This is a genomic window from Paraburkholderia tropica (assembly GCF_914484835.1).
GTDB lineage: Bacteria > Pseudomonadota > Gammaproteobacteria > Burkholderiales > Burkholderiaceae > Paraburkholderia > Paraburkholderia tropica_A.
In genome coordinates this window covers 1-57,671 of record NZ_CAJZAR010000083.1, presented here as the reverse complement: position 1 = coordinate 57,671, position 57,671 = coordinate 1, and the positions used below count along the sequence as shown (strand labels likewise).

At 59.7% G+C, this 57,671-nt stretch carries 37 protein-coding genes and 1 pseudogene; 24 read left to right on the top strand and 14 right to left on the bottom strand.

What is annotated here, in order from left to right:
- The first annotated feature begins 465 nt into the window (after positions 1–465).
- The 5 genes from LDO54_RS31585 to LDO54_RS31565 all read left to right on the top strand — a co-directional run bounded on the left by LDO54_RS31585 (position 466) and on the right by LDO54_RS31565 (position 5,625).
- Positions 466–1,326 (top strand): MurR/RpiR family transcriptional regulator, encoded by an 861-nt coding sequence (locus LDO54_RS31585; RefSeq protein ID WP_224015489.1) that lies wholly within the window; start codon positions 466–468, stop codon positions 1,324–1,326.
- 197 nt (positions 1,327–1,523) lie between these two features.
- Positions 1,524–2,573 (top strand): C45 family autoproteolytic acyltransferase/hydolase, encoded by a 1,050-nt coding sequence (locus tag LDO54_RS31580; protein WP_224015487.1) that lies wholly within the window; start codon positions 1,524–1,526, stop codon positions 2,571–2,573.
- Between the two features lie 55 nt (positions 2,574–2,628).
- A complete protein-coding gene (locus LDO54_RS31575) occupies positions 2,629–3,993 on the top strand; it encodes an aspartate aminotransferase family protein (RefSeq protein WP_224015485.1) in 1,365 nt (454 codons plus the stop codon).
- A gap of 87 nt (positions 3,994–4,080) precedes the next feature.
- On the top strand, positions 4,081–4,647 hold the full coding sequence (locus tag LDO54_RS31570) for a carboxymuconolactone decarboxylase family protein (protein WP_224015483.1): 567 nt from the start codon (positions 4,081–4,083) through the stop codon (positions 4,645–4,647).
- 687 nt (positions 4,648–5,334) lie between these two features.
- Complete coding sequence (locus LDO54_RS31565; protein ID WP_224015481.1) at positions 5,335–5,625, top strand: YodC family protein; 291 nt, start codon at positions 5,335–5,337, stop codon at positions 5,623–5,625.
- A gap of 114 nt (positions 5,626–5,739) precedes the next feature.
- Here LDO54_RS31565 and LDO54_RS31560 read toward each other — a convergent pair whose 3' ends face one another.
- Positions 5,740–6,372 (bottom strand): LysE family translocator, encoded by a 633-nt coding sequence (locus tag LDO54_RS31560; RefSeq protein ID WP_224015479.1) that lies wholly within the window; start codon positions 6,370–6,372, stop codon positions 5,740–5,742.
- Positions 6,373–6,603: 231 nt separating this feature from the next.
- Positions 6,604–6,936, bottom strand: coding sequence for a superinfection immunity protein (locus LDO54_RS31555; protein ID WP_224015477.1), 333 nt, complete (start codon positions 6,934–6,936; stop codon positions 6,604–6,606).
- A gap of 227 nt (positions 6,937–7,163) precedes the next feature.
- Between LDO54_RS31555 and LDO54_RS31550 the strand changes: the two genes are divergently transcribed.
- A complete protein-coding gene (locus LDO54_RS31550) occupies positions 7,164–8,624 on the top strand; it encodes a M20 family metallopeptidase (protein ID WP_224015475.1) in 1,461 nt (486 codons plus the stop codon).
- A 113-nt stretch (positions 8,625–8,737) separates the two neighbouring features.
- On the opposite strand, the gene cadR is transcribed toward LDO54_RS31550, so the two are convergent.
- The gene (gene cadR, locus LDO54_RS31545; RefSeq protein ID WP_224015473.1) at positions 8,738–9,220 is read right to left on the bottom strand and encodes a Cd(II)/Pb(II)-responsive transcriptional regulator; all 483 of its coding nucleotides are present in this window, start codon (positions 9,218–9,220) and stop codon (positions 8,738–8,740) included.
- A gap of 82 nt (positions 9,221–9,302) precedes the next feature.
- On the opposite strand from cadR, the gene LDO54_RS31540 reads away from it, so the two are divergent.
- Positions 9,303–11,939: a heavy metal translocating P-type ATPase gene (locus LDO54_RS31540; RefSeq protein WP_224015471.1), complete on the top strand. Its 2,637-nt coding sequence runs from the start codon at positions 9,303–9,305 to the stop codon at positions 11,937–11,939.
- 347 nt (positions 11,940–12,286) lie between these two features.
- Here LDO54_RS31540 and LDO54_RS31535 read toward each other — a convergent pair whose 3' ends face one another.
- A complete protein-coding gene (locus tag LDO54_RS31535; RefSeq protein WP_224015469.1) occupies positions 12,287–16,855 on the bottom strand; it encodes a DEAD/DEAH box helicase in 4,569 nt (1,522 codons plus the stop codon).
- A gap of 222 nt (positions 16,856–17,077) precedes the next feature.
- On the opposite strand from LDO54_RS31535, the gene LDO54_RS31530 reads away from it, so the two are divergent.
- Entirely contained in the window at positions 17,078–18,124 is a 1,047-nt protein-coding gene (locus LDO54_RS31530) for an aldo/keto reductase (protein ID WP_224015467.1), read from the top strand.
- Positions 18,125–18,254: 130 nt separating this feature from the next.
- Here the strand turns inward: LDO54_RS31530 and LDO54_RS31525 are convergent, their stop codons facing one another.
- Positions 18,255–18,599 (bottom strand): BON domain-containing protein, encoded by a 345-nt coding sequence (locus LDO54_RS31525; RefSeq protein ID WP_224015465.1) that lies wholly within the window; start codon positions 18,597–18,599, stop codon positions 18,255–18,257.
- A gap of 357 nt (positions 18,600–18,956) precedes the next feature.
- Between LDO54_RS31525 and LDO54_RS31520 the strand changes: the two genes are divergently transcribed.
- The 6 genes from LDO54_RS31520 to LDO54_RS31495 all read left to right on the top strand — a co-directional run bounded on the left by LDO54_RS31520 (position 18,957) and on the right by LDO54_RS31495 (position 25,556).
- The gene (locus tag LDO54_RS31520; protein ID WP_224015463.1) at positions 18,957–20,501 is read left to right on the top strand and encodes an RNA polymerase factor sigma-54; all 1,545 of its coding nucleotides are present in this window, start codon (positions 18,957–18,959) and stop codon (positions 20,499–20,501) included.
- 719 nt (positions 20,502–21,220) lie between these two features.
- A complete protein-coding gene (locus tag LDO54_RS31515; protein WP_224015461.1) occupies positions 21,221–23,335 on the top strand; it encodes a type VI secretion system Vgr family protein in 2,115 nt (704 codons plus the stop codon).
- Positions 23,335–23,844: a DUF4123 domain-containing protein gene (locus tag LDO54_RS31510; protein WP_224015459.1), complete on the top strand. Its 510-nt coding sequence runs from the start codon at positions 23,335–23,337 to the stop codon at positions 23,842–23,844. The genes LDO54_RS31515 and LDO54_RS31510 overlap by 1 nt, the downstream gene beginning before the upstream one ends.
- On the top strand, positions 23,828–24,175 hold the full coding sequence (locus LDO54_RS31505) for a hypothetical protein (protein ID WP_224015457.1): 348 nt from the start codon (positions 23,828–23,830) through the stop codon (positions 24,173–24,175). Before LDO54_RS31510 ends, LDO54_RS31505 begins: the two co-directional genes overlap by 17 nt.
- A complete protein-coding gene (locus LDO54_RS31500; RefSeq protein ID WP_224015455.1) occupies positions 24,175–24,819 on the top strand; it encodes a Tox-REase-5 domain-containing protein in 645 nt (214 codons plus the stop codon). Before LDO54_RS31505 ends, LDO54_RS31500 begins: the two co-directional genes overlap by 1 nt.
- Positions 24,820–24,827: 8 nt before the next feature.
- Positions 24,828–25,556: an immunity 52 family protein gene (locus LDO54_RS31495; protein WP_224015453.1), complete on the top strand. Its 729-nt coding sequence runs from the start codon at positions 24,828–24,830 to the stop codon at positions 25,554–25,556.
- Between the two features lie 157 nt (positions 25,557–25,713).
- On the opposite strand, the gene LDO54_RS31490 is transcribed toward LDO54_RS31495, so the two are convergent.
- The gene (locus LDO54_RS31490) at positions 25,714–26,169 is read right to left on the bottom strand and encodes a hypothetical protein (RefSeq protein ID WP_224015452.1); all 456 of its coding nucleotides are present in this window, start codon (positions 26,167–26,169) and stop codon (positions 25,714–25,716) included.
- 124 nt (positions 26,170–26,293) lie between these two features.
- Between LDO54_RS31490 and LDO54_RS31485 the strand changes: the two genes are divergently transcribed.
- On the top strand, positions 26,294–26,935 hold the full coding sequence (locus LDO54_RS31485; RefSeq protein ID WP_224015450.1) for a TetR/AcrR family transcriptional regulator: 642 nt from the start codon (positions 26,294–26,296) through the stop codon (positions 26,933–26,935).
- A 30-nt stretch (positions 26,936–26,965) separates the two neighbouring features.
- On the opposite strand, the gene LDO54_RS31480 is transcribed toward LDO54_RS31485, so the two are convergent.
- On the bottom strand, positions 26,966–27,820 hold the full coding sequence (locus LDO54_RS31480; protein ID WP_224015448.1) for a DUF72 domain-containing protein: 855 nt from the start codon (positions 27,818–27,820) through the stop codon (positions 26,966–26,968).
- Between the two features lie 381 nt (positions 27,821–28,201).
- Here LDO54_RS31480 and LDO54_RS31475 point away from each other — a divergent pair, with 381 nt between their 5' ends.
- From LDO54_RS31475 to LDO54_RS31460, 4 genes are all read left to right on the top strand, one after another.
- Positions 28,202–29,656, top strand: a complete 1,455-nt coding sequence (locus LDO54_RS31475; RefSeq protein WP_224015446.1) for a hypothetical protein — start codon at positions 28,202–28,204, stop codon at positions 29,654–29,656.
- Positions 29,653–31,557: a hypothetical protein gene (locus LDO54_RS31470; protein WP_224015444.1), complete on the top strand. Its 1,905-nt coding sequence runs from the start codon at positions 29,653–29,655 to the stop codon at positions 31,555–31,557. Before LDO54_RS31475 ends, LDO54_RS31470 begins: the two co-directional genes overlap by 4 nt.
- Positions 31,554–32,654 (top strand): hypothetical protein, encoded by a 1,101-nt coding sequence (locus LDO54_RS31465; RefSeq protein WP_224015442.1) that lies wholly within the window; start codon positions 31,554–31,556, stop codon positions 32,652–32,654. Before LDO54_RS31470 ends, LDO54_RS31465 begins: the two co-directional genes overlap by 4 nt.
- A gap of 913 nt (positions 32,655–33,567) precedes the next feature.
- A complete protein-coding gene (locus tag LDO54_RS31460) occupies positions 33,568–33,951 on the top strand; it encodes a hypothetical protein (RefSeq protein ID WP_224015440.1) in 384 nt (127 codons plus the stop codon).
- Positions 33,952–34,750: 799 nt separating this feature from the next.
- Here LDO54_RS31460 and LDO54_RS31455 read toward each other — a convergent pair.
- From LDO54_RS31455 to LDO54_RS31445, 3 genes are all read right to left on the bottom strand, one after another.
- Entirely contained in the window at positions 34,751–37,789 is a 3,039-nt protein-coding gene (locus LDO54_RS31455; RefSeq protein WP_224015438.1) for a hypothetical protein, read from the bottom strand.
- Between the two features lie 642 nt (positions 37,790–38,431).
- Positions 38,432–39,877, bottom strand: a complete 1,446-nt coding sequence (locus tag LDO54_RS31450) for a hypothetical protein (protein ID WP_224015436.1) — start codon at positions 39,875–39,877, stop codon at positions 38,432–38,434.
- 199 nt (positions 39,878–40,076) lie between these two features.
- Positions 40,077–40,679 carry an RNA 2'-phosphotransferase gene (locus LDO54_RS31445; RefSeq protein ID WP_224015434.1) on the bottom strand — a complete coding sequence of 201 codons (603 nt, stop codon included), beginning with the start codon at positions 40,677–40,679 and terminating at the stop codon, positions 40,077–40,079.
- Positions 40,680–41,419: 740 nt separating this feature from the next.
- Between LDO54_RS31445 and LDO54_RS31440 the strand changes: the two genes are divergently transcribed.
- Positions 41,420–48,031: a DUF3320 domain-containing protein gene (locus tag LDO54_RS31440; protein ID WP_224015433.1), complete on the top strand. Its 6,612-nt coding sequence runs from the start codon at positions 41,420–41,422 to the stop codon at positions 48,029–48,031.
- Between the two features lie 281 nt (positions 48,032–48,312).
- On the opposite strand, the gene LDO54_RS31435 is transcribed toward LDO54_RS31440, so the two are convergent.
- Entirely contained in the window at positions 48,313–49,566 is a 1,254-nt protein-coding gene (locus LDO54_RS31435) for a hypothetical protein (RefSeq protein ID WP_224015430.1), read from the bottom strand.
- Positions 49,567–49,770: 204 nt separating this feature from the next.
- On the opposite strand from LDO54_RS31435, the gene LDO54_RS31430 reads away from it, so the two are divergent.
- Both LDO54_RS31430 and LDO54_RS31425 read left to right on the top strand, forming a co-directional pair.
- Entirely contained in the window at positions 49,771–50,331 is a 561-nt protein-coding gene (locus tag LDO54_RS31430) for an H-NS family nucleoid-associated regulatory protein (protein ID WP_356792167.1), read from the top strand.
- A 50-nt stretch (positions 50,332–50,381) separates the two neighbouring features.
- A complete protein-coding gene (locus LDO54_RS31425) occupies positions 50,382–50,822 on the top strand; it encodes a GNAT family N-acetyltransferase (RefSeq protein ID WP_224015421.1) in 441 nt (146 codons plus the stop codon).
- Positions 50,823–50,968: 146 nt separating this feature from the next.
- On the opposite strand, the gene LDO54_RS31420 is transcribed toward LDO54_RS31425, so the two are convergent.
- Both LDO54_RS31420 and LDO54_RS31415 read right to left on the bottom strand, forming a co-directional pair.
- Complete coding sequence (locus LDO54_RS31420; protein WP_224015419.1) at positions 50,969–54,013, bottom strand: UvrD-helicase domain-containing protein; 3,045 nt, start codon at positions 54,011–54,013, stop codon at positions 50,969–50,971.
- Positions 54,014–54,158: 145 nt separating this feature from the next.
- Complete coding sequence (locus tag LDO54_RS31415) at positions 54,159–55,262, bottom strand: NADH:flavin oxidoreductase (RefSeq protein WP_224015417.1); 1,104 nt, start codon at positions 55,260–55,262, stop codon at positions 54,159–54,161.
- A gap of 102 nt (positions 55,263–55,364) precedes the next feature.
- Here LDO54_RS31415 and LDO54_RS31410 point away from each other — a divergent pair, with 102 nt between their 5' ends.
- Positions 55,365–56,255, top strand: coding sequence for a LysR family transcriptional regulator (locus LDO54_RS31410; RefSeq protein WP_224015414.1), 891 nt, complete (start codon positions 55,365–55,367; stop codon positions 56,253–56,255).
- A 215-nt stretch (positions 56,256–56,470) separates the two neighbouring features.
- Positions 56,471–57,091, top strand: a complete 621-nt coding sequence (locus LDO54_RS39105; protein WP_224015528.1) for a glutathione S-transferase family protein — start codon at positions 56,471–56,473, stop codon at positions 57,089–57,091.
- A 59-nt stretch (positions 57,092–57,150) separates the two neighbouring features.
- Here LDO54_RS39105 and LDO54_RS31400 read toward each other — a convergent pair.
- A pseudogene (locus LDO54_RS31400) lies at positions 57,151–57,671 on the bottom strand (GTP-binding protein); the annotation flags it as partial.

The window sequence follows — 57,671 nt, the reverse complement described above, 5'->3', positions numbered from 1 at the left end:
AGTCGGCGCTTTCAGTGAGAAAGGCATCACGGCAGGTCTCCTTCGAGTGCGTCAAGCTCGTAACCGGCATGCGATCCGATGTCGGTGTTTATGTGCTGACGCGTGCGAATCGCGAGGGCGTTCGTCGCGGCGTGAGCAATGTGTGAGACGCTTTCGGTGACTGAGTATATGAAGCTGCACGTAGCGCCGATATAGGACTTTGGTCCCAGGCGAGACGGCGTTTGCAGACGTGAAAAATCGCACGCGGATGTCTATTAACGATTCGGGTTCCTGTCTAATTTTTCGGCGTGTGTTGGGTCGTGAATTGGCTCGTGTATTCGGCCGTTATTTGGCTGTGAATTGGCCTTTGTGCAGCGCACGAACGCAGCGTGATTTTCATCTTCGACAGGCACTTGCTTCACAACATTCTGCAACGCAGTGGTAACATTTGTTGTCGCCCACTGCCGGTCCCACGCCGCCATCCGCATGCCAGACAGCTTCGACCAGCTTGCCGCGCTCATTCGCGCGCGTTTTTCCGACCTGAGCCCGCAATTCCAGACCGGCGCGGCCTTCCTGCTCGACCATCCCGACGAAGTCGCCGTTTCGTCGATGCGCAAGGTCGCGGAGCGCGCGGGCGTGCAGCCCGCGTCGCTCGTGCGGCTGTCGCAGCAGCTCGGCTTTCCGGGCTGGAACGAGTTGCGCGATCTGTTCGTCGCGCGTGTGCGTACGCGTCCCGAGCCGTTGTCGAGCCGCGCGCGTTCGCTCGTCGCGGGTAGCGCCAAGGACGCGTTCGCTCGCGATCTGCTCGTCGCGCAGCAACACAATCTCGACGCCAGTGCAGTGCACAACGCACGCACCATGATCGAGGCCGCGCGCGTGCTCAAGAAGGCGAAGCACGTGCACGTGGCGGGGTTCCGCTCGTGCTATGCGGTCGCGTTCGGGCTCGTCTACGGCTACCGGCTGTTCCGTCCGTCCGTTTCGCTGCTCGGCGGCGAGGCCGGAACGCTCGAAATGCAGCTGCTCGGCATCGAGCGCGACAGCGCGACGATCGTGGTCAGCTTCGCGCCGTATTCGGTCGAAGCGGTGCGCGTGGCCGAAGCCGCGCTCGAAAAAGGCAGCAAGCTGATCGCCATCACCGACAGCGCCGTGTCGCCCATCGCGCTCAACGCCGAAAAGGTGCTGATCTTCACGCACGAGAGCCCGTCGTTTTTCCCGTCGCTCGTGGCGGCGACGGCGCTGGCCGAATCGCTCGTCGCGCATCTGCTCTCGCTGGAAGGCGCGGGCGCCGTGGCGCAGCTCGAGGAAGCCGAGCGCTCGCTCAACGCGCGCGGGGCGTATGTGCCTTGATATGCCTTGATATGACGTGAGGGCTTCGGCCCGGTCGCCGATACCTTGCAGGCCGCCTTCGAAGGCGGCCTTTTTTACGCCTCATGCGATTCCATTTGTTGTTGCTCGCATTTAAATTGACAACATATGTTGTGTGGCGTATAAATCCGACATCGGCCGTTACAGGCATGGCCCAGGCTTACAGGCGAGAACAATCGATGCAGGAATTGAAGGTTTACCGGATGGGCGGCACGCCCGAGGCGATCGGGCGGCAGCTCGGCGAGCTGGCGAAGCCCGTCTTCGAGACCTATATGGCGCAAAGCAGCGCGTGGCAGGCCGTGAGCCGCTGGCGCGGCCATGCGTTCGTGCAGGAACTCCGCGCGGCGGCGCAGCAGTATTTCCCGGCGCAGGTCGCCGAACTCGACGCCATGGCGTCGGCGCTCGGCTGGTCCGCGCACGACCTGTTCCTCTGGAATTGCCGCGGCGAGCTGATCCATAACGCGCCGGACGGCTGCACGACGCTGGCGTCGGCCACGCCCGCAGCCGGTCTGATCGCGCACAACGAGGACGGCGACCCGTATCTGCGCGGCCGCTGCCACATGGTCGAGGTCGAACCGGCGGGCCAGCCCGGCTACGTCAGCTTCTATTACCCCGGCTCGCTGCCGGGCCACACGTTCGCGGCGTCGCGCGCCGGTGTCGCGCAGGCGATTAACAACGTGCGCATTCGCGAGCCGCGCGCGGGCGTGCCGCGCATGATCCTCGCGCGCGCCGTGCTCGACGCCGCCTCGCTCGACGACGCGCTCGCACTGCTGCGCGACACGCCGCGCGCGAGCGGCTTTCATCACACGCTCGGCGGCACCGACGCGGCGGGCGCGGTGCGCGTCTTCAGCGTCGAAGCCACGGCTCAGCGCGCTTCGGTCGTCGAAGTGAGCGCGCCCTCGGGGCACGCCAATCATCTGATTCACGCGGGTTGCGAGCACGAGGCGCAGATCGTCACCGATTCGTCGCGCGATCGCCAGGCGCGGCTCGCCGATTTGCTGCCGGCGCTGGTTGCAAAGTCGGGCGCACATCCTCAAGACGAGGCTTTCGTGCAAACGCTGCACGACCGCGCGGGCTCGGGCCTGCCGATTTTCCGCGACGACCCGCACGATCCCGACGACGAAAACACGCTCGCCACGGCCTGCATGCGCATCGACGCGCGCGGCGTGACGCTCGACGTCTGGCAGGACGGCGCGCGCGTCATGAGCCAGCCGATCGCGCGCGGCTGATTCGCCGCATCCGAAGCCTTCACCGATTTCATCGCATCATTCAGCGAGACCGCACATGAGCCAAGTTTTTCATCGCATGCCCAAACAGACCCTGCCGGTGGCAGTGGCGGGCGAGGGCATCGAGATCATCGATTCGACCGGCAAGCGCTATATCGACGCGAGCGGCGGCGCGGCCGTGTCGTGCCTCGGCCACAGCAACGCGCGCGTGATCGACGCGATCAAGCGCCAGGCGCAGCAACTGCCCTACGCGCACACGTCGTTCTTCACGACCGACGCCTCCGAGCAACTCGCCGATCACCTGATCGCGAACGCGCCCGAAGGGCTCGATCACGTGTATTTCGTCTCGGGCGGCTCCGAGGCGATCGAGGCCGCGCTCAAGCTCGCGCGCCAGTTTTTCGTGGAGAAGGGCGAGCTGACGCGCCGTCATTTCATCGCGCGCCGCCAGAGCTATCACGGCAACACGCTCGGCGCGCTGGCGATCGGCGGCAACGCCTGGCGCCGCGAGCCCTTCCTGCCGATCCTGATCGAATCGCACCACGTGAGCCCGTGCTACGCGTACCGCGAGCGTCATGAAGGCGAAACCGACGAAGCCTACGCGCAGCGTCTCGCCGACGAGCTCGAACAGAAGATCCTCGAACTCGGCGCGGAAAACGTCGCGGCCTTCGTCGCCGAGACGGTGGTCGGCGCGACGGCCGGCGCGGTGCCGCCGGTGCGCGACTACTTCCGCAAGATCCGCGCGGTGTGCGACCGCTACGGCGTGCTGCTGATCCTCGACGAGATCATGTCGGGCATGGGCCGCACGGGCTGGCTGTTCGCCTGCGCGGAAGACGGCGTCGCGCCCGATCTGCTGACCATCGCGAAGGGGCTGGGCGCCGGTTATCAGCCGATCGGCGCGACGCTCGTGAGCGCGCGCATCTACGAAACCATCGTGGGCGGCAGCGGCTACTTCCAGCACGGCCACACCTATATCGGCCACGCGACGGCCTGCGCGGCGGCGCTCGAAGTGCAGCGCGTGATCGCCGAGGAAAAACTGCTCGACAACGTGCTCGCGCGCGGCGAGCAACTGCGTGCGCGTCTGCGCGAGCGTTACGCCGAGCATCCGTATGTCGGCGACGTGCGCGGGCGCGGCCTGTTCGTCGGCGTGGAACTGGTGCAGGACCGCGCGAGCAAGGCGAGCTTCGATCCGGCGCTCAAGCTGCATGCGGCGATCAAGCGCGAGGCGTTCGCGCGCGGGCTGATGGTCTATCCGATGGGCGGGACCGTCGACGGCAAGAACGGCGATCACGTGCTGCTCGCGCCGCCGTTCATCTGCACGGCGCAGGAGATCGATACGATCGAGGACCGGCTCGCGGCCGCCATCGGTGCCGCGCTGACGGCGACGGGCGTGACGGGGGCAACGGGTGCGACGGCCAGGGCCTGACCGCTTGATCGCCTGAGCACTTGAGCGCCTGACCGGCGCAATCGGCATACTTTTTCGACCTCAACCGGACAACCCCGGAGTCACGCGATGACGCAATCCCACCAACCGCGGCTGCCGGCCTTCGACGCCGCAACCGCGACGCACGAGCAGAAGGCCGTGCTCGATGAAATCCTTTCCGGCCCGCGCGGCAACCTGAACGGCCCGTTTCTCGGCTGGATCCACAGCCCGGAACTGGCTCAGCACGCGCAGCGCCTGGGCGCGTTCTGCCGCTACAACACGGGGCTGCCGCTGCGCCTGTCCGAACTCGCGATTCTCGTGACGGCGCAGCGCTGGCAGGCGCAGGCGGAATGGTTTATCCACTATCCGATCGCGCTGAAGGCGGGCGTGCCCGAGACGCTGGCCGAGCAGATCCGCACCGGCGCGCAACCGGTTTTCGACGAAGCCGACGACGCGCTGATCTACGCGTTCACGACCGAGCTCTACGACGCGAAGCGCGTTTCCGACGCCACCTACGCGCGCGCGGTCGAACGCTTCGGCCATGAGACGACGATCAATCTGGTCGGGCTGCTGGGCTACTACGCCCTGGTCGCGATGACGCTGAATACCTTCGGCATGCGCGCCGAAGGGCAGACCACGCTGCCGTTCGCCGAATAAGCGACGACGCGGTCACTGGCTTGACTCGACGCCCCGTCCGGTTCGACCGGATGGGGCGTTTGCTTTTTTGCGCCCGGGTTCTTGCTTACCCGCCCGTTACGTCCGGTATGCATGACGGCCATATTTCAGGCGGCGATTTTCAACCGTATGCTTATTTGAAAAACAACAATGAGTGGTAAATAATTGCCCGCGCGATATGCAAAAAATAAAACGAGCGGACGATTTTCTGCGGGAAACGTTTTCAGTCGTTTATTTTTCTTGTGGATAACGGTCTCGCGATATTTGAACTGCATGGTTAATCACAAATATTCAGGTCATTTTGCCGCGGAGCCATTCGCCGTGAATGGGGCGCAGACCGCGAAATAATAATACTGTTTGCGCAGATCATGGTTTGCGATGCCCTGAAACGCCTTGCAGTGCGGGCCGGAGGCGGATTCCGCGCGCTGCTTGCGTAGTGCGATTACGCAAATCGATGACCAGGCTGCGGGGAGCCAATTCGAATACGGGTTTCTACGTAAGCTTATTGAAAAGTGCTTGCGCGGATTAAATCGAGTTGATAGTCTTGCGAAACTTATTAATAGCCGCGAATAGAGATTATTGCCGGAAACGGTATCCATGCGGCATCAAAGCGGGACTTCAGGCCCGCTCCGGGGATTTCAATGGGCCGATCTTTTTCCGGGGAACATCATGCTTGATACGACTTTGGAGCTTGCGCTAGCCGAGAGCCTGCCTGCCATCCAGTCCGGCATTGGCGATGTGGTGACCCTCAAGTCGGGCGGACCGCGCATGACGGTCATGTATGCGGGCCCGGTGGGCTTCGCCAATGGTCACTGGCTGATCTGCCAATGGTTCGACGAACAGGGCGAACTGCGTCAGGACATGTTCGCGCAGGACATGGTCCGCATCGAGCCGCGCTCGATTCCGGCTGGCTCCGTGAAGCTGCGCATGCCGGCTGCGCGCGTGGCCAACCACCGTTGATCCGTGCGCAGACGGCTCGCGGTTGATGCCGCGCGCCATCTGCATCGGTCTGTCTATCCGCCCGTATTCAGCAACGTAGATTCAGCAAACCCTCTTCGCGGCTCGATGAGCGGCTTAGCGCTGCCCTTCGGCGGCGATCCGCACGGCCAGACCGGCCAACACCGTTCCCATCAGATAACGCTGGAGCGCGAGCCACTTCGGGCGGCCCGCGAGGAACGACGCGATCGTGCCCGCCGTGATCGCGGCGGCTGCGTTTATCGTCACGGAAAGCGCGATCTGCACCGCGCCGAGTTCGATCGACTGCGTGAGCACGCTGCCGCGCGAGGGGTCGATGAACTGCGGCAGCAGCGAGAGATACAGGATCGCCACCTTCGGATTCAGCAGGTTCGTGACGAAGCCCATCAGGAACAGCTTGCCGGGGCGGTCCGGCGTGAGTTCGCGCACCTGGAACGGCGAGCGGCCGCCCGGCTTGAGCGTTTGCCACGCGAGCCACGCCAGATAGAGCGCGCCGCCGAGGCGCAGCGCGTCGTAGGCGAACGGCACGGCCATGAGCAGCGCGGTAATGCCGAAAGCGGCGCACAACATATAGAAGATGAAGCCGAGCGCGACGCCGCCTAGCGAAATGAGACCCGCCTTGCGCCCCTGGCAGATCGAACGCGAGATCAGATAGATCATGTTGGGTCCGGGCGTGAGCGCCATGCCGAGGGCGACAGCGGCAAAGGCGAACAGCGGGGCGACATGGGGCATAGCGGGCTCCGTGGGCATGCGGTTGACGTTACGGGGAGGGTGAGCCCGGGCCGCGAAACTATTAACTAGTCGGGCACGAACGCAATAGACCGATTATTTCATGCGCCGCATCCGCGTGCGCGGCTTTCAGGCGACGTTGGCCATCCGGCCAGGGCGGGGTTGGGCGTGAGCGAGGCTGTGAAGCCTTGTGGCGTTTGCAGCGTGTTCGGCGTGTGCTCTAACAGGCCGCGTTCAGTGCGAGGAGCGTTCGCGGTCGGCGTTGTCCGGATCGCGGCGGGCGTCGCGCGCCTGAACGCGGTCGTCGAGGCGGCGCGAAAACAGCAGCATGCCGACGCGGCGGCTGCGCACCTTGACGTTGCCGCCGAGATCCTTGGGCGGATTGGGCTGCAGCGCCCAGTAGAGCGCGAGCAGCCAGCCCAGCACCGTCCAGCCGATCACCGCATTGAACAGCGCGATCGTCAGCAGGTCGTGACGCGCGCGCTTGTCCGCGATCAGCGCGGGCAGGAAGTAGACCACGACCGCCGCGAGCAGCACGACGATCTCGAAGATGGAATGGCTCGCCATGGTCGATCCTCCGTGGATGGGGCGCCGCCGATGAGTCATTGTCGCGCGGATCGGCGTCGCGCGCTGAATTGTCCTTTATTGGTGTCTATTGGTCTTTTGTCTGCTCTTTACGCGTCCTGGGTTTGCCGCGTTATCGTCCTGGCCGGATGGCCAACGTTTTTGGCGAACCCGCCGCCGGACGGCCGTTCGGGTCTATCATCGGGTTTTTCTTCGCAGGAATGCCCGCCATGAGCTCAGACACGACAGAGGACACCCGTCAACTCGATCACGACGCCCTGCGCGCCTTCGTCGAGCGCAAGTGGAACGACGAAATCGTGCCCGCGCTCACGGACTACATCGCCGTGCCCGCGAAGAGTCCGGCGTTCGATCCCGACTGGGCGAAGCACGGCTATCTGGAGCGCGTCGTGCAGGAAGCGGCGCAGTGGGCCGAGCAGCAGCCGGTGCGCGGCCTCAAGCTCGAAATCGTCAGGCTGGCGGGCCGCACGCCGGTGATCTTCTTCGAGGCTCCGGCCACGCGTTCGGGCAGCAGCGAAACCGTCGTGCTGTACGGCCATCTGGACAAGCAGCCCGAGTTCGCGGGCTGGCGTAACGACCTCGGCCCGTGGACGCCCAAGCTCGAAGACGGCCGCCTCTACGGGCGCGGCGGCGCGGACGACGGCTATGCGATCTACGCGAGCGTCACGGCGCTGGCGGCGCTCGACGCGCAGGGCATCGAGCGTCCGCGTTGCGTGGGCCTGATCGAAACCTGCGAGGAGTCGGGCAGCTACGACCTGCTGCCGTATGTCGATGCGCTGCGCGAGCGTCTCGGCAACGTGGGGCTCGTGGTGTGTCTCGATTCCGGCGCGGGCAATTACGACCAGCTCTGGCTCACCACGTCGCTGCGCGGGCTCGTCTCCGGCGATCTCGAAGTGGAGGTGCTGGAGGAGGGCATTCACTCGGGCTCGTATGGCGGTATCGCGCCGTCGAGCTTCCGCATCATGCGGCAGTTGTTCGAGCGGCTCGAAGATTCGGCGAGCGGCACGCTGCTGCCCAAGGGCTTCCATTGCGCGATTCCTTCGCGGCGGCTGTCGGAGGCGGAGGCCACCGCGCAGATCCTCGGCGAAAACGTCTGGAAAAGCATGCCCTGGGCGTGCGGCCAGGACGGCCGCCGCGTGCTGCCCACCACCAGCGATCCGCAGCAGGCGCTGCTCGATTCGACGTGGCGGCCCTCGCTGTCCGTGACGGGCGCGGCGGGCCTGCCCGCGCTCGCCGACGCGGGCAACGTGCTGCGTCCGCGTACGGCGTTCAAGCTCTCGCTGCGGCTGCCGCCGCTCGTGGAGGCGTCGAAGGCGGTGGCGGAACTGAAGGCGCTGCTGGAACTCGACCCGCCGTATAACGCGAAGGTCACGTTCAAGCCCGACGCCGGCGCGGCCAACGGCTGGAGCGCGCCCGATCTCGCGCCGTGGCTGGCAGGCGCGCTCGACGACGCCTCGCGCACGCATTTCGGCGCCGACTGCGCGTATCTGGGCCAGGGCGGCACGATCCCGCTGATGAACGTGCTGCAAGCCGGTTTCCCGAAATCGCAGTTCATGGTCTGCGGCGTGCTCGGCCCGAAGTCGAATGCGCACGGGCCGAACGAGTTCCTGCACGTGCCCTACGCGAAGAAGCTCACGGCGACCGTGGCCGAAGTGATCGCCAAGGCGCCTTGATGCGTTGAAGCGGTAGTTTTGTCGCGATGCTTTGCCGGGAAGGTTCCGGGTGAAGCGTCGCGGTGGGCGGCGAAAGGTGACCGGCGAGACGGGCGTGGCTCGTCTTGCGCAAGTCAGTGGTGCGAGTGGAGCGCGGGCGTGTCGAGCGGCACGCCATCCGCATGAGGCGTATCCGCGTGGCACGAGCAGTTTTCCTCGTCGATCGGCTGCTCGAGATTCTTCATGATTCCGCACTCGGCGCTGCTGCTGTGGTGCGCATGGCAGCTTTCGCGCAGCGTGCGTAGTTGCTGTTCGAGCGTGCGCATCGATTCGATCTGTTGATGAATGCGCGCGATCTGGCTGTCGATCAGGTCGTTGACCTCATCGCAAGGCTGGCTCGGGTCCGCCTGAAAGCGCCGTAGCGTGCGGATGTCGGCGAGACCGATGCCCAGCGAACGGCAATGGCGGATGAAGTTCAGTTGCGCGGCGTGCGCGGCCGTGTAGCTGCGGTAGCCGTTGGTTTCGCGCGCGGGTTCGTCGAGCAGGCCCTCGCGCTCGTAGAAGCGCACGGTTTCCACGTCGCAGTGCGCGTGGCGCGCCAGTTCACCGATTCTCATCGTCACAGTCCCCAAAAATGGCTTGACCCTGTAGCGACTACAGGCTGTCCAATGATTCTGTCATCTTTGGGAGAACTCGGCCATGGGTCAGGCATTCTTGTCGCGGTTGGTGCTCGCTTGCCGATATCGGGCGCGCGCCGATACGCCGGGCGCGGACGGCGTCGGTTCGGCATCGGGCGCGGCATCGAAGCAGTCGAAGCAAGCGGGGCACGATCACGAGCCTGCCTGCGGGTGCCATGGCGATCACGACGATCACGACAGCGGGGCGCACAAGGCGGTGGAGGTGGCGCCGGTCGCGCAGGCTTGCGGCGATCACTGCCACGAGCACGTGCAGGACCATGAGCACGCGCACGGTCACGGTCACGCCGATCATGGTCACGATCACGCGGACCATGCGGCTCACGACCACTCGCACGCCCACGATCACTCACACGATCACGCCGATCACGCCGATCACGACCACTCGCACGCCGCCTCATCCTGCTGCCACGGATCCGCGCCGCAACCCGCCGACCGTCAACGCGCGCTGGAACCCGCGCCCGACGGCACGCAGCGGGCGCGCTACCGCATCGACAACATGGACTGCCCGACCGAGGAGCGGCTGATCCGCAACCGGCTCGAACCGATGCCGGGCGTCGCGCGGCTCGACTTCGACCTGCTCGCGCGCGAACTGACCGTCTATCACCGTCTGCCCGATGCGCAGCCGCTCGAAGCCGCGTTGCACGCGCTCGACATGGCGCCGCGTCCGCTCGCCGACGACCCCGCCGCGAACGCCGCCTCCGCGCCCGAGCCGACCGTCGGCCTCGCGCTGCGCCAGAAGCTGCTGCTCGCCGCGAGCGGCGTCGCCGCCGCGGCCGCGGAAATCCTCGCGTGGACCACGGGCCACGAAACCGGCGTGCCGGTCCTGATCTGCGCGGTCGTTTCGCTGCTCTGCGCGGGCTTGCCGACGCTGCGCAAGGGCTGGATCGCGCTCAAGAACGTCACGATCAACATCTACTTCCTGATGTCGCTGGCGGTGGCCGGCGCAATCGTCATCGGCAAGTGGCCGGAAGCGGCGATGGTCGTGTTCCTGTTCGCGCTCGCCGAGGAAATCGAGGCGCTCTCGCTCGAACGCGCGCGCCACGCGATCCGCTCGCTGACCGCGCTCGCGCCCGAAACCGCCGAAGTCTGGAGCGCCGAAACCGAATGGCGCACGCTCGCGGTCGCCGACGTCGCCGTGGGCAGCCGCATCCGCGTGCGTACCGGCGAGCGCGTGCCGCTCGATGCGCGCGTCGAGTCGGGCCGCGCCGCGCTCGACCAGGCGCCCATCACCGGCGAAAGCCTGCCCGTCGACAAGGCGCCAGGCGATGCGCTCTACGCGGGCAGCATCGTCGTCGATGGCGTCGTGGAGGCACGCGTGACGGCGATCGCGCGTGACAGCACGCTCGCGCGCATCGCGGCGGCGGTCCAGCAGGCGCAGGCGCAGCGCGCGCCCACGCAGCGTTTCGTCGATCAGTTCGCGCGCTACTACACGCCCGCCGTCGTCGCGCTGGCGGTGCTGATCGCGGTGGCCGGGCCGCTCGCGTTCGGCGGCGCGTGGAGCGCGTGGCTCTACAAGTCGCTCGTGCTGCTGGTGATCGCGTGCCCGTGCGCGCTGGTCGTTTCGACGCCCGTCACGGTGGTGAGCGGCCTCGCCGCTGCGGCCCGCGCGGGCATGCTCGTGAAGGGCGGCGTGTGGCTCGAACGCGGCCGGCTGCTCAAGGCCGTCGCGCTCGACAAGACCGGCACGCTCACGCGCGGCGAGCCGGTGCTGACCGATGCGGTCGCGCTCGGCGCGTTGCCCGTCGAGGACGCGCTGCATCTCGCCGCGAGTCTCGACGACGCAAGCGCGCATCCGGTCGCGCGCGCCGTCGTCGCGGGCTGGCGGGCGCGCGATGCGCAGGGCGCTCAGGTCGCGCTGGCCTCCGTCGGCGATTTCGCGGTGCTCAACGGGCTTGGCGTGACGGGGCGCGTCGCGGGCGAGATCTGGCATCTCGGCAATCATCGGCTCGTCGAGTCGCTGGGCGTGTGCTCGCCGGATCTCGAAGCGCGCCTCGCAGCGCTCGAAACGCAGGGCAAGACGGCGATCGTGCTGTGTTCGCCGCGCGAGGCCGTCGCGCTGTTCGCGGTCGCCGACGCCGTGCGGCCCGAAAGCGCGGACGCCGTGCGCGCGCTCAAGCAACTCGGCGTGACGCCCGTCATGCTGACCGGCGATAACCCGGCGACGGCGCGCGCGATCGCGGCGCAGCTCGGCATCGACGACGCGCGCGGCAATCTGCTGCCGCAGGACAAGCAGGACGCGGTCGCCGATCTGTCGGCGCGCCACGGCATGACGGCGATGGTCGGCGACGGCGTGAACGACGCGCCCGCGCTAGCGCGCGCCGACATCGGCTTCGCGATGGGCGCGGCGGGCACGGCGACGGCGCTCGAAACCGCCGACGTCGCGATCATGGACGACGATCCGCGCAAGATCGCGGCGTTCGTGGGCTTGAGCCGCAAGGTGTCGGCGGTGCTGATGCAGAACATCGCGCTGGCGCTGGGCATCAAGGCGGTGTTTCTCGTGCTCGCGCTGGCGGGCGAGGCGACGCTCTGGATGGCCGTGTTCGCCGATGTCGGCGCCAGTTTGCTGGTGGTCGCGAACGGTTTGCGGGTGCGGCGGCATTTTGGCGGCGCACCGGTGGCGGGGCGTGTTCGCAACTAACTGACGGGTTTGTGCGGTTTACGCGAAACACTCCGAATTGCAACTAACTGCCAGTCCCGCGCGATGTGGCTGAATTGGCGAGGTCGGTGAGGAAAGGAAACGTATGCGTCAATGCATGGCTTGCAGAGTGTGGAGGCGGGATGAAAAGTTCCACGCGCGCGCAGCCATTAAGCATGGCGTCGCAGACGAAGTGACGGCTGCGCTGTAAAGAAATCAGCCCTGAAGCGCCCACGCCACATACACCGAAGCGACAGGCGCTGCTAACCGAAAAGCCCGCGCCCGAGGCCCCGAAGCCCGGAAGCGTCAGGCACCGTCAAGCAGCCGCAACCGAAGCGCGCTCCCAACCGCTACGCGCCCCTCGCCAGCGCGGCGCGCAACTCAGCGCGCGTCGCCTCGTCGAACTCGCCGCGAAACTCGAACCGTCCCGCAACCAGCGCGGCGACGGGCACGCCATCGCGAAACGCGAGGCGATTGCCTGCGACCGCGGGCACCTTCTCGCCGGGTAACACGGACCCGACCAGATTCAGCGGATCGACGGCAGCGATGCACACCGTTTCGTCATCCGAACGATCCCCGCGCCGCCGCACGTCGCGCAACAACGCGACCGCTTCGGGCAGCGCGAACTGCTCGCCTGAAAGCCCGGTCACGAAGCGTCCGCCGCGCACCTGTCCGCGCGCTTCCATCCGGTGCAGCACGCGCAGCAGATCGCGCCACGGCGGCAGCCACGCCGCCTCGCGCGCGAGCACTTGCCAGCACACCACGCCGTAGCGGCGCAGCAGCACGTTCGCGATGTGTTCGAGCAACTCCGGCGCGGCGGGCGGACGTCGCGCGGCATTCGCTGCCGCGACGCGCGTCGATCGCGCGCCGCCATTGTCCGTCGCGGCTGACGGCTCATCATCCGGTTCCACGCGCCGCAGCACCGCCCACCGTCCCGCGTCCGCCATGCCGCCCGCGAGCGGGCCGAAGCCGCGCGGTTTGCGTCGTCCGTGATGCGCATTGCGCTTCGCAGCGGGCTTCACGAGCGCGCGCAATCCGGCGAAGCTGTCGGCGTTCACGAGTCCGGCGGCCACCAGTTCGCCCAGCGCGTTTTCGAGTTCGACGCCGAGCAGATGCGCATCGGCGGCCAGTTCGTCGAAGAACATCGCGCCGTGCCGCAGCAGCGCGGCGTAGACGCGTTGCGCGCGCGCCGAAAGCCCGTTGGTGTCGGGCGCGTCGACCAGCGCGGTCCAGCGCGCCAGTTCGCGGCGCGGCAACAACACGACCGGCGTGCTGCGCACGGTCGTCGACGCCGCACTCGCGCGCGCGGGCAGCCGCGCCCAGGCGAGGCGTCCCGAGCGGCAGAGTTCGTCGAGCAGCATCGGCGTGTAATCGTCGATGCGCGCGGGCAGGATCTCGTCCTCCCACGCGAGCGCCGACGCTTCCCAGCCTTCCAGTTGTTCGAGCATCGCCGCGAGCGCGTCGCGTCCCGAGCCGCGTGCGTCGCGCGCGACGTGCTGCCATTCGAACAGGAAGCGCATGAAATCGTGGCGCTCGACCGGCTCGATTTCGCGGCGCAGCTTGCGCACGGTGTAGCGATGAATGCGCGCGAGCAGGTGACGCTCGCACCATTCCTCGTCGCGCGCGCCCGGCGTGAAGCGGCCGCGCATCACCGTGCCCTCGGCTTCGAGGCGCGTCAGCGCGAGCGCAACCACGCTCGCTTCGAGCGCGAGCGGACGCGCGATCTGCGCGACGGTCAGCGGCCCGAAACCCGAAAGCCGCGCGCGGATCAGCTCGACGAGCGCGGCGTCTTCGGTCCACGGCTCGTCGTACTCGGGCGGCGGCGTAAGCGGCGGTTCGCAGCGCGCCTGCGGATAGACGGCGCGCACGCAGGCGAGCCGCTCGACGCTGACCCACAAGGCTTCGTCGCCGTTTTCGTTGTGCACGACCGGCACGCGCGTCGCGCGTCCTGCGGCGGTGAGTTCGGCGAGCCACGTCTGCCAGTCGCGCGCGTTTGGCTCGCGCCCGATTTCGCTGTGCGCGAGCGCGCCGAGCGTGCTGAGCGCGTCGTGCATTTCGTCGGCGTTGCGCACTTGCGGCCACGCTTCCTCGCGCACGTTCGCGATGGCGTCCGCGTCGAGCGCGCCCAGATCGTCGGCGGATTCGGGATCGCTCCAGCGCCGCGACAGCACGGCCTGGGTGCGGCGCTCCTCGATCGGCGCATCGTCGAGAAAGGCGTAGGGGCGCGCGGTCAGGATCTCGGCCGCGAGCGGCGAGGGCGCGGAAAGATCGCGCGTCACGAGCGCCACGCCGCGCGACTCGATGCGGCGCAGCAGCGCGAGCCAGGCGTCGGTGTCCATCGCGTCGTGCAGGCAGTCGTCGAGCGTCTGATCGACGAGCGGATGCGTGGGAATCTCGCGCTCGCCCGCGAGGTTTTCGACGCACGCGACCTGATCGGGAAACACGGCCGCGAGCAGATCCTCGCTGCGCATGCGCTGGATTTGCGGCGGCGTCTTGCGTCCGCCGGTCTGACGCGGCAGCGCGAGCGCCGTGGTCGCATTCCAGCGCCAGCGTACGCCGAACAGCGGTGCGTCGAGCAGCGCCTGCACCAGCAGATGCTCGGCGGAATTCGAATGCAGATAGCGCCACACTTCGTCGAGCGCGAAGCTATGCGCGCCCGTGAGCGAGAGAATGATGGCGTCCTCGGTCGCGGCCGCCTGCAATTCGAAATTGAACTGACGGCAGAAACGCTTGCGCAGCGCGAGCCCCCACGCGCGATTCACGCGGCTGCCGAACGGCGCGTGAATCACGAGTTGCGTGCCGCCCGCTTCGTCGAAAAAGCGCTCCATCACGAGCGTGTCCTGCGAGGGCAGCACGGTGAGCGCCTGGCGGGCGCGCGCGAGATACTCGACGATCTGGCGTGCCGAGGCGTCGTCGAGATTCAGGGTGTCGATGAGCCAGGTAATCGCGCGTTCGATGCTCGTTGCGCTCGCTGCATTCTTCGATGACGATGGTTCGGCATCCGAATCATCGTCGCATTCACGCAGCAGCGTTTCGATCTGCGTGCGCAGACGCGAAATCGCGAACGACAACTCGTCGCTGCGTCCCGGCGCTTCGCCGAGCCAGAACGGGATGTTCGGCGGCTGGCCCTGCGCATCCTCGACGCGCACGCGTCCCGCTTCGATACGCAGAATCCGGTACGACGCATTGCCGAGCTGGAACACGTCGCCCGCGAGACTTTCGACCGCGAAATCCTCGTTGACGGTGCCGATCTGCACGCCCTGCGGTTCGAGCAGCACGGCGTAATCGGCGTTATCGGGAATCGTGCCGCCCGAGGTCAGCGCGACGAGCCGCGCGCCGCGACGCGCGCGCAGCGTGTGGCTCACCACGTCGCGATGCAGATACGCCGCGCGCGGCCCGTGGCGGCTCGTGTAGCCTTCCGCGAGCATGCGCAGCACGGCGTCGAACTGCGCGCGTTCGAGCGCGGCGAACGGCGCGGTGCGGCGCGCGAGCGCGTAGAGCGCGTCCTCGTTCCATTCTTCGCAGGCCACTTCGGCCACGATCTGCTGCGAGAGCACGTCGAGCGGCGTGTGCGGCAGCGCGAGGCGGTCGAGTTCGCCGCGCCGCACGCAGTCGAGCAGCGCCGCGCATTCGATCAGATCGTCGCGCGACGTGGGAAAGAGCCGGCCCTTCGGCGTGCCGCCGACCTGGTGGCCGGAGCGCCCGACGCGCTGCAAAAACGCGGCGATCGAGCGCGGCGAGCCGATCTGCACGACGAGATCGACGTCGCCGATATCGATGCCCAGTTCGAGCGACGCGGTCGCGACCAGCACGCGCAATTCGCCGCGTTTCAGGCGCTGTTCGGCCTCGAAGCGATGCTCGCGCGCGAGGCTGCCGTGATGCGCGGCCACGACCTCGCTGCCGAGCCGGTCGGTCAGATGACGCGCCACGCGCTCGGCCATGCGCCGCGTGTTCACGAACACGAGCGTGGTGCGATGCAGCGCGACGAGTTCGGCCATGCGGTCGTAGACGCGCTCCCAGACGTCGTTGGCCATGACGGCTTCGAGCGGCACGGGCGGCACTTCGAGCGCGAGATCGCGCTCGCGCGCGTGGCCCACGTCGACGATTTCACAGGCGGGCGCGGGGCGCGCATCGTTTTTTTCATCGCCATCGCCGACACCGACACCGACCAGAAAACGCGCCACGGTCTCGATCGGTTTCTGCGTCGCGGACAACCCGACGCGCAGCAGCCTGCGCCCGCACAGCGCGTCGAGCCGTTCGAGGCTCAGCGCGAGATGCGCGCCGCGCTTGTTGCCCGCGAGCGCGTGAATTTCGTCGACGATCACGCTGCGCGCGCTCGCCAGCATGCGCCGTCCCGATTCGGAACCGAGCAGCACGTAGAGCGATTCGGGCGTCGTCACGAGGATGTGCGGCGCGCGTTTGCGCAGTGCGGCGCGTTCGGGCTGCGGCGTGTCTCCGGTGCGCACGGCGGTGCGGATCTCGACCGGCGGGAGCTTCAGGCGCGCGAGTTCCTCGCCGATGCCCGCGAGCGGCTGCTCCAGATTCAGGCGGATGTCGTTCGAGAGCGCCTTGAGCGGCGAGACGTAGACCACGAGCGTGGTGTCGGGCAGCGCGCCGCCGTTCGCGAGGCCTTCGCGCACCAGTTCGTCGAGCGCGGCGAGAAAGGCCGTGAGCGTTTTGCCCGAGCCCGTCGGCGCGGCGACCAGCGTGGCGCGATGGCTCGCGATCAGCGGCCAGGCGGCGCGCTGCGCGGCCGTGGGCGCGTCGAAGCTGCGCCGGAACCAGCCGGCCACGGCCGGATGGAACTGCGCGAGCGGATCGTCGCCGGGTGCGGCACGGCGTCGGCGAGGCTTGGTCGGCGGATCGTGCGGTGGATCGGACGGCGCGGCCTGGAGCGAGACGGTCGAGGGCGGGTTCATGGGCACGAAGATGAGGGCGCGGCGCGCGAATTTCCAGGCGTCGCGCCGGATGTCGCGGGCGTCATGGTCTGGCGCCAGTCTGGCAGGTTTCGCGCGCGTCTGCCCGGCGTTGTGGCAGGGGCCGCGCGCCGTTGCGGCGTCCGGCACGCCGCGCGCGAACGCAGTATCCTCGCCCGGTTGGACGTTTCCTCGACCCACTCACGTGTCATCAGGAGTTCCACCATGCGATTGAATCCTCTGGGCCGCACCGGCCTGTTCGTGTCTGAACTGTGCCTCGGCACCATGACGTTCGGGGGCGGCGCCGGCATCTGGAACCAGATCGGCGACCTGCAACAGGCCGACGCCGAACGCCTCGTCGGCCGCGCGCTCGACGCGGGCATCAACTTCATCGATACCGCCGACGTCTACTCGCAAGGCATGTCCGAGCAGATCACGGGCCAGGCGCTCAAGAACCTCAAGATTGTGCGCGATCAAGTGGTGGTCGCGACCAAGGTGCTCGGCGAGATGGGGCCGTCGCCGAACCAGCGCGGCGCGACGCGCTATCACATCATGGAAGGCGTGAAGGCGAGCCTCAAGCGTCTTCAGCTCGATCACATCGACCTCTATCAGATTCACGGTTTCGACCCGGCCACGCCGATCGAGGAAACCGTGCGCGCGCTCGATACGCTCGTGCAGCACGGCCATGTGCGCTACGTGGGCGTGTCGAACTGGGCCGCGTGGCAGATCGTGAAGGCGCTCGGCATTGCGCAGCATCACGGGCTTGCGCAGTTTCAGTCCTTGCAGGCGTATTACACGATCGCGGGCCGCGACCTCGAACGCGAGATCGTGCCGATGCTCGCGAGCGAAGGGCTCGGGCTGATGGTGTGGAGTCCGCTCGCGGGCGGCTTGCTGAGCGGTAAATACGGCCGCGACAAGCAGGGCGAGGCGGGCAGCCGCCGCACGACTTTCGATTTTCCGCCCGTGGAGCGCGAGCGCGCGTGGGACTGCATCGATGCGATGCGGCCGATCGCGGAAAAGAAGGGCGTGTCGGTCGCGCAGATCGCGCTGGCGTGGCTGCTGCATCAGCGTGCGGTGACGACGGTGATCATCGGCGCGAAACGCACGGATCAGCTCGATGACAACGTGGCCGCGACGAAGGTGAAGCTCAGCGCGGAAGAACTCGCGATTCTCGACGACGTCAGCGGTCTGCCTGCGGAATATCCGGGCTGGATGCTCGCGCGTCAGGGCGATGCGCGGCGCGAGCAGTTGAAGCAGGCCGAGCGGGGTTGAGGTTTGCGGCGGTAGAACGTAAAAGCCGCCCGCGCGCGCGTTCATGTCGATGAGCGCGCAGCGGGGGCGGCTTGATGCAGTGGCGGGTGTCGCGGCGTGGCGTCAGAGCGTCACGCGACGCCGCGCGGCCTCACTGCGACGCGACGATCTTCAGATGGTTCTTCACCGAGTTCACGCCCGACACGCCTTCCACGACTTGCTTGGCGTTGTCGCGATCCTCGGCGCTCGGCACGCTGCCGGTCAGCGACACGACGCCCTTGCGCGTCTTCACGTGAATGTGTTCGGACTTCACGTTCTTCGCGCCGAGCAGTTCGGCCTTCACCTTGGTCGTGATGGTGGTGTCGTCGATGTGTTGACCCACGCTTTCCGAACTTGCGGGCGCGGTGGACGCGCTGTTCGTCTGGGCGCCCGCCACGAGCGCGAAGGTCATGCAGGCCACGCCTGCGGCGGTCTTGAGCAGAGGGATGCGGTTCATGGCTTCTCCTTTTCTGGTTTCTGGTTGGATCCGCCGACTGTCTCCGCAAGGTCCGTGCCGCGCCGCGTCGATCGTCCGAGAAACCGCCGCGAAGGACGCACTATCTGGGAATTGGGCGGTTTTTTGCAGCGAAGTGAAGGTGCGGGCAGGTCGGGAAAGCGGCCCGCGATAGCGCCCCATTCGGGCACGCAATTTTGCCGGGTGATTGTAAAAACGTCGGTGGCGCACTTCAATTTGTCGGCTGATTTGCGCGTTCGCAAGGCGCGATCCCGTTATAAAACAAGCTGTTGTAAAAACTGGCATGGGTGTTGCATCAGGAAGGCCAACGCTCAACCTCATTTCAAGAACGGGACCGCCATGCCTTCCATCGCGTTACAAACGCGCCAGCATCTGGCGCTGACGCCCCGCCTCCAGCAGGCCGTGCGCCTGCTGCAGCTCTCGTCCCTCGAATTCCAGCAGGAGCTGCGCGAAGCGCTCGACACCAATCCGTTCCTCGAATACGTTCCGCCCGCGACGGAAACCGGTGAAGCCGCCGAGGCCGCCGACGGCGCGGCGGGCATCGGCGCCGCGGCGGACGCGCCCACGACGACGACCGAACTGCCCGAAGGCGGCATGGACGGCGGCATGGAAGCCGCGATGCCGCAAGATTCGTCGAGCTACAGCGACGAACCGGCCAGCTTCAGCGACGACAACTCCGGCTATCCCGACGACGGCGCCTCGTATTCGGCCGACATGCCGTCGACGGGCGCGCTGCGCACATCGTCGAACTACCGCGGCTCGGAAGACGGCGATTCCGACGCTTCGGACTGGGTGCGCGTGCCGCTCTCGCTGCGCGAGCAGTTGCACGACTCGCTGCGTCTGTCGCCGCTCGACGACCTCGACCGCGCGGCGGCGCAGATCGTGATCGAAGCGCTCGACGACGACGGCTATCTGCGTCAGGAACTGTCCGAGCTGACCGACTTCGAGGACATCGGCGAAGCGCTCGACGAGGACCGTCTGCGCGTGGCGCTGCGCGTCGTGCAGACGCTCGACCGGCCCGGCATCGGCGCGCGGTCGCTGTCCGAATGTCTCGCGCTTCAACTCGACGCCATGCCCGAAGACACGCCGCATCGCGATCTCGCGCATCAAATCGTCACGCAGCATCTCGAACGCCTCGCGCGCCGCGAGAACGGCGAACTGCAGCGTCAGCTCGGCTGCGATGCGCAGGCGCTGCAGGCCGCGACCGCGCTGGTGCGCCGCCTCGATCCGAAGCCCGGCAACCATTACGGACGCGCCGACGGCGGCTATGTCGTCCCGGACGTGATCGTGCGTCAGGTGCGCGGCAAGTGGGTCGTGAGCGTGAATCCGGCCATCGAGCCGCGCGCGCGCATCCACAAGCTCTACGCCGAAATGTTCGCGCGCTCGGACCAGACGAGCCGCTCGCCGCTCGCGCAGCAATTGCAGGAAGCGCGCTGGCTGATCCGCAATGCGCACAAGCGCTGCGAAACGATTCTGCGCGTGGGCGAATGTATCGTCGCGCGTCAGAAGGCGTTCTTCCAGTACGGCGAAATCGCGCTGCGTCCGATGCTGCTGCGCGACGTCGCCGACGAACTCGGCCTGCACGAATCCACGGTTTCGCGCGCCACGGGCAACAAGTACATGGCGACGCCGCGCGGCATTTTCGAATTCAAGCGCTTCTTCCCGCGCGAGCTGGAAACGCGCACGGGCGGCACGTGCTCGGCGGCGGCGGTACGCGCGCTGATCAAGGAAATGATCGACGCGGAAAATCCGAAGGACCCGCTCTCGGATGTGGTGCTGACGCAGGAACTCGAAAAGCAGGGCGTGCGCGTGGCGCGCCGGACGGTCACGAAGTATCGGCAGATGATGAAGCTGCCCGCGGCGGAAATGCGTCGGCAGATTTGAGCGGATGAATTGCGTTTGAAGCGTGTTTGAAAGCGGCGACGGAGTAATCCGTCGCCTGGATATGGGTTCCAAAAGTGTCCGCATGGGTTCGCGGTACGTACTCGCCCGAATCCGAAAGTTTCCAGCGCCTGCCGATTGAGAGCGCTGAAAACAGGCTAATGACCAGAGAACTGCGAACCCTGCGTACAAAAACGCGAATTTAACGAAGGGCCAGGCATGAACCCGCTAGTCCTTTGCTAGCCGTTTGCCAGCCGCGTTTGATTATTAATCCAAGAATTCAGACGCGCTCTGGTACTTCCAGCGGCTGCATCACCCACACCGGTTCGCCCTGGCGGACACTTGATTGCACATCAAGAATTCAATTGAGTGCCTCCCGCTACCGGGCGCGGAGCGTATGGTGCCCAGATAGCCCGCCAGCATTCCGACGATGGCGGCGAACGCGCCACCGAGGGGCAGACAGACGAGAGCGAACACGAGCGCCGAGGCATCGCGAACTCTGTCTTCGAGCATCGGGAAATCACGCGCACGTTTGATACTCATTCAAAGAACTCAAAGACAAACGCGCCTGCTGCATCCAAATGGGATTCGTCTGATTCTGCGTTTTCTCTGACGTCGGTAGCGTCGATCGGCTGTTCGCGCACTTAATGGCGCGATAGCCCGAAGTGTGACCAGCCCGTTCGCTTTGGACACCGCTACTATCGTCCAGCCAGGAAACGCCTATGCCCAGACAGAGCGATTTACGTTTTACCCTGGAAATGTGCACCACCCGCGTGCCTTTTGAAGTTGTGGCATTTGAGCTTATTGAAGGACTTTCCGAGTCATTCAAACTCACCGTTGAACTCTCCAGCGAAAATCCCGCCATCGATTTCGGCAAAGTCGTGGACCAGTCTGCAACGCTGACTATCTGGCGCGGCGAAACGCCGGTGCGGTATGTGAACGGGCTTGTCAGCCTCTTCGAGCAGGGCGCGACCGGCTTCCGGCACACGCGCTACCGCGTCGTGATCGAGCCGATGCTCCAACGCGCTGAGTTGTGCAGCGACTGGCGTATCCACCAGCAGGTGTCGATTCCGCAGATTCTGGCGACCCACATCAAGGAACTGGGGATTACCGATTACGAGCAGTGCATGTACGGCGAGCACCTTGTCCGCGAGTACTGCGTGCAGCCCGGTGAAACCACTGGGCATTTTATAAATCGCGTGGCGGCTGAGGAAGGCATTTATACGGCGTATGAGTTTTCCGCCAGGGGACATCGTCTTATCCACGGTGACCGCATGATCGTGCATGGTGCCATCGACGGTGAGCCGGTCCTCTACAACCCGGCACCGGGCGGCGACCAGCCCGAACCGTGCCTCTGGGACTTCCATTATGCGGAGAATGTGAGAACCAGCCGCAGCGTGTCCCGTGACTACACCTACAAACTTCCACGTTATTCGCAGGAGCACAGCAGCGAAGCAACGCGCTTCGACTGGCAGGGCCGCGCCTACGAAAGATTCCACTACCCGTCGAGATCAAAGCAGGATGCCGCCGGGAAGCCGTTCAACCAGACGCGGCTGTTGGCGCTGCGTAACGACGCGCAGGCTGCCACTGTCGAGGGCGACGACGCACGCCTGATTCCCGGCATGGCCTTCAAACTCGAAGGCCACCCGCGCGAGGAATGGAACCGTAGTTGGCGGCCTGTGCGCGTCCGCCATCATGGCGTGCAGTACACCAGCCAGGGAGACGAAAGCGCCGACGCGCAGCAGGGCACGGACTACCGCTACACCGCCGAAATCATTCCCGACGATGTGGAATGGAAAGCGCCTCTTCTGCCCAAACCAGTCATTGAAGGCCCGCAGACCGCATTCGTCACCGGCCCCGCTGGTGAGGAAATTTACTGTGACCAGGATGGCCGTGTCGTTGTGCAGTTTGCCTGGGACCGCAGGGGCAGGAACGACGAGCACAGCACCTGTTGGATGCGCGTAGCGCAGAACTGGGCAGGCGCGACCTGGGGGCATATGGCGATACCGCGCATCGGTCAGGAAGTGATCGTTTCGTATCTGGATGGGGACCCGGATCAGCCCATCATCATCGGCCGCGTATACGACGCGCTGAACCTGTCGCCCTACGAACTGCCGCGCCATAAGACGCGCATGACGATCAAAAGCCAGACGCACAAGGGCGACGGATATAACGAGTTGCGTTTCGAGGACGAGGCCGGACAGGAGGAAATATACGTCCACGCGCAAAAAGACCAGAACATCCACGTCAATCACGACGAAAGCACGTTCATTGGCAACGACCGTCGGGAAAATGTCGAGCATGACGAAACGATTGATATCGGCCACGACCGAGCAGAGAGCGTGGGCAATGACGAGCAGGTGAGCATTGGTCACAATCGCACGCACAGTATCGGCCAGGATGCGTTCCTCATGGTTGAGCGCAACCATTCGAGCAACGTTGGCAAGGACCGCGTCGAGACCGTTGGCAATCATCGCAAGGACCAGACCACGGCTAATCACATCATCGACGTGGGCGGGCATGTCGAGGCGACGGTGCAGGGGCACGACAGGCTTACGGCGGGCCAGAGCATCCAGGAGCAGACGCAGCACTTCGAACTGAAGGCAGGCGAACGTGCGGTGTTACGTGGGCCGGGCGGCTCCATCACGGTGGATGACAGTGGCGTCACCATCGAAGGCGTTGCCATCAAGTTCAAGGGACCGTTTCAGGCAGGCGGTGCGGGCAAAGGCAACGTGTTCAGTTTCCACGGCCAGCCCAATGCGGGGCTGCCAGGCGATATCTGTCTGGAATGTCTGATTCACGCCGCCGCAAACGGCGCGATGATCCTGGAGCGCTAATGATCCCGCTCCCGGTTGCAGAACACCTTCACCGCCATGCTCAGCGCTATAACGGCCCGCTGCGCGCGCTGGCGCTTGTGGATGGTCTCCAGTATCAGCAGCACACAGGCCGGACGCTGGAACCGCGCGACGGCATCGCGGTATCGCTGTTCGCGGGCACAAAGGAGGCCGCGCTCGCATACGCGGGGCCGTGGCTGATCGACCCTGAGAACTCAGGCGATCACGTTGCGGACCTCGGCAAACTCGAACAGGTCCGCCCTGGTGTGATCTGGTTGATTGTCTGGCGTGATGTCGAGGAACAGGCAGCAAGGTTGCGCCCACATCTGAACACCCGACTACCGAACGGGCGTGCTGCCCTGCTGCGCTTCTGGGACCCCAGGGTCATCCATGCGCTGAACGACGCGTATCAGACCGCGGACGACCGCGAGCTTTTCAGGACCGCATTCGAATGGCAATACCTCTACGAAGGACAACGGCGCTACATCACCGACCATGAACCGTCTAACTGAACAGCAATGGGCCATCCTGAGGGAGCATGAGGATCGCAACTATGTGGCGGCTGTGCGCGAGGATATCGTGCGTGACTATCCCTGGCTTGCCGATGACCGGAAGTTGGGTGACCGGCTGAACGAGGCCTATGCGCGAACGAAAGAGCTTGGATTCACCCACGACGGGCCGACCGTGGATTTCCTTTTTCTGGAAGCCACCACGCCCGGCTTTTACCTGCTTCCAGCCATTGCCGCATGGCTGGACAAACCGGGCGCGCCAGGCGAACAGCGTTTCGAAATGCTGTTGCAGGTCACGCGCAAAAAACAACAGGAACAAAAGGAGGCTCACTGATGGGTATTCCGTTTCCGGGTACGCTGGCTGCCGCAGCCAACTCGCTTCTCCAGACCATGCCGGTGCCGCTGCCTTCGCCGGTTCCGGCTACGGGCTCCGTCGGTGGCGCGGGCGCTGGCACGGGCTCAGACGGTGGTCTGGACAGCCTTCCACGCGACCGGAGCCGTGAGCGCGACAGGCCGTGCAAGTGTCCGCCGGACAAAGGCTCGAAGGTGCAAAAGAATCATAGTATGAACCCTGAGCCGCGGCGTTATCAGGCGCGCATTACCGGATTTGAGTATGGGATAACAACGGATGGGAAAGGCCGAGAAACGAATCAAGGCTGGAATATGGAGTGGGCGTGGCAGCCTGCTGGAGAGCCTAAGCCCGTAACCTTTGATGGTTTCGTCAAAGCACAGTGCTTATTGCAAGAAGCGAAGGGAAATTACGATCAACTTTTGGATAAATTTTTCGATGAAGATGGCGAGTCAATCTACGATTTTGATGGATTTAGTTCCACAAAAAAACAGATTATTCATCAGGCCGATGTGGTAAGGAAGAATCCACCAAGTAGATTGATGTGGTATTTTGAAACTCCACGTTTTCAAAAACTTATGTCGCCTACCCTCACGAAGGCTGGCGTCCCGTCGATTTGCACTGGATAAGGAATAGTATGTACCTGCAAGCATCGTTCAGAGATAGCACATCTGTGCGTGAAGGTGATTTTCTGTATCAGCTTCGTCGCGTTTATCCAATTCTCTCAGAGCTTTCGGTGTCCGACAAGACTCTCGGCGGCCCTTGGTATTTGAGCGGTGACGGTGAAGATGATAGGTTGGGAGTTCCTGTTTTCGAAGGGGCTGAACCGCGTGCTGCCGCAATCGAGGAACTGAATCACCGAAGCCGACATGAATCAGGTCAACCGAAAAGCATTGACATCTGGAATGGAATTTCTGGTCGCGGAAATGCATCGACCATTAATATAATAATTGATTGCGGAAGTATCGCAAATCAATTTGAATTGAGTGTCAGTGAGAGGCGGAAAGGTGCATCTCGCGCGGGATCGTATGTATCGTCGGCAAACGTAGTTTCCAAAGTTGCGATAGAGTTTGATTGTCCCTACGTTATCTTCGGACCTCGGCCATACTTCGAAAAGCAGGTATTCGCGGACCGTCCCGGCGTAAGCTGGATGCTCTATCTGCCGCACGCACTCACGTCGGCCCAGGTGCCCGAAGCGCGCGCCCTGATTCCGGTCATGCGAGACTGCCAGCAGCAAGGCACGATCATTGTCAGCGTGACGGATGAAGTGTTCGACGTGAACAACCGGGCACACGTCAAAGTCGCAAACGATATCGAGATCCGCCTAGCCGATCAGGATCTGTTGCCGCGATACGTTGACCTGTGATTCCGTCGTGCCTCAAATTAGTAAAGACAGCTTTACATGAGTGATAACAGCATTGCCATTGTTACCAGACAGTCAACGTACTCTGAACCGGCACAGAAGGCCGGCGAAATTCTTGCATGGCTTGTGAGAGTTTTGCCGCCGCTTCGGCGGGCTTTTGTTATTCGAGCGTCAAGCGCGCCGGTTCCTGCACTGTATCGGAGTGATCGAATAACGCGCCTTGCCGGTGCGCGTCGAGGTGGCAGGGTAGCAGGGACTTGAATCCATCCGCCTTTCCGCAGATAGATGCCGCCCATGTCTCCAGCATCGGGCGACGCTGTTCAATCAAATCACTGTGGTGATCGGCAGCCTTAACCTTGTTCGCGACGGTATGCGCGAGCGCCCGTTCGGCAATGTCGCGTGGCGTACAGTGTTTGCCGATTGCGCATATCGCACGATCCTTGCAAACAAGGCAGATGTAACGCACATCAGGAAAGATGTGCGGACAACCCTCGACTGTGCGAGCCGCGCATCGGACGTGCGCCATAGCGGTATCAGCGCTCTCAACGCGGGTCATTTTGTGGGTCGAAACAACGAAGCACCGGAAGTCGTTGACTATATGGGGCTTCCCGTTCATTCTTGGCGGAGTGATCCTCCGCCGTCTTTTAAGTGCAAGACGCGGACGGCGATCGAGAGTTGCGCCCAGTTAAAATGCGAGCAATCGCTCAGTTTTGCTCAGTTTTAACTCTCGCCCCCGAATCATGACCACGACGCCACGCGGCGGCGCACGTCGCCGCCCAACTCCGCTTGACGCCCGTAAGCAGCCCAAACAGCGCCGCTCGGCCGCAACCGTCGACGCGATACTCGAAGCGGCCGCACGTATTCTCGAAACGCGCGGCCCCGACGGCTATACGACCAACGCCATCGCCGAACGCGCGGGCGTGAGCGTCGGCTCGCTCTATCAATACTTTCCGAACCGCGACGCGCTCACGGCCGCATTGATCGACCGCGAGAGCGCGCCATTGCTCGTGGTGCTCGAACACGCGGGCGCGGCGAGCAGCTGCGAAGCGGCGTTGCGCGAAGTGATCCGCGCCTCGGTCGAGCATCAGATGCGGCGGCCCGTGCTCGCGCGCGTGCTCGACTTCGAGGAAGCGCGCTTGCCGCTCGGCGAACGCGATCAGCGCGTGAGCGAGCGCCTGCACGCGACGCTTTTGCACGCGTTCGGTCTCGCCGATGCACCGCGTCTGCCGGACGTCGAGACCGCTGCGCACGATGTCTACGCGATCGTGCGCGGCATGGTCGACGCTGCGGGCGCGCGCGGAGAAACCGACGCCGCCGCGCTGGAGATGCGCGCCACGCACGCGGTGGTGGGGTATCTGCTGCGATCGGCGTGCGCGGCTTGAGTGGCTTGAGTGGCTTGAGCGTCGCCGATTTCAGGCGTTCGCGCCGCGCTCGCGCAAGCGCTCGATGAGCGCCATCGCGGCGGCCGGGTTGTGCGTCTTGTGGCCGCTGATCACATAGAGAAACACGTCGCGGCCTGTTTTCGCCTTGAGCGGTTTTGCGTAGGTATCCAGATCATCAGGCGTCTCGCCGTGCGACCAGGCAATCGCGCGATCGACCCAGCGGTCGAGATCGGCGCTCGAATAGCCAAGCGGATGCCGCTCGTCCGTGCCCATGATGCGCGCGTAGACGAAGGGCGCGCTCGCGTCGGCGATCTGCGGATACTCGGAGTCGCCCGACATCACGATGGCCGCGTGACGGCTGCGGGCCAGCGCGACGAATTCCGGCGTGCAAAAACTCTCGTGCCGCACTTCGAGCGCGTGCCGCAGCGTGCGGCCGTCGACTTCGTCGGGGAGCAGGTCGAGAAAGCGCGCGTAGTCGTCGGGTTCGAAGCGCTTACTGGGCATCAGTTGCCAGTTGATCGGCCCGAGCTTGTCGCCGAGTTCGAGCACGCCGCCCGTGAGAAAACGCTCGATCGACGCACCAGCTTCGGCGAGCACGCGCCGGTTCATCGCGAAGCGCGGGCCTTTTAGCGCGAACACGAAGTCGTCGGGCGTCTCGTCTCGCCAGCGCGCGAAGCTCGTCGGACGCTGCGCGCCGTAATACGTCGAGTTGATTTCGAGCGAGCTGAGGCGGCGGCTCGCGTAATCGAGTTCGAGGCGCTGGGCGAGTCCGTCGGGATAGAAGGCGCCGCGCCACGGCGCGTAGATCCAGCCGCCGATGCCGACGCGAATGCGTCCCGCTGGCTTGCGCGTGTTGGGGCGGGCGGCGGCGGTGGAGCGTGTCATCGATTCGTCCGTGTTCGTTCGTGTTCGCTGGTGAGGGTCCGTTTTCAGGCGCTGGGCGCGGCAGTTTGGCGCGCCCGCCGCGGCGTGAATGGCATGGCAGATTTTCGGAGCGTTTTAGGCATAGTCCGATATTTTCTGGTACTCACAAGTACGTCGTGTGAAGACAAGATTTGCAAGTACAAAAGAAATGGACTAGGTTTCTTCAGCGTTCAATCAGATTTACGCAGCGTAGAAGTGCAAACGATATTGGACCCTTGGCATTTATGCAGAAAGTAAGAGGGTCGTAGCAAAAATAAAAGAATATTGCCGAGGGCACCGTTTTTTGCGTCAAGTATCTGTCATTGCCACTATCGAGACCGTTCGATGCAGCGTGGAGACATTATGCGCACCGCACACAGAGTTATGCTGCCCCGATTTGTTGTGACCGAGGTGACCGATGCCGGCGACCCCGAGGCGGAACGAATTGACCTCCCCAACGGAGTGACGTACTACATCCGCCCTGCACGGGACCCGGATGGTGATGTGATAACGGCACCAGAACACCAATACCGCTATAACCTCTTTCCCATTGCGCTAGCGAAAGACGGCGTGCCTTGGGCGGAAGCACTTGTATATACGCTGCATAAAGTCGTCGAGTCCGGGGAAAAGGACTTGGCGAATCATTGGAACACAGCGGCCGACTTGGCGGCGTACAGGCACTTTCTCGACGAAACGGACGGACAGCTCGATTGGATGACGTTTCCGAAGTTCAAGCCAAATAGACCGACCTACCGGTTTAATGGGCGACTAAAGAAGCTCGTTGAAGCCGGTGAAATTTCAATCAGTACCGCTAGAAGAAGAATGGGAAGCGTTGTTGGATTCTATCGGTTGATTATTGAGGACGAGAAGGTTTTTACTCCCGATAATCCTCCTTGGGTCGAAAGCGATGTTTATATAGAAAGCATTAACGCGAAAGGACTTGTTTTTATAAATAAGCGCAAAAAAACCGATGTTTCGATTTCGATGTCAGAGAGCCGAAGTGCGTTCGATGAGACTATCGACGATGGGGAGAAGCTTCGACCAATGAGCATTGAAGAGCAAAAATGGTTGGTTGAAGCTTTGATAGCTCTTCGAAATACCGAGATGTCCTTAATACATTTGATGGGACTGTTGACGGGAGCTAGAATTCAAACGATTTTGACATACCAGGTGAAGCACGCCTTACTCGATTTTAAAGGTGCGGATGACCGCGAACTGCGCGTTCCGATTGGACCCGGAACGGGGGTTGACACGAAGTTCGATAAAAAAATGGTTTTGCACGTCCCTGCGTGGTTTCAGAAAATGCTAAAAATCTATGCGATTAGCGAACGAGCGGAAAAGCGGCGCAATCGTTATGCGGATTACGGCAACAATCTGCCAGTCGAAGAATACCCACTGTTCTTGAGTGTTCGTGGAGCGCCGATGTACTCCAATCGAGAGAAAAAGCATTCATTTTTTGAAAGCAACCGGCTTCGACACTCGAAGAATGGCCAGGGGGTGCGTACCTTCAAGGATGACCGCGTAATTCCCTACATAAGAAATTTATATTGTTCGACCTTCTGGTATAAATTTCATAATACTAGGGCCTCATTTGGGATGAATCTAACTGATGCTCAGCTCGCGCTGGTTGAAAGCGGAAGGATTACTCTCAGTGAAGCACGCGAGTACGTAATGGTAAGAATGGGCCATGAGTCGTCGCTAGTGACCGAGCGCTATCTGCATTATCGTCGGCGACTCGAGCAGGCCAGACAGGCAGAGGAACATCATGCGAAACATTTGAAAACTTTAGCCGAGAGCGTAATGCGTGGTGCGCTATGAGCGACCGCTTTAGCGTACGAGATACAAGGGTTTTAGATTTGCCTCTTGCTGGAGATGGTGAATTAGCTAACCCTGAACAAATTATCCTTCGGTTTCCGCACGGAAAGACACTTGATGTAGGCGCGCTGTGCTATTCGAATCGAGCCGGAGGACGACGGGCGGTCGGAGGCGGCAGTTTGGTCGATGCAAGTTCCATATCTCGAGAACGCATTGAAGCGGTTGAACGCCTAATTCTTCAGATTTCGAATGAAATAAATGGTGGGTTCGTAAGGCATACGACATCCTTTGGTCGTTATTGGAATTTCGTTAAATTTATAGCGTGGTCGGATGGTGCGGGATTTGTATCAGCAATTTATGATAGAGATTCCGCGAAATTATCTTTTGTATCGTACAATAATTGGTTGCGAGAAAAAGAATTAAAAAACAAGATATCGCAAAATACAGTTTCTCAAATTCAGAATTCGGTGTTTAATATTTTATCCAGCTTTCTTGGCCTCGAAGGACAGCGAGAGGATTTTCACTTGGTCAGTGCAAATAGAGATTTGCACAATTCGACAGAGGTTCCTACTGACGAAACGATTGCCCGGGTCCTCGCTTTATGCGGCACCATTTTCGATGGATTGGCAAAATTGGTTATCAATGATTTGCCATTTCCTCACGCATTACCTATGCCTGAGTACATAGGTTGCGAAAAAAATCAGCTCTGGATTTTTCCGACTAACCTTTATTTTATATCGCCATCGATGATGGAGTCTCGAGCGGCACGTAGTCGGCCTAATTGGCAATATAACTATTCCGAGGGGAGAGTGTCAACTATAGAGGAAATGCTTGCAACTAATCTTTACTACAATTGTCAGGCCGCGGAATCTGCAATAAAAAAAGCAGAGTATCAGTTGCGTAAAGTAAACTCGGAAAGTAGAAATGTTTGGCGATTGATTTTCGCTAGCCTTTGTATGAACTTCTTTCTCCTGCTGCTTTTGTCACGGAGTGGCTCAAATTGGGAGCAGCTAAGGGAGTTGCGTTGGTCAAATGAGTACTCAATATCACCGAAGGGGCAGGGTTTTAGGGAGATAAAATGGCGTGCGAAGGGTAAGAGGGTATCTATCATAATTCCGGCTTTCTTCATGCCGGATTTCAAAATTTTCTTAGAAGTAAGGAGGTATTTACTCAATGGAAGAAAGTGGGGGTATTTATTCTTCGGTCTAGGGCCGTCGAGCAAAGGAGCGCCCGTTAAGATTTACGATGGGGTCCTGCGCGCTATTTATGACACGTTGAAGCGCATTGACCCAGGGCTGCCTACTGTATCGTCCCGGCAATGGCGGGCCAAGAAAGGCGATTGGTTTTTGAGAAATTACGATACCGCTGCGGCGGCAGACGCGCTTCAAAATACCGAAGATACAGTTAAAAAATCTTATGCATCTGTGTCGGAAGACATTCGATGTGAGGAATTTGGAGCCTTTCTCAAAGGTGTCGAAGATGCGATTCTTCCGGCTGGCACTCTAGGGCCGACTGAGACGCCCAACGCTGTAGGCGCGTGCAAATCAATGGGGAATCCGGTAAATCTCTTTGATGCGCCTCCAGTTGCCCCAGATTGCACCAGGAGCGAGGGTTGCTTTTTTTGCGAAAATTATAAAGCTCATGCAGACGAACGAGACACTAGAAAAATTATAAGTTGTCGATTCTGCCTAGAGAAAACACGTCATTTAATTGGTGGCGAGGAAGAAAATCAGTTCATTATCGAACCAATTTTTAAGAGAATCGATTTCTTTATTCAAGAAATACGAAGGCGTGACGCGGAAATGGTCGATAAAGTGACTCGTGAGGTGGAAGAGGGCGGCGAGTTGGATGATTATTGGCTGGCTAAACTGGAAATGTTGATTGAATTGGGGATTGTCAATTGAAAAATAAACTTTACCCAAATATTGACTTCGAGATTGGTGCGGATTTTCAAGTAATTTGCAATCTTCAAAATGACTCTCGTCCGGACGATGATTTTGTTATGTCGAGGGGACGTGATGGAAAGGCGGCTTCAAGATTTGGTGACATCGTTTGGGATTTTTCTATATACAGCCTAGAGAATAGGGCGTTGAATTTTTATTTCAAATTATGGGATGGAGACAATCCAACTGAAAATCAATTAAAATTAAGCAGAGAAGTGAGATTTTTGGTTTTTGCATTTATCTATATGCGCAAGGGGCGACCTATGAAAATATCTACCCTTGCAACTATGAATTCAGTTCTACAATTAATTGCTGGGTTCGCAGATAGAATTGAGGCTTCGTTGAGCGACGTTTTTTCGAATGCGAGATTGCTGCGGAAATTTGTTAATTCGATGTGCCCAGGATGGGCACTTCAATTTTTGGGTGGATTATTAAGAAATATAAGATGTTGCCGGACAGGATGGCTGGGGTTTTCTGTTGTTGGCTATAAAGATACTGCTTTTTTGAGATTGGCTATAAAAAAGTGGAGAGAGAAAAATAATCAACATCCACCGATGCCTACAAGGGTGTATTCTTTGGTTTTAGTTTCACTAATTCGTGAGATGGTCGAGTGGGATGTGATAGGTGACGAAATTTTGCGTGTCGCATTAGAATGCGCGAAAAATCCAGCCCTTGGGAGAAGTCCGGCTCATCAATACAAAATCAGTCGGAAAATGAGTGAGCAAAAGCCACAGGAAGAGGATTTGAAGGGGTTATTAACTGCGTCGACATTTGATGTTTTCCGGCGACGTTATAGGTGTCTGTCTGTCGGAAGTCTGTCTGCCATGCTTGGTGAAGCTCAGATGGTCCTGAGGATGGTAATTCAAGCTTTTTCTGGAATTCGGATAGGTGAAGTTAATTTATTGCATTATAACTGCATCGAAAAAATTCAGGTTCGAGGTGGAATCCATTACATCATAAACGGACGCACCACAAAATTCAGTGGCGGCGAATCAAAAAAAGCTAAATGGGTTACGAATGAATCAGGTTATCGTGCAATCACTCTCGCAAAAAAATAGCCGAAACGATATATGTTCTGTTGGAGGTATCTCCAGAATTATCGGGAAGGGGGCAGTACGATTTTCCGCTTTTCATCTCAAGCGGATATTTTGGTTTCGGCGGTGGCGCTCGTAGGCCCTCAAGAGAGGCTTACTCTCCTGGATTAGGCCAACTCTATCGGTTCCCGCAGTTGCTGGAAAGAATCTCTCCTATATTAGAGGACGAAGATATCCGAGAGTTGGAGGAGGTTGACCCACATCGGGCGTGGCGTTCGGAGGAGGACTTCGTTGTAGGAAAGATGTGGCATCTGACGACACATCAGTTTCGTCGCTCTTTGGCTTTATATGCGCAAAGGTCTGGCTTGGTATCGTTACAGTCCTTAAAGATGCAGTTGCAACATCTAACGGAGGAGATGTCGCGTTATTACGCCCGAGGTTCGATGTTCGCACGGAATTTCATTGGCGATGTCAGGGACCATTTTGGAGTCGAATGGCAGGAGACGCGTGCTGAGTCTTCCGGACTCAGCTATCTAAAATTGCGGAAATTAGACGAACCGCTTTTCGGGGGGCACGTCGCATGGATGCGACATCGGGTATCGTCAAGCGAGGTGGAAGTTGCCGACGAGCGCGAAGAAACAATGACGATGTTCCGATTGGGTCAAATTTCGTATACCGAGACGCTTGTAGGTGGATGCACTCGAGTAGGCGAATGCTACCAACCAGCTATCCGACTTTTGAATTTTGGATGCCTGAAAGAGGATTGCAGGCACCTCGTTTGCAGCCTTCCAAAACTTGAACGAGTCATCTCCGCTCAAGAGAACTTCGTTAAGAAGCTTTCCCCGAATTCGGTGGAGTATAGAACCGAAATGGCTGACCTCGAGGTTCTCCGGGCAGCGCGCGAAAGGGGGCGTAAGCAGATAGCAAAGGGTATGCGATGAGCGATACCCTAGGCGAGTACTATGAAGCGTTAGAGCGTCTTGTGAAGGGAAGATGTATTCGCGTACCAAACGGTAGCAAAATATCCAATGATGCAGTTGCGCTTGAGGCGGGCAGGAGTAAAGGTAGCATAAAGAAATCGCGTGCGGTATTCGCAGACCTCATCGTTGCAATTCGTGCCGCAGCTGTGCGAGCGGCGAAGGAACGAAATCCCGACAAAGAGAGACTTGCACGGGCGAAGGATAGCGAGACCGAGCTGCAACAGAAGCTCGATGCGGCTCTCGCGAGGGAAGCATCGTTGCTTTTCGAAAACTACGAGCTAAAGAAGAAGCTCGCCGCGCTCGAGGGCGGCAACGTACTGCCATTGCGGCCGCGGCAATAGAAGCATGCATGCCTTTGTTAGAGTCGCACAGTGGCCCGCATTGCTGGTTTCAATGTCCCCTTTCAAATTCAGTTCCGGTCGCCTACGCTCCCTATGCAGTTGCGCCACGGTGCCTAGACCATAGCTTTGCGCGGAGCGTGGACTAGGCGTTCCGACGCTGAGAGAACGAGAACTGGGGTATCCGTATGAACGACAGCCGTCGAAGGAAAATGGCTCCCGAGTTCGGCGAGCCACAGGTCGATGAAAACACGGGAAAGTATCCGTATTGCTTGGATTGCCCTGAATACTGCACCAGTTGTCCAGAGCCGCCGATGTATGACGGTGAGCGCGCCGGAAATTGCAAGCCGACTGAATACTCCTGTGTGTTTCCTGATACCACGGATGCGGCTCCGGAACTAACTAGCGTTCAGCTAAAGCTAGATTTCAACCGCTAAACATCGCGCTCGCCCTGCGCGAAGGAGGCGCCGACGTCCAAGACGTCGTCTCGAACACCTTGTTTGCCTGCATCGGGATGACAGAGTCGAGCAACGGTGGTTCCGGTTTCGATTAGGCGTCGGGGCCCGGGTACCCCAAGAGACAATCGCGTGCCGTTGTCATCGGAGACGATAGCAGGAGTATGCTGCACCCCGCAGATTGGTCCTCATATTCCTTGCGAAGCTTCGTTCCTGCAACGCCTGCTCTCGGCAGTCACGTTCGCGACCGCTTGCGTGGGCGCGCCGCTGCATGACCGCCGATGGCGCGTGGCCTGTAGTGGCGATTTGGCCGACGACAGACGCCGCTCGGCCCGTCGCTGCTTAAATCAGGAAAACACCGCCCGGACGCTGACAGTGAATCGGAGCTGTGACTCGTTCTTCTCTGCCCATTCAACTGCCAACGCAGAGGAGCCATCGTTGCCAGCAACGGTCAAAGTGCTTAGCAAATCGCTCGGCACGACGTAGCAGTCTTCATTGGGAGTATCGAAGTCGAATACCGGAACCCCGTTGATTTGCGTATAGCCATCATCACCTCCTTTTGTCGGCTGTATAGAGACGTGCGCAGGTAGCGGCCGCTGCCACGCAGCGTCTCCCCACCTATATGGGTCAAAATAGCTTCTTGGCGCGCCGTGGCCCGCAAGAACGATTGGAGTCCGTCCGGTATCGCGAATCGCCTCGCATTTTCCAGCAAGTTTCCCTATAAAATCACGCGCTTCGACATCGGATGCATCATGTAGTGCAGGGAGATTAGGGTCGTTAGCTGGCTCGAGGTTCAACCGTGTCGCAAGTTCAGCGAACGCATTTTTGACCAACTGCGTCCGGATGCTCTCCCCGATAGCTTTCGCAAGAGCCTCGCTTGGTGCGTCTCCGACGTTCACTAGGTAGTGTTTCTTTTCGTCATCGAATCGATAAATTGTCGCTAAGAAGTCAGGTACTCGTGCGAAACGAAGCCTCTTGACGGGCCTTGGAAGGTGCGAAGTGTCGAAGGTCGTTTCCTCGAGGAGCGCTTTGAGTGCGGCCACCTTGTGCTCGGACAAGGAAGTTGCACGTAGCGTCAGACGTCGCTCGTGGATTGCGACCTTGACCAGTTGACGCGCCACCCGCGCAACGCGACCCCGGCCAGCGCGTGGCCTATGTTCGTTCAACAGATGGCCCTCTAGCGCCGCGATAACGCTATTTGCGGGAGAAAATGCGGCGCCAAGTACCTCCCGACGCAGGTCTTTCAAAAAGCGAGATACGTTTTCGAGCTTATCGATATCGCTCCACCACTGTTCTATCTGGCGCTTGCTTGAGGCAATCGATAAATTGCGCGAAGCTGATAGTGATGCTAGCAAGATACCGACTTCGCGCGTCATTGTTTCAAGCGATTGCGGCATACCTGACCAGCTATAAATCCAGCCCGATACCATTTGCTGGTCGCGGTTCCTATCCAGGCTTTCAGAAAAATCGTCTAGTCTTTCGAGGTCTGTGTTCACGCCATATAGGTGACTTAGCAGCGAAGTGGTGGCGCTGTCCACAGAGTCTAGCTTCCAAGCATCTACGCGAGCACCGCGCCTTTGAGGAGTGCCCTGAATGATTGCCGCAGCATATTTAAGCTCTCGAGTTTCCGTCGTCGGTGTTTCACCCGCGTTTCGGATAAGAGCTAAGATGAGAAATAGCCGTATGCCTTCCCAGTATCTTCGTAGCGCAAGGTTTAGGGCTTGCTCAGCGAACGACACGTTGATTTGCTCACTTCCGTCCCATAGGAATTCTTGAGCTTCTGGCCAAGTCATTGTCGCCAAGTTCAAAGTTGCATGGCGAACACGATAGTCATCTTTTATGTGCGAAAAGTTCAACTCTTGATGCTGATTGCCCCACCATTTGATGAAGTTATCGAGTAACCATTCCGAACCCGTGTCGTCGCCTCTGGCGACAGCTTGAAGGAACAGGCGAGCGCAATTATCAATATGTGCGGCGTAAACGAGTATCTTGGATTTTAGAGATTGCCAAACGACCTCGTTACCTGATTTTTCGGGTGTCGGAGTCTTCACTCTCAAATGACCCCAGTGGCCGATGAAATCTACGATTGCTCCTTCATAGACTTTGCTAAGGGGCGCAGGAAGCTTTCCGGAGAACATCGAGCCGGGCGGCAAACTTGCGTCCGCCTTGCGTGTCCACCATGCCGCGAGTTGATACATCAGGTGTGTGCCGACGTTTTGAGCGTCAATTACAAGCTTTTCGGGTCGCGCGGGCAATGCACTAGCGAGACTAGCCGGGACGTAAGCCAGCTTTCGAAAAAGACTAGGGTCATCTTCGAGACAATTTACGGCGGTGCGAGCAATATCGCGATATGGCGACAACCAGCTTTGCTCGAAGGTAGTGGAATTCCACGTGTTCGACGTCTCAGTAATGACGGCGATGTTTTCTAATTCGCCGTTGGTATCAGACGAGCATGCGAGCAACAACTTCTTGTGAAGCTGAAGCATCGTGGTCAAATGTTCCTGCGCGGCATTGAACCGGCCTTGTTCGGCCACACTTGTTACTTCATGACCGATTTCCTCTAGCATCCTTTTGGTGGATAGTGATAGCGCTGTTGGCCTTGAGTTCCGGTAGTCAAATGCAATTCTGACGAGCAGCCTTTCGATAAATGTGAGAGCCGGGCCGTTCTCGATGAGGCAAAGGTCTACTTTGCCCGAGTACGTCTGGCCGATTCTTGCTGGAAAAATTAGTCGTGGCACTTTTTGATGCCCGCTCGTCATCACGAGAGCACGTCGGTTCCATCTGTGGGCAACATAATGAAGGATGTGGAGATGAACATCCTGAAGGATAGCGTTTCCTCTTATCCGGCGCGTTGCGGCGACTGCGCCAGAGTTAAGCGGATAAATAACGACTTGAGGACCGTCATTGTTGCTCAGGCTGAACCTGGGAAAATTCCATTCAGACTGCGGTGCGTCGAGGAATAAGTGTTGTTTGACGGATGACGTTAACTCGGACCGGAGAGCCACATCGACAGCGACGCGTGTAAAGACGTGTTGCTGCTCTTCCTCCTGAATGTACCGAATTGTTCGGCTCAGAAAGAAGCCAGTGAGCGAAACATTGATGAGTAACCACACGCCGTTGGTCACTAGCAGAGGGGCCATCCATGGCGCTACAGCGTCCGGTGTAATGTACGGCGTCGCAAAGTATTCAGCCCCCATCAGTACAAGCAGGCCAACGGAACTTGCACCTGCAGGAGCGATTGCAGAGTCGAGTACGTACGCGCGTAACGCGACCGTTGAGTACGCTTTCCGCTGCAGCATCAATGCTATGAAGGCGAGGACAATGGGATAGACAAGTGCAACGAGCGTCGCTTGAACGCTCCATGGCACACCAGTGTATGCGCCCAAGTCGAAACCCTCGCGCAAAGGGGGCGGAGGCAGATGCCAAAGTTGCTTAAGCTTCTGTATGCTTGTTGCGTATGCGATGGCAAGAGCAACTGCAAAACTGCAAGTCGCGGACACGAAAGGTCGGTCGGAACCCCAGATAAGGATGCGCCGAAGCCAACCGTATCGCAACGTCCTCAAGGTAACGTTGCCTTTGGTCCACGAACGAACCTGTCTCCGGGCCCGAGGCTCGATTCTTCCCGTAACCCATGCGGGTAATAACGTCAAAAGCCTTCCAAGCAAGATTTTCCCCTGGTATTCTGATTATGTCGCTCTAGTGACTGCCGGTATTTGAGATTTTAATCCGGCCGGAGTTCGATATGGGCGAGCGGTGCGGCCAATTCTGAGTCCATCGAAAAGCCCTTCTTCTTTCGCAGGCTGTGACATGGGGCCGGTGCGTTTCCCGGTGAGGCTGCGAGTGCCCATCTTTTTATATGAGTAGCGGCACTCGAACACAGCGTTAGCCAGTGCGAGATGGGCATATTTGCTGCTCCGCTGTTTAACGCAAGAGCGTTTTCTGGATAACATAGCATCAGGCTCGCGAATGACGACGCGCTCGGGAGGCAGCCCGTCGCACAGCGATTCAAAGCCGCGTGAATTCGCCGATTACGATTGCTCGGCCGCACGCGGTGGCTGCCACCCGGCGACAGGGCCGACGTGAACATTGATGCCGCGAGCGAACTCCTCCTGCTTGTGCGGCGGTCCAAGGTAAAGAATCGCCTTGCAACTTTTCGCTAGTTCCTGGTAGACCGCATTGTCGGTAGCACAAAAGAAGAGCAGGCCCACCTGTATCTCTTCACTGCCACTCTTGGCGATGACTTTCAGTTGCAGCGCTTGCTCGTCTGGCTCGCCGACTTCGACTGCCCAACCAGCATTCCTCAGTGGTCGAACCAAATCCTTAATGCATTCGTCCATGAGCTGTGCTTTGCGTAGGAGCACACCATCGTCTGTGGGCCTTGGAGGAACGATTTGCCCGTGGGTCTGATAGTTCCTCTGTTCGAGCAACCTGAGCACATGTTGGGCCTGCATCTGAAGTTGGGCTTGATGCCAAAGGAGAATGCTGTCGTCGTTCATCGCCGGCAGAAACAGAGACACGGCATTGCTTTCGTCGTGCCAAGATTCGATGACACCGAACGTGGCGAGCGCGACGATGAGGCGCCGGAAGTTTCCGTCGTTTGCCCAATCAGTCGAGGTGCCGTGGGCAAACATGTGTCGATTGAGCCACGTCACACCTTCATATGTTTCTGTATTTCGATAGAGCACATTCTTCAACCATCGGCGGAAGGTCTCGAAGACAAAGACTCGTTCGTCTTGGCCATATAGGTATTCCGGAGTAGTGTATTCCGGCGGCACCCAGTTGTGGTCGAAATGAATGCGGGCCGCCCGGTCACATGCTCGGTCGATTGCGCGGTCGATACGAGTCGCGATTGAAGGGCTTCCTGTTTCCGTCGCTATGCGCCTGAGCGCGCCTTCCATGACGGGCATAAGTGCTGCAATGCTGGAGGCACGATTGCCAGCATAGAAGGCGAGATATGCTTCACGAACAATCGGGTAGAAGGGAGCAAGAGTGCGAGATTTTGAGATAAGTTGTGCGATGCACGTTGCCTGGAAAGCAAGCGTGTAAATCGTTGAAGTGTGGTAGTCGAACTGCTTAATCACGTCCTCACTTGAGCGGTGCTCGACAGCTTCCAACAAAGTCCAGATTTGCCCTCGGGGAACCCAAAGCGGTTCGAACCATTCCGCTTTCGACCAGATTGCAGCAACCCGGTCGTGCGCCTTCTTGCTAGCCAGCCAGTCGGGGTCGTCGGTTGCGGATACCGTTGGGAAATATGCTGACTTGCCTGCGACGGTGAGCGTGACCACTGGAATCGGGCGGAAAGGTCCTACTTTTTTTTCCGTCACTTCTTGGACGTCGAGTCCGGCCTCGCGAGCCCAGGCGGAGAGAGTGTCTGTGTTCAGTAGACTCAAGCTGGGGAGCTGTTGCGCGCGGCGCCAGAGGCCGATGAATTTTGCACGGAGCGTCTGGTGAGTATCGGGGTTTTCGTCGTCCATGTCGTTGTATTCGTGTCAATGATAGTGGTCTATACCCTAGAGCCCCTTCACGCTGGTCATGAACATATTGTATCCGCGCGCTAAACGCTGCCTGAGCGGGTATAGAACACCGCGCGCCTGCTAACGAGGAAGCCCACCAGGGCTCGTACGTCATAAGCAACTGACCAGTCGCCTTCCTTGCGATTCAAACGGTTCCACACTACGCTGCGAGCACCGTCAAATACCTGGCGGGCACATGCTCCGTCAGCCACACACCGTTGTCCGATTGAGTGAACGTCGAGCCGTCGGCGTGCATCTGCGCGGCGTCGACGATGAGCACTATCGGTGTGCCATGTCGCGCGCCAACTCGCCTTGCTGTCTCCGTCTCAGCGCTCAGGTGCACGGCGTGCCGGCTACCAGGTTTCAGGCCCTCGACCTGGATGTGCACCCAGTTGCCAACTGCCGTCCCATGGTAGAGGACCGCGGGCGGAGTCTTCGATACGTAGCCAAGGTCAACTTCGACGGAATGGCCCTGCGCGGCGCGTATCCGAATGCCGTCTTCTGAAAGCGAAAATCGCTGTTTGTCGTTTGCGGCGACAACAGCCTGGATGAGTTCGACCGTAATCGTCGGGAGACTCCGGAAACTCTTTGATGCCCCGGGCACGCGAGCGGTGCGCTCTATTGCGTCAATCAGTTCGACGAGGTCTATCCACCCCTGGTTGTCGAGTGTGACACCTACAAGCTGCGGCTCGTGGCGCAATATCTTTGAGAGTGTTCGGCTCACGGATTCGAGCTGCTTCGCGTTCGGCTTTGTAGTGTCCATTTACGTGGTTTCTCTCCCTGCGGCTGAGCGACATTTTAGATTGCAGAATTCGGGGACGTCTTGTCCATCTACAGCGTATGCCAATTGGCTAGTAATGCAGCGACTGGCGTCGTCGCAGTGTCCGTTCATGTTGGACCTACGGGACTTAGCTCTCTGACGCAATATTCTATGCGTTATGGATAATCTCCTTGCGGGATTCCCTACGCATGCGAAAGGTTTCGTGCATACTTCACAGTGTTCTGCGGCTAAGTCCGTACCTGAAAAATTTAAAGCAGATTGCGAGAGACCTAATCTCACCCGAGTTCGGAGCTGTATCGTTTGCGCACGCCTGACCCTCCGTCAGTGCTTCGGGCTGGCATGCTGCAAGCCAGTACACGACCGGCGAAGTGCGTTTACGAAAACTCTAACGGGGTGCAGAGGCCACCCGTTCGGCTCACGGGCGGCTGACCGTGTCCCTAGTCGCTTCGTATCCTGCGCAGCGATTCGAATACTGGGCCGCAAATGGCAACGCTCCGGACGCTACGTAGTGGCTATTTCTCTTTCATTTCAGCCTGGTATTCGTGTCTGGAAGGGCGAGCTGGAAAGTCTTTGAGTCGGGCTTCACTTCTGCGCGCTGGTGTTCTGCCGACCTCGCCAATGCGCGCTTCCAATATTTCAAATTTCGAGTGACGCTGGCCTGGAGCGTGTCGCAACACGCGGTTAGTCGAGCGTTCTTTTAAAGAATGTCGTAAGGGGGGTAGATGGACGAGACCAATTCTGAACCGGTGGAACTGCCGGACGAGCCGCAGGTAGTCAGCATTCAAGCCACGCTTGCAACGAAAATTAATCTCGCGGACTTCCAGAATGCTGTGCCTGTTGTTCGTGAACTTGCTGTTGAAAACAACACTGAAAACGATGTCAAACAGCTCCGTTTGACAGTGTCCTCGGAACCACCGTTCCTGAAGCCGAAGACTTGGCACATCGACCACATTGGTGCTGGGAAGACAGCAAGAATCAGTGACCTTGACATATCACTTGATGGTCCCCTGCTTGGTCGGTTGACCGAGGCAGAGAAAGCGGACATTACGTTCAAGTTGACTGCTGCAGGGGAGACTCAGGCTGACATCGCGACATTTGCGTCTACTGTTGAACTTTTGCCTCGTAATCAATGGGGGGGATTGTCGTCACTGCCGGATATGGTTGCGGCGTTTGTTCAGCCAAACGAACCAGCGGTTGAGCGCGTCCTCAAGAAGGCGGCGGACGTCCTCCATAAGGCAGGTAAGTCCGGTGCAATCAACGGCTATCAGGAAGGCGCACGCCGCGCCTGGGAGTTGTCTTCAGCAATCTGGAACTCAATCGGGTCGATGGGGCTCGACTATGCGTTGCCTCCGGCGAGTTTTGAGCAGGCGGGCCAGAAGGTACGAAGCCCCAGTCAGATTGTCGATTCAGGACTCGGCACCTGTCTCGACCTCGCATTGCTCGCTTGCGCGGCGCTAGAACAGGCTGGCCTCAATCCGTTGCTAATTTTCACGGAAGGGCATGCATTCCCTGGCGTATGGCTCAAGCAGGAGGAATTCTCGATATCTGTGGTTGACGACGTTACGGCGCTTCGAAAGCGAATAAAGCTGAAAGAGCTCATCGTGTTCGAATCGACGCTGTTGACCCAGAGACCGCTTCCGCCGTTCAGCTTTGCAATCGGTCATGCCGAAGAGCAAATCTCCGAGGAAAAAGAGCGGACATTCCATCTGGCCATCGATATTCGGCGCGCCCGTTTGCAGCGAATCAAACCGCTCGCGAGCGAACATGCGGTTGCACGCGCAGCCGAAGGCGTCGAAGACGTGAACCTTGAAGCTGCGTTGGAAGTGGCGCCGACGTTGCCTGAAGAGCTCGACGGGGCGGTTGACGAGCAGGCACCGGAGCGTCCGGAAGACCGGTTGTCGCGTTGGCAACGTAAACTGCTTGACCTCTCTCTTCGAAACAACCTACTCAGCTTCAAGGGCGGTAAGAAGTCGCTGAAGCTCGACGCCCCGGACCCTGGGCAGCTTGAAGACATTCTCGCGGAAGGGCATGCCATTAAGTTGCTCACACGTCCTGACCTGATGGACGGGAACGACCCACGGAACCAAGCGATTCACGAAAACCGCGAGCGGGAGAGTATTCGTCGTACGCACGCACTTGATGCTCTCAAGCGCAGGGAAGTCTTCGTTGGGCTTTCCGACGACGAGATGGATACGCGCCTGGTCGAGCTGTATCGGTCATCGCGGACATCGCTGCAGGAAGGTGGCTCGAACACCTTGTATCTCGCGCTTGGCTTCTTGTCCTGGACGCGGGAGGCAAAGGAAGAAAAGAAATTTCGCGCGCCCCTAATTCTTGTGCCTGTATCGCTGGAGCGTCGCAGCGCCCGCTCCGGATTCAGCCTGAAAATTCATGATGATGAGCCGCGATTTAACCCGACTCTCATCGAAATGCTCCGTCAGGATTTCGAGCTTGAGCTAGGGGTAAATGACTCTGAACTGCCGACCGACGAGTCAGGCCTCGATGTCGCAGGCATCTGGAAGACAGTCTCCGCTGCAATTAAGGACATCAAGGGCTGGGAGGTCGTCGAGGAAGTCGTGCTTGCGACGTTCTCGTTCGCAAAATATCTGATGTGGAAGGACCTGACCGAGCGCACTGAACAGTTGAAGCTCAATCCGGTCGTGCGACACCTCATCGAGACACCACGCGACTCCTACAATAGTACCGTTGAATTCCCGAATGCTCGTAAGCTCGATGCCGAGCTTGAGGTCAAGAACACGTTCTGTCCGTTGCCTGCTGATTCTTCGCAGCTTTCCGCGGTGGTTGCAGGAAGCAAGGGCAAGGACTTCGTTCTAATTGGTCCACCAGGAACTGGCAAGAGCCAGACAATTTCAAACCTGATTGCTCAATGCCTGGCTGAGCGGAAGCGCGTTCTGTTCGTGTCCGAAAAAATGGCTGCGCTCGACGTTGTCTATCGACGCCTTGCAGACGTAGGTCTGGGCAACTTCTGTCTGGAGTTGCACTCGAGCAAGGCGCGAAAGACGGAAGTCTTGGAGCAACTGCGTCAATCCTGGGACGCCGCGTCTGCTCTTGCGCCGGATGAGTGGCACGCAGAGGCTGCGCGTCTTGAGGGATTGCGAGCGCAGCTGAACGGCTATGTAGAGCGACTGCATAGGCGCTATTCAAATGGCTTATGCGTCTACGAAGCTATTGGCAAAGTGATTGATGGTCAGGACCTGCCGGTCCTGCAGCTATCGTGGCCGTCGGCGCAGTCGCACGATATTTCAGCGATGCGGCAATTGCGCGAGGCGGCTGAGTTGCTCGACGTGCACGCCAAAGTCATTGGGGAGGGCCAGCTTACGTCAGGGCCGCTCGCGCATGTTGCGCAAACCGAATGGTCGCCGCTCTGGCAATCTTCGCTCCTTGAGGCGGCTCGGGCGGTCAGCCCAGCCGTCAGCAGAGTCGAGGCGGCGGCTCGCGCACTTGAAGCCGCGATTGGCCTCCCCGGGCTCGTGCTGGAACCGCGCGTTCGCGAAGGGCTGCGGATGCTGTCGGTAACGCTGCCTGCGGCGTCCGGGCATGATTGGCGCTTCACATTGCGCCCCGATGCAAAGGGCATTGGGGAAGCGCTGCGTGTGGCCGTGCCATTGGTCGAGCGGCATCGAGAACTTTACGCAGCGCTGTCGACCCCTAGTAGCAACCAGACTCTCGAAGACCTCAGACTTGGCATTGCGCAACTCACGCGCTATCACGAAGTCCATGCGCAACTTGCTCAGCCTTGGAATGAGGAACTGCGCGCGCGGATTGCGCATGGCATCGAGCTGTTACGTCAGCGTTCGGACCTGGTCAGCCAATTGTCGCTGACATACAAAGAAGGGATTTCCTCGACGACGGTACAGCAATTGCAGGTTGACCTGAATGAATTGAATGCTTCGTCATGGCCAATGAGCATGATGCGCCGCCGTGCGCTTGTGAAAAAGCTGAAGGAGCTCGCTCTGGCGGTTGGGGAGCCGAATGTCGAGGCGGATATTGAGCGCCTCGTCAAGCTTGATGGCTTGGTCGCGGATATCAAGACGCTTGAAGACATTTCGTTGCCAACGTCAGGTGTATGGTCGGGGATCAAGACTGACCTTGATGTTGCGCGAACATCGCTTAGCTTCCAGAGCGCACTTGAACACGCGCGAGTTCGCGCAGCATGGGAGGACGTCGGCTTTGACGTGGTGAACCGTGGGCTGTGCGGCGACGCAGCTCGAGATGATTTGCAGCGGATTCGCGAGTTGCGTCAGATTGACCTGGTCCTTTCGAAAGTCGCAGCGCTCTCTGCTCAGACAGACAATGTCTGGCGTGCATATGAAACTGATGTCTCGGTTGCCAAGACTTACGTTATTTTCCAAGGTGCATTGGCCGCAGCAGTCGCAGCACGGCCATGGGCTGACGATGGCTTCAGTGCAATCGAAAACGAGCAAGCCGGTCGCACTGCCGCGGCGGACCTCAAGAAGATGCGCGAGCTGGTGTCGCTGGAAGGACGCCTGAAAGCGTTTGATGACCTGCCCACCAAAACCGATGGGCTGTGGATTGGTCTACAAACGAACCTGGACGGTATCGAGCCCGCCGTCCGATTCTTTGAGGCGTTGTCAACGGCTCTCGCTGGGTTGGCGAGCACTCCCGATGCACTGGCGGCTGTCAAAAGCCCGATTGCTTTGCTGCTGGGCGACAGCAACGTGCTTCTCGAGCCAACCGGCACGATGGCCATTGCAGGGCGCGCATATGCTGACGCGCTCCGGGTATTTGAAGATGATGTTGCGCGATTCTCCACGGCGAGTGGGATTCCTGAGTCCGACAGGACGACGCTGGGTGCGCTCCAGCCAGCCGAAGCTGCTCGTATTGCAGGCGAGGTTCTTGCGAACTCGAATCGACTGAACGCGTGGTGTGCATGGCGCAAGAACCGTGGCCACGCACTGTCGCTAGGATTGGCTCCTCTGGTTGCAGGACTTGAGCAAGGCGCTGTGGCGGTCGGGCGGGTGAAAGCGGCGTTCGAAACGAACTATTGCCGCTGGTGGCTCAACGCGGCAGTCGACACAGATGAGGTTCTGCGAACCTTCGTTTCAGCGGAACACGAGAAGCGTATCCGTGATTTCCGCGAACTTGACGAGAGGTTCATCGACCTCACGCAAGCATGGGTCCGCGCGCAATTGTCCTCAGGCCATCCGTCTCCGGACCGTGTGGCGAGAGGCTCAGAATGGGGGCTCCTGCGGTACGAAATGCAAAAGAAAACACGCCATCTCCCGCTGCGTGAACTGATGTCTCAGGCGTCGAATGCTGTGACGCGTCTGACACCATGTCTGCTCATGAGCCCATTGTCTATTGCTCAGTATCTCCCGGCGGAAACGGCTAACTTCGACGTAGTCATTTTCGACGAGGCTTCGCAGATTCCAGTGTGGGACGCGATTGGCGCAATGGCCAGAGCACGTCAGGTGATTATGGTCGGGGACCCGAAGCAGCTTCCGCCAACGAGCTTCTTTGACCGGGCGGAGGCAGATATTGACGACACAGACGTCGAAGTCGAGCTTGAAAGCATCCTCGAAGAATGTATCGGGGCAAATCTGCCAACAATGAAGTTGTCCTGGCACTATCGCAGCCGGCACGAGAGCCTGATTGCGTTCTCAAACCACCGATACTACGACGGCGACCTCGTTACGTTCCCGAGCCCTGTGACGAATGACCGCGCGGTGAGCTTCAACCTCGTCTCCAGCGGTCAGTATGAGCGCGGGGCGTCGCGGACGAACAAGCCAGAGGCAAAAGCACTGGTCGCTGACCTCGTTGCACGCCTGAAGTCAGCCGGCTTCAGGGATAGCAAGCTCACGATTGGCGTTGTGACGTTCAACTCAGAACAGCAATCGCTCATAGAGGATTTGCTGGATGAGGAGCGCCGTAAGGACCCATCTATCGAGGCCCATTTCCTTGATACGGAGCTGGAGCCCGTGTTCGTCAAGAATCTGGAAAGCGTGCAGGGTGACGAGCGTGACATCATGTACTTCTCGATAACTTATGGTCCAGGTGTCGATGGCACGATGCCAATGAATTTTGGTCCGATGAACCAGCAGGGCGGTGAGCGCCGCCTGAACGTTGCCATTACCCGAGCTCGCCAGGAGCTTCGCGTGTTTGCTAGCTTCAGGCCAGAGCAGATGGATTTGTCGCGCACGCAGGCATTTGGCGTCCGTGACTTGAAGCACTTCCTCGAATTTGCGGACCGCGGCGCGCGTGCTTTGGGCGAGGCTGTTGCCGGCAGCGTGGGCGACTTTGACAGCCCGTTCGAAAAGGCCGTCTGCCGTGCAATGACTGAAAAGGGCTGGACGTTGCACTCGCAGGTTGGTGTTTCGGCATTCCGAATCGACCTTGGTGTTGTTGACCCAGACGCACCGGGACGCTATCTGGCGGGTATCGAGTGCGACGGCGCAACCTACCACCGTTCCGCTACGGCACGTGACCGCGACAAGTTGCGCGAGCAGGTCCTGCGCGGTCTTGGTTGGGAAATCCTGCGTATCTGGTCAACAGGTTGGTGGATTGACGCGCCGGGCACCGCTGAGGCAATCCACGTCCAGTTGGAGGGGCTGTTGAGTCAACGAAGAGCGCAACTGGCTGCGGCGGAACAGGAAGCTAACGTCTTTGCGAAGGCAGTAATCGATGATGCGGCGGCGAATGCGAAAGCGGCGCAGATAGGTGCCGTTGACGACGTGGTTGGCGCATCAGCGGCGGACGAAGCCGGAGTTGCGGCGACGTCGCAAGTGACCTATGCGCACAATGGTGCGAGCGCCTCTGCACCCGCGGGCATATCGCCCGGTGGCCAGTTTGTGGAGTCAGACTTGGTGGTTGCAGGTTTCGAGGTCGATAGCGACCATTTTTTCGATGTCATGTACAACCCGAAGCTGCTCGGCATGATTGACCATGTGGTGAGTATCGAAGGACCCGTGCGTGATGAAGTGCTTGCTCGCCGCATTGCACGTGTTCACGGTTGGGTGCGTACCGGTGCGAGAATTCAGGAGCGGGTCGTCCGCTTGGCACAGCAGCATTACAGGAGCGACGATGAAGACGTTGGAACGTTCTTCCGTTCAAAAGAGGACGACGCTGTAACGTTCCGGCGACCTGCTGATGGAGCCGCGCGGTCAGTTGAAGAAATCTCGTTGGATGAGCTAAAAGCGCTTGCCATCGAGATGCTTCAGGCGGGCCATGACAACGAGTCAGGTATTATTGCAATGGCTCGCGAGATTGGGCTACGTAAGGTTTCTGCCGCGAGTCGGAGTCGCTTGGAAAAGGCATGGTCGAGTGTAGTAGGAGGAAATCCGCTGGCATCACTCTGACCCTGTCATTCAAATAAGCTGGGGCCGCTTAGCCCCAGCTCAAAGGCGGTGCCGCGAACGCCCACTGGCCAATAGTGGAGTAGACGATGGTGCTACCCATGTGCCCACAATTTTGGTTGACTGTCGGTCGGCACGTAAGTATCGCGAGAATGTCTCCCGGCGCGTGGCGGGAGACCCGCTAGAGTGAAGTCTTCAACGTGAACGGTGCGTCGACAATGCAGAAGTTCTCGCGGTGTTAGTCAGGTGGGCATTGGCATCACAGAAGGCGGGTGCGGCGAGCGTTATTGGGACTGAATTGCAGCGATAACGCGGGCACCAAGCAGTCGGGTGTTTAAAGGATTACCAGCGTCATTGTGGGTCGCGACGTTGAGTTCACTGGCCAGTTCCCGGAGCGTAGCGATGACTGGGTAGACCTGCTGCCCGTCGCGCTCAATTTCAATCGCATCGCTTTCGCGTTTTCGGATGACGTAGCCTTTGTAGGTTTCTTCGACTTCAATCGCCGAAGTAGGGCGCCAGGATACCTCGCTTGGATTCTCCAATAGGTGCTTAACCTTGTCGGCGGCTTCCAAAGTCCGCTCGGTCCAAGCGCGCGAAAGTGCATATGTACTGCCGTCGATATAGAACATCTCGTCCGGTGCGAAGAAGTACCTGAGCTTCTTTCCGGGGAAAAGTGCTTGGAAAGCGCCTTCGTCGGCTCGGCCGGGCGTAGAGATGAACAGGTCTTTCCGCCGCCATGAAACCTCCTCGCAAAGACGTTCAGGCGACAGCCCCTGCCTGATTGCCTCACGAATGAGCGAGAGCATTAGGCGCCGCTTCGGCAAATTCGGCTGGAAAGTCTCTCCGATAGTGACGTCGAAGCGTGTTGAGTCGCGATTGGTCGTACGGGCCTTTTCTTGCTCAATCGACTTCTCTCTCACGGCAACCTGATACTGTGCAGCTTCGGGGAGCGGGATAACCTGTTGGATGTCCAGTAGCACGCGAGAGTCGACTGCGTGTGGGCGCATCTGGACACATCGGATATCCATTTTTCCCTGCTTGTTGAGCCAAAGAACCGATGTCGTTAGCTCAGGCGAAAAGTTAGCTGATGCGAGAACAATACGTACCGTTTCGGTGAAAGCAACGGGTCCGTCCTCGATTTCAAGAAATTCTCGGATGGCCTGCTCGGCATCCTCACTGGCGCCGACGTCTACGAGATATTTTCGATGAGCGGCGACGGCCTGGTCGAAGCGCATAGTTGAAATCATCGCTGCGTAGCGCAGGGCTTGCAGGTCCATGTGTGCGCCTTCATCGCGCTTCAATTCGACCACAACCAGATTTGCGTTGTCGTCGACACAAAGCAAGTCGATTCGGCGATTGGCGCCCGCCCAGTCGCCGAATTCTTCGGCGAGGACCTTAGTTCTCACGCCGGGCGTAATTGCTTCGATGTGTGCACGAACAGCTCGCTGGATATCAGCTCTCTCGTGCAGACCTAACTTCCCGAATGTGTTCAAGGGAATTGGCAGCAAGCTATCCCCGGTCATTTCGAACAATGCCATGCGAATATCTCGTTTGAGTGTTGGCCAGTGGCAAGTTGAATTGGTGTCTAGGCATCTTACTTGCGTCTGCGCGTGTGTGAGTCAATCGTCGAACGCTTGACAAGCAATCTCATACAAATTTTTATTACCTAACGTACAGGCATCACTCTATGCAAGCGCGATGTGGCATAGTGCGCGAGGATAACTGCGAAAAGGATAAAAGAAATGGCAACCCTTGAGTCGATTCAGGCAAGAATAGCAAAACTTCAGGCCCAAGCAGAGACCGTTGCTTCGACGAAGTCGACTGCCGCTCTCGAGAAAATCCGCGACCTGATGCACAAGTACAGCGTCAGCGTGGCCGATATCGAAGCGTTCGTCGGCAAGCGCCGTGGTCGCAAGCCTGGCCAGGCGGCAACCGCGAAGCCGGCCGCATCGGCTGCGAAATATCTCGACCCGAAGACCGGCGCAACATGGGCCGGCCACGGCCGTGCGCCAGCGTGGATTGCCAACGCGCAGGACCGAAGCAAATTTCTCGTCAATGGCGCACCGTCGACCCGCAGCGCTGCGTCGAAGCCCGCGGTAAAGCCTGGTAACTACCGTCGTGGCCCGCAGCCGCCAATGTATCGGGACCCGAAGAGCGGGGCGACGTGGAGCGGCCGCGGCCCGGCGCCGGCGTGGCTCGCTGCCGCAAAGGACCGTACGCGCTTTCTGATTGCGAAGCCGGAAGGCGCTGCGCAGTCGCAGTCAGCGAAGAAAGCTTTGCGCACCCGAAAGGCAGCAGCCTGATGCCTGAATGGCGAGAGAGCTCCGCCAGTTCGCCAGAATTGGAACTTTCGATGATTTCTATTCGTCCAGTGACGCCGGATGATGCGCCAGCGGTCGCCGAGATGGTGGCGGCGCTATTGACCGAGTTGGGTGGGGCACCAGGTGACCTTGTGTCCACCGCGCACGATGTTCTGGCCCGGGACGACCGGGTAGTCGGCTTCCTCGCCGTTGATGACGGATGCCCAGTTGGCGTGATAATGCTCAGCGAAGGCTGCGCGATTTTTGCACGAGGAGCGTTCGGCCAAATCACTGAACTGTATGTGCGCCCCGTACTGCGCTCGCATGGGGTTGCAAAGCAATTGCTGGAACATGCGATTGCTGTTGGACGCGCACGCGGGTGGCGTCGAATCGACGTCGGCGCGCCAGCGATGCCTAAGTGGGCGCGCACGGTTGCGTTCTATCTCGCGAACGGATTCGCCGAGGTAGGACCACGTCTCAAGCTAGTGCTCTAATCCGCATCTCGTTTAGGAAATCACGAGCTAACAGGCACTCTTCTACGGCTGGATGAGCAGCTTGAGCGCAACACCGTTGACCATTTCTTTGAGTTGATGTCCGGAGAGACGACTAAGGACTTCAAAACCGTCTTCGCCTTTCAATGTCACCTGCTCCGATATCGTGGCGTTGTACTGAAGAAGGTGGTCTTGACGGCTGTGCGCTTCTTTGGCGGCTTATATCGGCAAAGCGGAAATGCCGAACATCCCAGAAACGGTCCGTGCTTGCCATTTTTCTGCGCGATAACGCCGGTCTTGCAAGCTGGACACCGAACCTCCTCGACTGGCATGCCATCAACTGTTGTCACCTCGACCGCACCGTCAGCGACTAGCTCATCGAGGAAAGCGGATGACTCACCCTTAACGGTGAACATCCTGACGGACCTTCGAGCGCGAGTGAGGGCAACATAGAAGAGACGACGCTCCTCACTCAAGGGAAAGGTGTCTCCCTTTGGCATCGCCATTGCGAGGACGGGGTCGTCAGTGCGGTGGTCCGGGAATCCTCTTGTCAGCATAGCGGGCAGGATGACGTAATCGGCCTCAGCGCCCTTTGAACTGTGCATCGTGCTGAACGTGACCTGCATCGCAGCATCATTCGTTTTGCTCCAGCTTTGAGGCACATATTTCACGTCTTTCCGAAATCGCCCAAGGACGAAAACTCTCAGTTGGCCGTCACGCCCTGGTGGAACCGTGCCATCTCGCAGCCCACAGTAAAGCTCTGAAAGATAGCGCTGAATTGCATCAACCAAGTCGTCGCGATGATTCACTTGCACAGCCGTCACCGCGGGACCTACCGGTGCTGTGTCGGAGCGGACCTCTTTTATTAACTGTGCCGGATTTTTACCTACGAAGCGGCTAGAAGCATCGCAAAGTTCTTGGGGGCAGCGGAAAGTCTTCTCGAGCACCAGCGTTTGACCTTTACCGAACGATTGTCCGAATTTGGTCATGACAGTTAGGTCTGCGCCAGCGAAGCGGTTGATGGCCTGCCAATCATCGCCCACGGCGAAGAAGAAGTGGCCGGGGCGGGAGACGAGCGCTCGGCATAGCCTTGCGCGTGAGCGTGATGCATCCTGGAACTCATCGGCCATGACGAGGCGAAATGGAGAGTCATATCGGCCAGCTTCGACATACTCCGCTGCAATGTTGAGCATGTCGTCGAAGTCCACCCCGCCTTCCTTGGCAAGCGCGTTATCCCATGCTCGGAGGACGGGGCCTGCGAGTTCGAGAAACCGGATATGCCGATTTCTAAAGAAGTCGCCCGGCGCTGACTGTGCTTCGGCCAATAGAGTGTCGACGGAAAGGCAGTTATTTTTTACGTGGCTGATGAATGTGCGCAGAAGTACGATGAGTTCGTTATCCGGCATCGGTGCACGACCTCCTCGCGGTATCAGCCTGTCCGGGTTCGGGTCGAGCACTACGCCACGTGAGGCAAGTTCGCTCTCAACAAATTGCTCCCATCGCCCATGCCTCAGTAAGTGCGAGGTTGTCTCGATGAGGTCAGTACCACGGCGTTTGTGTTCAGCGCGTTTCCATGCAACCCCCTCAAGATAACCCTTGAAGTTGGCGGGAGCTCGCCCGTTGGCATCGAGCGCAAAATGCTCATGGTATAGGCCAATGGTCGGATAGTAGAAGTCTGGCGCATATTGACGATGGTCACTCGTTGCAGTGTCGTATTCGTAGTCTCGTTCGTATGCGTAATCTACGCCATTGTAGAAAAGCCAATCGCAGATTGTGCACTCTTCTTGGCTCTTTACTCGCTCTCCGCGAAGTGTCAGCATTTTGCCAGTGCCATCTTCGTTCCACGCATCCGCCTGTGATGCGTCCCCGAGTGGTGGAAAGTCTCTTCCGAATACAAGCCGAAATAGGTCCCACCGACTGCGAAATTTCGTAGAGCGGTCTTTTAGTTCGTCAACCAACTCCCTAAGTTTCTTCACTCCATCGGGCATTTCGGCCGCCCAGTCTGGCACTTTGGGCTTGCGTCCGGTTACTTTCCCGATGATGGACAGGCCTATGGAGTGAAATGTCCGTCCTTCGACACGGAAATCTGATTCGCCGATGCGCGCGAACGCCGTGCTCGTCCGCACCGCAAGCTCTTTTGCCGCATCGGTGTTGAATGCGAGCATTAGTATCTGCTCCGGGCGAAAGAACCCGCGATGGACCGTGTAGACGGCCTTGGCTGCCATTGTGGATGTCTTGCCCGAACCTGCAGCGGCGACCACTTGAACTCGGTTGTCGAAGCAAATCACGGCGCGCGCCTGCTCTTTCGTTAATGGGCTTTTTTCTACACGGTCGAATAACACTTTGCACTCGACCAGCTCGCGCTCGACGTGTATCCGGTTCAACTCAGCAATAAAGTCCGAGCAGTCGTTCGCCCAGAACATGAGGTCGTGTTCCGCCACGTCGCGAGGAACTGATGACTGGACATGCTGTTTTTGTAAGAGCTCCTGTAATTCTTTGACGCCGAGACTGACCTTGGGCCGCTCTTGGAGAAGAGATTGCTCCTCCTCGTAAGCTAGCCAGCGCCGATTTTGTGCTGCGCCGTCATAGAGTGAAGCAGCTTTTTTGCACCATGCATTGATGGGCTCCCATGCGGACTTGAACGCGTTGACGTCCGCGACACGGCGCTGCGCAGCCTTATATTTCGTGAGCGCTTCTTGTACAGCAGAAGCGCGGCAATTCGGTAGTCCCTTGAGCGTGATAGGCCTATCATCCGGGAGTTCGAGCGTTAGCGTGCTCCAGAATAGTCCCGGACGTAAGGCAATACGCGCAAAGGAGTCGCTGCTATGGGGCGTGCGCTCGCGACCGTTGATGCTGAGCTTAAATTTCAGGCTATCGCTAAACAGCGTCAAAGACCAGGGCTTAGTCCTGGTAAAAAAACGTCCTAGCGTCGAAGGTCCCCATTCTTCAGCCATCTGTAGTTCACTCGCCAGTGCATTGTCTAAAAAGGGGAGCATGCAACGGGATATGTCGGCCTTGCGCCCATGCTTACGCAAGTCTATACGCGCATAACGCAGCATGGTTGCGAGAGGTACCCGGCGCGGCTGCAGAGTCGTGCGGTTGCGGAAGCAATCCAAAGCCAAATAGAAATCGACCTGCTTCCGCCACCAGGTGAGCTTCCGGACGTGCCGGTGGCCGCTATGCACGGTCACCATGACGTCGCGAGAAGCCTGGCGCACGCGCAAGAGTTGGCTGGAGGTATCCAGGGCGCGTCACTGCATGTCTTGCCGACGGGGCATACGAGTTGTGCCGAGGATGCTCTCGCTTTTGCCGAAATGATGTGTGGGGTGGGCGAGGGGGCTACGCTGCGAACTCGTGCTGCTTAAGGTCGGCAAGCGGTGTGAGCATTTCCGGTTCGAACGGCTCCATTGCTTGATTTCCACACAACTTCTGCGGCCAATCGGGGTTGGATAGCGCGCCGCGGCCCAAGGCGATAACGTCGGCGTCCGTCGACGCTAAATCAAGCGCTTGCACAGTGTCATGCAGGCTTCCATTTGCAATCACGGTGACGCCCGGCGCATGTTTGCGTGCAAGGGCTGCGAGTGACATACCTATTCCGCCAAACGCGGGCTTCCACGCTTCGTATTCGGTGACGTGGATATAGCCCACGCCCGCGTCGACCAGGTTTCCAAAAATGACCTCAGCGGCTTGCTCGCGCTCGGGCCACTTATGAAAGAAGTCGTTTACCTTGCCCTGTGAGATGCGCATACCCACCGGCACGCCATTTCCGAGTGTTGCTCGCACGCGCTTCGCTACGTCGACGACGACGCCCATTCGCGCTGCAATGTCGCCTCCCCAACGGTCTGTACGCAGGTTCGTATAGTCGGTGATGAACTGGTCGAGCAAGTACCCGTTTGCGCCGTGAATCTCTACTCCGTCGAATCCAGCGTTATTGACCGCTCGCGACGCCGCAGAGCCGAAGCTTTCGATGATGTCGGCGATTTCCTCATCCGTCATTGCTCGCGGAAGAGCGTATGGGCCCTCTCCGCGATAGAACTTCATTTGCTCACCTTTCGGCCGGACAGCGGAAGGCGCGATGGTGCCATTCCGATACGCGTTGCCTTGCGACAGCGCTCCAGCGTGCTGGATTTGTGCAATGACCTTGGCGCCCGCCGAGTGGACTGCATCGACGACCTGCTTCCAGCCTTCCGCCTGGCCGGAATTCGCCAGTCCAGGCTGACAGGCGTAAGTTTGCGACCACGCTTCGTCGATGAAGGTGCCCTCGGTGATGACCAGTCCAAAGCCGCCGCGCGCGAAGCGACTGTAGTAGCGCGCCATCTTCTCGGTTGGAACGCCGGCGGACGTCGCAGTTACCCGCGTCATTGGGGCCACAGCCAGGCGGTTGGGCAGATGCAGGTCGTCGATGCTGGCTTGCTGGAAAAGCGTTGAGATATCCGGTTTCATCGTGGGCTCACAATCGTGTTTAACGGATATCAATATAATCATGGGTGTAATCGACGTAAATCACCGGTTATGATGCGCCCGTATAACGAAATTCGTTACGTTATGGATATCGACGACATTGCTATCTTTGTTGCCGCCCAGGCAGGCGGGAGTCTGGCGAGCGCTGCCCGGCAGCTCGGCACCACGGCGATGGCGGCCTCCCGGAAGCTGGCGTCACTCGAACGCGAGCTTGGTGTGAGGCTGATGCACCGGACGACGCGCGCCGTCTCGATGACCCCAGAGGGCGAAGACTTTTTGCCTCTCGCGCGGACCATGCTCGACGCGGCCGAAGAGGCGCGCGGCATCCTCGCGCCAACGGGGCGTAGCGCACGGGGGCGTCTTCGCGTAACGGCTCCAGCGGCCTTCGGACGCCTCGGCATCATGCCGCTGATACCCAGCTTGATGCGCGAGCATCCTGAGCTTCGCATCGAGTTGCTGATGAGCGACGAGGTCATTGACCTGAACAGTGCGGGTATCGACGTCGCCATCCGTATCGCGCCGCTGCGTGACTCTGAACTTGTCGCACGCCCGCTCGCAGTCAATCCGCGTGTGCTTTGCGCGGCACCAGGCTATCTCGCAGCGCACGGGGCGCCCCAGGTGCTGTCGGATTTAGACGAGCACGAATGTCTTGCGCTTTCGAATATGCCGTATTGGCCGTTCGTCGATGGCAAGCAGGAGAGGTCGGTCCGTGTCGACGGGAAATTTGTGTGCAGTAGCGTCGAAGGCGTACGAACGGCCTGCGTCCAAGGCCTTGGTGTTGCGCTACTGACCGTCTGGGATATCCAGCGCGAGCTCAGGGACGGGACGCTCGTTTCAATAGGCCTGACCGACGTTCAGCCACAAGAGCTCTCCATCTGGGCGCTGCTGCCCACGCGCAAATACGTTCCCCAGCGCGTTCGGGTGTTTTTGGATGCACTCGAGTTGTCGCTCTCAGGTATGCCGGGTGGAACGTAAGTGCAGAGATGGGCAGCAGCTATACCGGGGAGAGCAATTTCATATTTCGCCATATTCGGCGAGTGACGATACATTGCACGGTGTCGTGGAGTGCCTTGCGTTGCACGGAAATCGTTTGCGTGGGGTCTAGGCTGCATATGCGCCGAGACTGCGTATCAAGAATGCGATAGTCAGTTCGGACACAAACAGGGGTGAACCTGCCGTAAAAGAATGGTATTGCTGGAGCTGTCATAAAACTCTTCCTGAGCACAACTTCTCCTTATGCGCGCATCGCGCGTATCGCCTGCGAGGAGAAATTGGGCGCCGAAATTGCCCTTGAGTTTGTCGACCCGTGGAGCGACCCACGCGAGTTGCTCAATGCGAATCCCATCGCGCGTGTTCCAACTCTGCTTACCGACGACGGCCATGCGCTAACTGAGACATTGCTCATCGTTCAATGGCTCGAGAGCACGTTCCCAGGTGCTTCATTGCTTGGCACCTCATCTGCTGTTGTCCTCTCGGGTGCTGGCGTAGCAATGGGTGTTATCGACGCCGCCGCCCACACATTCATGGGGCGCCGGGTGGCCCCAGAATTCGATGAAACAGCAGTTGGGGTGCGTCGGCGGCGTGCGATGGTCAATGGATTGCTTGTCCTCGAGAGCAGACTACCCGACAATGCGGGCGAGTCTCCCAACATTGCAGATATTGCCACAACAGTCGCATTAGATTATCTCCGGTTCAGGTTTTCTGCTGCGGGATGGCTTCCTGCTGTGCCACGTCTGGATGCGATATGCAGCCGACTTGCGGAGCGACCAACGTTCCGTCGGAGCGCGCCGCGCGAAATCTCTCGGTCGTGAATACGGCCTTGGACGTTCTTCGTCGTCCCGCGCAGTGGTCGTTCAAGTGGAGATGCGGACTACCTGCGTCCCTTTAGCGTGAACGGTCCGAGAAGCGACTGAACTGAACGAATAAAGGGGTTACGCCTACGGCTGCCGGTATGAACTTCACGGTGCTCGCTCGCGAGGTGCTCGACGGACTGAGTGTTGTCGTCGAGCGAATGCAGGATTTTCGCAAGGGCGACGCGGGACGGTTCGGGTGCTCTCGAGCACGGAATCCGATAGGCCTCGTTTTCAGCGAAAAAGCTGTGCTCATGGGCCTGCCCGAGGTTGGGCGCTTCTAACAGGACGGTCCAGTTTAGCTTGCACGCGCTGGGAATAGGCTCAATGTCCTGGAGGCCGCAGTCTCGCACGATAAAGATGGCTGACAAATCCGGCGTTGCCTCCCCTGTGAAACGTCGCGGCGCTGAGAAGGTAGTGCCGACGCTTTGCAGAAGTACCCGGTCATGGCCCGTCGGCCCGAGGACAATCGCTTTCATGCGCAACAACCGCTCTCCGAGCGCTCCTGCGACATTCTCCAGCTTGTTGAGGTGCGTGCAAA

Bases quoted from the DNA above. Each gene is read 5' to 3' on its own strand.
- LDO54_RS31585 (WP_224015489.1), top strand. From the start codon at position 466: ATGCCAGACAGCTTCGACCAGCTTGCCGCGCTCATTCGCGCGCGTTTT.
- LDO54_RS31580 (WP_224015487.1), top strand. From the start codon at position 1,524: ATGCAGGAATTGAAGGTTTACCGGATGGGCGGCACGCCCGAGGCGATC.
- LDO54_RS31575 (WP_224015485.1), top strand. From the start codon at position 2,629: ATGAGCCAAGTTTTTCATCGCATGCCCAAACAGACCCTGCCGGTGGCA.
- LDO54_RS31570 (WP_224015483.1), top strand. From the start codon at position 4,081: ATGACGCAATCCCACCAACCGCGGCTGCCGGCCTTCGACGCCGCAACC.
- LDO54_RS31565 (WP_224015481.1), top strand. From the start codon at position 5,335: ATGCTTGATACGACTTTGGAGCTTGCGCTAGCCGAGAGCCTGCCTGCC.
- LDO54_RS31560 (WP_224015479.1), bottom strand. From the start codon at position 6,372: ATGCCCCATGTCGCCCCGCTGTTCGCCTTTGCCGCTGTCGCCCTCGGC.
- LDO54_RS31555 (WP_224015477.1), bottom strand. From the start codon at position 6,936: ATGGCGAGCCATTCCATCTTCGAGATCGTCGTGCTGCTCGCGGCGGTC.
- LDO54_RS31550 (WP_224015475.1), top strand. From the start codon at position 7,164: ATGAGCTCAGACACGACAGAGGACACCCGTCAACTCGATCACGACGCC.
- cadR (WP_224015473.1), bottom strand. From the start codon at position 9,220: ATGAGAATCGGTGAACTGGCGCGCCACGCGCACTGCGACGTGGAAACC.
- LDO54_RS31540 (WP_224015471.1), top strand. From the start codon at position 9,303: ATGGGTCAGGCATTCTTGTCGCGGTTGGTGCTCGCTTGCCGATATCGG.
- LDO54_RS31535 (WP_224015469.1), bottom strand. From the start codon at position 16,855: ATGAACCCGCCCTCGACCGTCTCGCTCCAGGCCGCGCCGTCCGATCCA.
- LDO54_RS31530 (WP_224015467.1), top strand. From the start codon at position 17,078: ATGCGATTGAATCCTCTGGGCCGCACCGGCCTGTTCGTGTCTGAACTG.
- LDO54_RS31525 (WP_224015465.1), bottom strand. From the start codon at position 18,599: ATGAACCGCATCCCTCTGCTCAAGACCGCCGCAGGCGTGGCCTGCATG.
- LDO54_RS31520 (WP_224015463.1), top strand. From the start codon at position 18,957: ATGCCTTCCATCGCGTTACAAACGCGCCAGCATCTGGCGCTGACGCCC.
- LDO54_RS31515 (WP_224015461.1), top strand. From the start codon at position 21,221: ATGCCCAGACAGAGCGATTTACGTTTTACCCTGGAAATGTGCACCACC.
- LDO54_RS31510 (WP_224015459.1), top strand. From the start codon at position 23,335: ATGATCCCGCTCCCGGTTGCAGAACACCTTCACCGCCATGCTCAGCGC.
- LDO54_RS31505 (WP_224015457.1), top strand. From the start codon at position 23,828: ATGAACCGTCTAACTGAACAGCAATGGGCCATCCTGAGGGAGCATGAG.
- LDO54_RS31500 (WP_224015455.1), top strand. From the start codon at position 24,175: ATGGGTATTCCGTTTCCGGGTACGCTGGCTGCCGCAGCCAACTCGCTT.
- LDO54_RS31495 (WP_224015453.1), top strand. From the start codon at position 24,828: ATGTACCTGCAAGCATCGTTCAGAGATAGCACATCTGTGCGTGAAGGT.
- LDO54_RS31490 (WP_224015452.1), bottom strand. From the start codon at position 26,169: ATGAACGGGAAGCCCCATATAGTCAACGACTTCCGGTGCTTCGTTGTT.
- LDO54_RS31485 (WP_224015450.1), top strand. From the start codon at position 26,294: ATGACCACGACGCCACGCGGCGGCGCACGTCGCCGCCCAACTCCGCTT.
- LDO54_RS31480 (WP_224015448.1), bottom strand. From the start codon at position 27,820: ATGACACGCTCCACCGCCGCCGCCCGCCCCAACACGCGCAAGCCAGCG.
- LDO54_RS31475 (WP_224015446.1), top strand. From the start codon at position 28,202: ATGCGCACCGCACACAGAGTTATGCTGCCCCGATTTGTTGTGACCGAG.
- LDO54_RS31470 (WP_224015444.1), top strand. From the start codon at position 29,653: ATGAGCGACCGCTTTAGCGTACGAGATACAAGGGTTTTAGATTTGCCT.
- LDO54_RS31460 (WP_224015440.1), top strand. From the start codon at position 33,568: ATGAGCGATACCCTAGGCGAGTACTATGAAGCGTTAGAGCGTCTTGTG.
- LDO54_RS31450 (WP_224015436.1), bottom strand. From the start codon at position 39,877: ATGGACGACGAAAACCCCGATACTCACCAGACGCTCCGTGCAAAATTC.
- LDO54_RS31445 (WP_224015434.1), bottom strand. From the start codon at position 40,679: ATGGACACTACAAAGCCGAACGCGAAGCAGCTCGAATCCGTGAGCCGA.
- LDO54_RS31440 (WP_224015433.1), top strand. From the start codon at position 41,420: ATGGACGAGACCAATTCTGAACCGGTGGAACTGCCGGACGAGCCGCAG.
- LDO54_RS31435 (WP_224015430.1), bottom strand. From the start codon at position 49,566: ATGGCATTGTTCGAAATGACCGGGGATAGCTTGCTGCCAATTCCCTTG.
- LDO54_RS31430 (WP_356792167.1), top strand. From the start codon at position 49,771: ATGGCAACCCTTGAGTCGATTCAGGCAAGAATAGCAAAACTTCAGGCC.
- LDO54_RS31425 (WP_224015421.1), top strand. From the start codon at position 50,382: ATGATTTCTATTCGTCCAGTGACGCCGGATGATGCGCCAGCGGTCGCC.
- LDO54_RS31420 (WP_224015419.1), bottom strand. From the start codon at position 54,013: ATGGTGACCGTGCATAGCGGCCACCGGCACGTCCGGAAGCTCACCTGG.
- LDO54_RS31415 (WP_224015417.1), bottom strand. From the start codon at position 55,262: ATGAAACCGGATATCTCAACGCTTTTCCAGCAAGCCAGCATCGACGAC.
- LDO54_RS31410 (WP_224015414.1), top strand. From the start codon at position 55,365: ATGGATATCGACGACATTGCTATCTTTGTTGCCGCCCAGGCAGGCGGG.